Genomic DNA, 57,671 nt, shown 5'->3' on the forward strand with positions numbered 1-57,671 from the left:
GCCTTGCGGCTCAACTGGAGGTCCAAGAACTTGACCCTGCTGTCCTACAGCTATTGTATCACGGGCACCTCAAAGCCTGCTGATACCTGAAACTATTTACTTTTAACTTATTATACGAGGGAGGTTTTGCCATGGCTGTTGATAAAAAAGGCACAAAGCAGGTCGCTGCGAACAAAAAAGCATGGCATGACTACTTTGTCGAGGAAAAATACGAGGCAGGCATTGAGCTTGCAGGCACCGAGGTAAAGTCCATCCGTCAGGGACACATCAACCTGAAGGACAGCTACTGCACCTTTAAGGACGGCGAGATCTTTGTGCGCGGCATGCACATTTCTCCTTACGAAAAGGGCAATATCTTCAACAAGGACCCGCTTCGCGTGCGAAAGCTGCTCATGCACAAGAAGGAGATCATTCAGCTGTTCAGCAAGACCAAGCAGGACGGCTACTCGGTCATTCCGCTTGCGGTCTACTTCAAAAGCTCTCGTGTAAAGCTGGAGATCGGTCTGTGCAAGGGCAAAAAGCTGCACGACAAGCGCGACAGCATCGCGGCACGCGATGCAAAACGCGAGATCGACCGCGCGATGAAAGAGCGTAATCGTTAATCTTACCCATGAATATGGGGCCGTAACGGGTTCGACGGGGGCGTTGAAGCCGGGATAGCGGGCCGCAGCGGGGATCTGCGATAAAAGCTCCAACTGTTTATAAATTAAACAACAACAATTATACTCTTCAGGCTGCCTAATTAAGGCTTAGCCCGTCGGCTCAGGGAGGACCACGGCCCAGAGACCCGGCGTCGATTAGTGGTGAACGTGTACGGGGTAAGAGTTGCCTCCGTCATGTAACATGACTCTACCAAAACGGTAAGCCTGTTTGCCGGCGTACCGCGGCGGGAATTTTAATCGACAAACTGCGCCCGGAGAAGTCCTTGTGGATGCGCTTTCGGACAGGGGTTCAACTCCCCTCGGCTCCACCAAAACTAACACAAAACCGACGGTTTAGACCGTCGGTTTTGTGTTTATCCATGATAAATTATAACTTTTCTGAGAATGCGATTTTGCGTTGTAGCCATTTGTAGCCATTGACAGCCGCAAAATTCCGTGGTATCGTTAAGCCACAGAGGTGAGGAGCATGGCATACGGCAGCATTACGCAGCGCGGCGACAAGTACCGCGTGTGCTTTGACTACGGCATTGACCGCGAGGGAAATCGTGTCCGCAAGTACCGGACGTTTGACACAAAACGCGACGCGACCCGTGCATTCAATGAGCACAAGGTCAAGATGGACAAAGGAACGCAGATTATGCCGAGCGAGTACACATTCGCGCAGTGGCTTGACTACTGGTACAAGGACATCATCCTGCCGCAGATCGAGGAGACGACCGCATACGGCTACCGCGGCATGATCGAGAATTACCTCAAGCCGCAGCTTGGCGAAATCCGGCTGCAAAAGCTGACGGCACGCGATATTCAGCAGTATTACACCTGGCTGATGAGCGAGAAGGAGCTGTCGCCGAATACGGTCATCAAGCATCATAATCTGCTGACGAACACGCTGAACGCGGCGGAGCGGCAGGAGTACATCACGAAAAATCCGATGCGTGCGGTGTCGCCGCCGAAAAAGCGTCAACGCGAGGCGAAGTTCTACACGCCCGAACAGCTTGGCATTCTGCTCGACAAGGCTGTCGGAACGCGGCTCGAGCTGCCGGTGTTTATCTGCGCGTATCTCGGACTGCGCCGCGGTGAGCTGTGCGGACTGCGGTGGAGCGATGTTGACCTTGAACACCAGACCATCACGATTGAGAATACGCGCACGCAGGCGGGTAAAAAGGAAATTGAGAAGGGCACGAAAACGGCGTCCTCGACACGCACGCTTTATCTGCCGGATACGCTGTGCGATATGCTGAAGGCGGCGAGGGAGCATCAGCAGGCGTGCAGGGCAGAATATAAGAATGCCTATGACGATAACGATTATGTGGTCGTGATGGAGGACGGCAGGCCGTTCCGGCCGAATTATCTGTCTGAGCTGTTCGGCAAGTTCCTTGCGGATAACGATCTGCCGAAGATCGTACTGCATGAGCTGCGGCATACATTCGCGTCGCTGTCCAATCAGGCGGGCATTCCGGCGTATAATATCGGCAAGGCGCTCGGACATTCCACACCGGCCACCACGCAGAAGATCTACACGCACCTGCTCGACCAGACGCACACGCAGGCGGTCGAAGGCGTGGCCGCAATCGCGGATGAGGCGCGCCGCAAGGCAGGCAAGGAATATCTTTTACAGCTTGCGAAGGCACTTATTGATGAAATCCGCGTGTGGAATCCGATGAAGTTCGGGGACTGCAACGAATATACGGAGGAAATCCAGTCGATCGGAGGGCGGCTCGAGCCGCATACGGACGCGGCAGCGCTCGGCAGCATACTTTACGAGACGTTCCGCGCGTCCTTCGGCACCCGCTCGTTCCGGTGCACGCTCGAGGAGTGCGAGAGCGTGGCGAAACGGGTGTTTGAGAAGGTGCAGAGGTGAGGAACGCGACAGAGTATATCTTGATGAATAAGGATGTGCCGTATGCGCTGTTCTCCTGCGTGCAGGACGAATTTGGCGAAGAGAGTGCCGTTCTTCGTGAGTGGTATACCGACATGCGGCCAATCGGCCTGCAATCGCTCACGGCATGGCTTGAAAAGCGCAGAGCGCCCAAACGCCGCAAACATATGGAGCAGCTTCTCGAGCAGTACGGCTGTGTCGGTCTGGAGGGCTTTCTGCGTGTGACGCATGCGCTGTCGCTCAACGATACCTTCTGGGTGAGAGGTGAGTCAGAGACACTCTGCTGGGATGAGGTTTCGCTTTACCGGAACGAGTTCGATGCGCTCATCGCGCAGGCGGCATTCAGCGGCGTAATCAGCGAAGAAGCGCTGTCCTCTACCTCGCCGGAGTTCGGCACGGACGGCTACTATGCGAAATGCTGGGTGCGCGAGGATGACGGTATTTATCTGTACAAGAGCGGCAGCGATACCTATGAGATTGAGCCGCTGTCCGAGCTCCTTGCGTGTCAGCTTGCGGAGCTGATTTGTCCACAGGCTGTGCATTACGATCTGGGGTTCTATCATCAAAAACTGATCTCCAAGTGCCGTCTGTTCACGGATGAGGCGCACGGTCTTGCAAAAATCAGTGATTTTCCCGACCGCCCGAATAGTGTATCGGGATTGATGAAATTCTATGAGAAATTCGGAGCGGAGGATGTGCTTCGGCGCATGTTCGTGCTCGATGCACTGATTTTGAACACTGATCGCCACCTCGGCAATTTCGGTTTCCTGTTCGACAATCAGACGATGGAAGTCAAGACTCCTGCTCCGATGTTCGATCATAATCGCAGCCTGCTGTTTGACCTCGATGAAGATCAACTGGCGAAGCCGGAGTGGTATATCAGTAAGTGCCGTCCGCGCATCGGCGTGGACTTTATCAAGACGGCAAAGGGCATGCTGACGGATGAAATCCGGCAGGAGCTGAAAAATCTGGATGGGTTCCGCTTTGCAGCGCATCCAACGATTGAGCTGCCGAAAGGGCGGCTTGAAGCACTGTCGGATGTCGTGGAACGGCAGCGACGGGCGATTTTTGAGTAAAAAAACGAGGGTACATACCATGGCGGTGTGTACCCTCGCTGTCGTTTATATATGCTCAGATCGCCTGCGACTTCTTCATGTCGCGGGGGAGAACCTTGATGTAAACGCCGTCCTCGCGGACCTGGGTCTCCGGCAGGTCGGTGTCTGCTTCGGACGCAGCCTCCGGCATGACAGATACTTCGTTAGACTCTCTGCTCTTCGCGGCGCTGTTCAGCTCCTCCTGCAGACGGTTCTCGAGCCAGTCGATCATCGCGTCGCGCGGAACGATGATGCGGCGGCCGAGATGGATGCAGGGAAAGCCGGGCTCACGGAGCAGGTCGTAGATGCCGCTGCGAGAGATCGGGAAGATCTCCAGCAGGTCGTTGGCGGAAAGCATTTCGGGCTTCGACTTCAGATGCGCAAACATGTTCATGATAATTTCCTCCTAATGGATATTAAAATGGTATAGATTTTGATGAAACCGGTCCAGCCGATTTACCTGCGGGGTAGTGGGTGCAGAGTGCTCCTCTGCGGTTATAATATATACGCCGGTGTGCGCCTTAGTCGGTTTTCGACTTGCAGCGGCAGCATTTACGGCATTTTTTCTGCGGTTTCTCACCGAAATACTTCTCGATGACACGCCACAGGCATTTCGTAGAGTCGACCAGACCGTGCAGTGCATTCTCCGAAATGTTGCGCCCCTCTGCGAGCAGGCGGCGGTGAGTCTCAGCGATGGTTGCCGTGTCGTAGTAGCGGCGCGGCGGTACTAATGTAATTGCAGGATTAGACATGTTAGTTCCTCTCCTTCAGCAAGTATTTTTAACGTAAGGATACAGCTCTCACTTTTATAATATATAGACCGCAGATCTCTGTAATCAGAAGCGTTCTTCGTATTCCTCAAGAGCATCAAACCGAATGCGATACACGCGCGGCGTATCCTTCTTGAGGCGTACCTGCAATGTGCCTTCCTCCTGAATAACGAGCGCGCCCATATCCTTCAGCTCGCGCGCGATTTTGGAAAGAGTATAGTTCTGGTATCCATCCTGTAAGCGGATCGCACGTTCCAGCGCGGCAGGCCGCAGACACAGATCGTTTTTCCACTCTATTCCGTCTCGCTTGTCCAGTTTTTTTATGTTCTTCGTCAGGTTAAATACTTTGGGATCACCATAACATTCCAGAAGAACAAAGGCAAGATTGCCCTTTTTCTTGCTGCGGTCGAGGTCATCGAGCAGCTTTTTCTGGTACTGCTGTGATTGCTCAATCCCGGTCTCATACCGTGCTGTAATCGGCTCGGCCGACGAAGCAGACAGTCCGTCTTCACGGGCTGCGCGAAGTGCCAGAGAGAACACAGTACGCAGAATGAGAAAGTTGTGGAATACGCGAGGATGCATGTCGTCCGGCTTCTCCTCAGAATTGATTTTCCGGAAATTCTCAGCCGCCTCGGACTCATGCTGTAGGAACCATTCGATAAAACGACGGCAGGCAGCGCCGATCAGCTCCGGCGTCAGAGAAGACGCCACAACAGGCGGCTGTGTGAGGGGGATAAAAATGCATCGCGTAATGTCCGAAGGGTTCTCGAGAGCAAACTCGGCGGTCAGAATAATTCCGGCGTTGCAGGAGAATGACATAGTCTGATTGCCAGCTTTTTTAGAGATACCGGACGCATTGGTGCCCTCGCGAACGAACTGTGCACCTAAATCACGATATTTCTGCTGGAGCTTGGGGCTCGCCGACAGGCACAGGTCATCTATCACAAGAGGCAGATCACGTGCGGTGACCATGGTGTCGTGAATAGCAGCCGGTGTGCTGCCGGCGCTGTACAGCAGGGCAGGTTTATTCTGCGAGTCGCAAATCCAGTCGGTAATCTTACGCGCAAGAGTAGTCTTGCCCAGACCCTGACCGCCGGTGATAGCCAGTACTGCCTGCCAGGACGGCGTGATCTCATTGATCCAGGAACGCAGGAGCGTAGTGAACAGAAAGATGATCGGCACCACCACAGCAGAAGAGCAGTAAACCAGCTCGGAGAACAGCGCCGCGAGCGGATGCTGGATGGGAGACAGCATCATGTGATAGCTTACCGGCGGACGTGGAAGGACCGGCGTAGTAATCGGTCCGATTAGCTGATCGCCCAGCACATACAAGGAATGACCGTCCGGCAGACGCTGCAGCCCCGTACGGGGCAGCAGCAGACCAGAGAAAGTTTCAAAATTGGAAACAGTGCCATCCATGATATCAGCAAACTGCGTGTTCAGCTCGCGGACAAGCGGACGGATATCGGGCAGACCGCGCAGACGGGGGACAGCTTTCTTCAGCCCGGATGTCGTCAGCTGGTCGGGCGGCAGAAATGCCGTCGCCATGCTGCCGTTATCGAACAGGAAATCAATCTTCGCGAGCGGCGGTACGAGGGAGTTGGCAGCAGGATCGTGATAGATCCTGCTGATTTCAGCGTATACAGAGGGAGCGTTGTTCTTACTCATAATCGCAGCCCTCCTCGATGCTTTCCGAAAAGATACGGGAAAGATGGACGGCGAGATCATAAAACGGATCTGCGCCAATGGGGAACTCCTCACGGTTCTCGTAAACGCAGCCGGTTCCCGGGTCGTACATCTGCGTCTCCAAAGAGGCAATCTGATCGTGCAGATGCTTAAAGCCAGCAATTTCCTCGTCGGAGAGCGTATGACGCTCTGCGATCATCGGTTCGCCTTCGCCGGACGAGCCGGGAACCGGAATGCGCATGACGCAGACCTGAATCGGCTCCGTGTCACGGGACTGAATGGTGGTCTTAACGGTTGCTTCGGGGTTTTTAGAACGGTTGATGTGGTTTGCCATGGGTTAATCCTCCTCAGAATGGGTAATGTCGATAATGGTGGCGCCGTCTGCCTCGGTCAGAACCGGGGCGGAGGGCTGATGACGGGGTGGGAGCAGCAGAACGTTGACCGTCAGCTGCGGCGCAGCCTCGGGAGCGCGCCTGCTGCGCTTGCGGCCATGTTTGCGGCCGCGGGGCTTGACGCTCTTCATATAGACGAGCGGGTGCTCCGGACGACGGATCTCCATGAGCCGTGCCTCCTTCGTAATTTGGATTTTTGACATTTGGCGTCCCCAACGTCGGCAAACCGGTTTGTGTGCGAAAAAGTAATGAAATTACTTTATAAAGTAAGTATTGCTTTTTCAACAATGATAGATTATCATGATTTTAGACGGCTGTCATCTGTAGATACTGCGGATTAACAAAGCACTTTTGCGATAAATTTGACATATAATCTGGATATTGCAAATATAAGGTTGCTTTAACTGGGGGAAGTAGATATATGGAAGATATCAATATGCTTGAAATCGTTCGAAAAATCGACGAAAATGATGTGGATATATGGAAAAAACAAATCATAAATCACGCAAAGGAGTATGTTAAAAAACACAGATTTTTCTCATATAAAGACGCAATTTTGACATTGCTTAAAATTATGGAGGAAACACGGAACAAAGAAATTTCAGACGAAGAACTGGGACAGCTACAGGTTGCCCTTGTTCTGTTGCTGTGTGTGCGCGACTCTGACAAAGAGGGGAAGACGGAGAAACGAGAGCTGAAGTGGCTGGACAGTCTAATGTACTATGAAGAGGAAACGCTTTGGCTGCGGCGATATCTCTATAAACGGCAGAAGTTTAGCTTGAGACGAACCCAACAAAATATAACAATATGTCCTGTCGAAGAAAATGAAATATGTTCTGCCGAAAAAACTGAGTTTACGGACAGACTGGAAGTTGTTCTGAATAACTACACGCAGTTTTTCAGGAAAGGCGTTTCTAAGATCTTCAAAATTCCAAAGAAAATAGGCAAATGCCGTTTGGCAGATCTGGTGCTGTCAGACTACGCCGTTTATCCGATTTTACCGGCGGTGCTCAGCAGTGACATCATTCAACTTAACGTATATCGGAAAAGTCCGGCTAAAAGCAAGCTCGTCAATCCGCATCTGGAGCTGCCGGAATGGGATGAGCCAATCAATAAATACAAGATTTTGCACAAAAAGAGCAGATTGCTCTGTGCAGACATAGCAGAATTTCTAGCAATGCATCTGCGGACTGTTTCGATACCGCTGTCCCGTATTGCCGATTCGCCGACAGGGTTCCTCGAAGCTGTGCAGGAAGAATTTGTTGTGCCGCGGTGCCGAACGGTGAATTTGGCCCAGGATTTGATTGCGTTCTATGATTTAGGGATGAATGATGGTCAGCTCCTGCGTAATAAGATAAGTTCCTATATCGAGTGGCCTAAGAAGTATACACGTGAAGTAATCGAAGCCCGTTTCGCAGAGCACGGAAGGGAACTGGCGGAGGTCATTGATTTCGTTCGTCGGATGCTGTCGGCAAAGATCTGGTATGATACCTCCACGATGAAGGTCCGATACTGGCATGATATTCTTTTCAGTAAGCTGATAGATGATAAGGGATTGATCAAACAGGGGACAGCCTGTGACTTCTTTGGAGTAGATGCAAGGTCAAATAGGATGAAAGAAGCAGATCGTATTTTTGAACGGTATTTTGAGACAGTCAGGATAATTTACAATGTTGTGGAAGATACACTGCCGGATGCAATGTCAGGACGGGTTCAAAACAACATAGCGAACGATTTCATAATCCGATTTAATAAAACGATGGAAACGCAATATTGGGAAATGGAAGCGCTCTGCGGACAGATGGATGAGGTTGACGATGTCATCAAGCGTGCTGAAGATATGCCAAGACAGCTGCAGAAAGCGCTGGAAGGCCCATTGACCGTACAGGTGGCATATGACTTTGTAAAAGAGCACATTACCCATGCACCAAACAGCAAAGAGTGCATGGAAGAACGCGCTCAAAAATACTATCCAGAGAAGGAGAAGCGGTATGAACTGCTGCGGTATTATGCGGAGCACATGCCGGATGCGTGGGTGGCCATCTATCAATTTCTGCTTGCGCGATCCTTTGATGTCATCGGACACTACGCTGTTGCGATGTTGCGCCATTGTGCGATACGGCAATGCCAAATCGAGCTGGAGAAAGAAATAAAGGACATCGACGCGGACGTACAACGGATTAAGAGACAGATAGCGGCGAAGCAAAAGGAAGCCTCTCTAGCGGAAGCAAAATCCACTTCTGCGAAGGAAAAAGAATAAGGACTATAATAAATATCTGGGGTATCTGGGTGAAAATCCCAGATACCCCAGATATTTAGCAAAGGAAGAAGAAAAAACAGTGTATTTTAACAGACAAAACCGCCGGATATACATGAGCAATCCGACGGCCCTGTTTGGTCCTATTTCGTTTAATTGTTGTCGCTGACGGTCTTTACCGCCTTGCTCATCTCCTGCATCAGAGAAGCATGGCTGAGGTCAGATGGATCATCTGCGTAGCGGATCCAGTAGTGGCCGCTGAGTGACTGGCTGTGAAGTCTTGCACAGGCAGATTTCATGACCATAACTCCTGTCTTGAGTGCGTGTTCCTTAAACGGACCATACAATTCTTCGGTCAGATCAACGCGTTTCAGCAAGCGGAGAAGAGAGAAATCTGTGAAAACAATGTAGTGGTTGCCGTCACCGTTTTTGTGTTTACGAACATATCGGAAAGCAACAGCACTTTGCTCGATGTTCAGCAGCTTCCTGCCTTCATCGGGTGTTGTAGGCGTGTCGATGATCTCATCCTCGTAACGGCTCTGATCGGTTACCAGATCAAGCGCATTCTGGAGAATTTTCTGGCGTTCCTCTTCTGCTTCTTTCTGCCGTTTTTGTGCGGTTTGAAAGTCGGTTTCCGCAGCTTCCTTGGCTTGACTTTGATTCGGAAATATGGAATCAAGGAAAACATCGAGAAGGGCGTTGCGCCATTCTTCGAACGGATTGCGAAGAAAACTGTATGGACTGCACATACGCTCGTGCCAGCGTGTGCTTGCGTTAGTGGCATTTTTTCTGGTCAGCGCACGCGAGAACGCAGTACGGAGCCCGCTCAGCTGGGCGGTGGTCAGCGAAGGGATGACATCCGGCAGCTCGTAGTCCAACGTATCGGGACGATCGAAGAACGTCTTACTGCGGATGATCGGAACCGTCGAAAGCCGGGGAGGAAGAACACCCTTGTACGCACGGGAGCGGTCATATGTATCGAGCTTATCAAAGATTGGTGTGAGACCGCTGCCCTTCACAGTGCGAAGTATAATAAGACGGTCATGACAGCCACTCCAGTTTTTGAGATCTCCGCTGTCTTGGATAATGATTTCACGAGGAGCAACACTGCACGAGCCGTCCTGCACGGTGAAATTCATTGCCGTCAGCACACGGATGAAATTGGAATCTGCTTGCAGGCTTACCTTTTTGAGTGTAAAATTGTAGCAGAAGACGGGAATGTCGTCACAGCCGTCAAAGCTGCGGAGCTGCGTATCGAGCGCAGCGATAAGGATCGGATAGAGCCACTCGGCGTTCGCCTTCAGCGTGTCACTGAAACCGTCCAGATCGAGGGACTCATTCTTCCAGTTGTCACGGTTGGCCTTGATTGCCGCCTTGGACGGATGGGTTACCTTGATAGTGATTTCGTCTGGCTTGGGCGAGATACGGTCGGCGATGTACTTGTAAGCCTCTAGCTCGCCATCTGCTAGCTCGATGTCCGGTAGTATGAACTTGCGTTCTACCATGGACATCGGAATGGCGTACAGGCGGCAGTCGCTAGGACGGCATAGGCACAGCAAGCGATGTCGATAAGTGTAGCCATTGACAATTGTTCCTAGGGTGTCAGCCCAGCAAGCGAACCCGGGAACAGTGATGCCGTACGGAACGGTTGTGCATTCGTCTGCCCACTGCAGATGCTCATCGACGGTGAGACGCTGAATCAGCTGGCGCATAGAGTGCTTGGCCAAGTCAATACTCCCGAGGTGAACAACCGTGTTGGTCTGTCCGGCGACGACGGATTTTGCGAGGAAATTTGCGGGGGATATTGATTTTGCGGTTCTTTTCATAATAAAACTCCTTTCACATTGCGATTGTGTTCGGCTGATGATAGAAATATAGCAGACCGAACCGTGTTCGACTACAGATGTGAATGACGATGAGAAAGTTGCGTTTTGTGGATAATAAGTTGTCGGATTGGTTGAACTTTCTGGATTTTACACACTGATATGAATAAATGGTTCCAAAAAATGAAGGAATAGGAAGATTGATGTCATGGAAAAAGCTATGCAAAATCAAAAAGGGAAGGCAAAACAGGAACCGGACGGAGCCAGACTATTGGCACGAACTGTCAAGTCGGGTTTGCCTTTGAAAGGCTCACAAGCGGATGCCTTGGAGGTAGAAAGATGGCGGCAGACATTTGCGGTAAAGTGCGCACCTGGCGGCACGGACTGGAGTATATCGAAGAAGTTGTTCTCCAAAGCTGGATTTATTCTGCAGAGGACTCGATTTGGCGAGGATGAGCTGCGCATGGTTTTGCTGGACAGGGGACTTATTTTTACGCAGGAATTTGATACATTAATAGATATGAATGCTTCTTTTGAAGACAGAGTAACGAATGGAAGGTTCTATCGAAAAAGTGCAACAGATTATGACTCTCCGCTACAGTATGCAGAGGCCGTATTTGTGAAACAACATTCGGAAATGTCATCTAATATACGGAAGTGTTTTGAGCAATATACAAGAATTGCTAAGGAGAGGAAATTAACAAGGGAGCAATTAAAAAAACTAACGCCTCCAACAGAGGGACTAACTAAAGCGGAGAGCGAATGGCTTCAGAAAGCAATTAACAATGATTTCCTTGCAAGTTGGGATTGGTATTTTTGGATAAAGACAGGTGGTAAGCATTTTCGAACGGAAATATCTGAAGCGCATTGCAGGATTTTCAATGAGATTAATGAGCAAGCGAGCGAATTCGATAGGTTGCGTAAGAAGGCGATAGAGTGGTATGAGCTATCGGATGAACAGAAAAAATTTGCGTCGATTAGTCAAGAAAGTGCAAAAATAATTCTTGAAAAATTTAATAGTATATATCCTCAATGGACGATTCGCAATATCGATAAATGTGCAGAGAAACTGATCATGAGCGAAGAAAAAGCTCTGTTTGTCATGTATACAATCGTCGATAAAGCCAAACGGTCAAAAGCGAGTGATAAGGCCAATAGACTGATAGAGGAAATATATCTAACAGGAGAAATCTACCATCTATTTGAAGCAATTTTGCCTGAAATACCTTGCATGGATGCGCTGCATATGATCTGGAACGGATGGATGAAAGATAAGATATGTTCTAGTCGTAAATGTTGGGAAACATTGGTGTCAGCTATGAAGAAGCAACCTAAATTAAGAGAATATATACGCGTTTTCCCACCGCTTGAATTAGGAATGTACTTATCCGATCTGTTGTATACCTCGTTGCCGGAAAGCACGTGTAATTTGGCATATGATAATGTGTTCTTTGTAGAAGCAGAGACAGTATCAAAGTATAAATCTCTATACTCAGATCAATATAAGGATTTGATTGCGAAAGAAATGAAAAAAACACGTGTAGACGAATATCAGAAGTTGTGGATCAATCCGGAAACAACCAGAGAGGAAAGAATAAAATTCGTCCAATATAGGATAAGGTATTTCAAAGACTGGGAAATTCCCAACGATATATGCATATGGGATGGATTTTTCCCGATACAAGCTGCTCGAGATGAGGGTATTCGAGAACGACGGATGAGGAAATACAGTGGAGAGTTAAAGACATTGATACTTGAAAATGTCTGGCAGGATTGTATTCTTGATAAGGCGCGAACGAAATTGTGGGATATGGCTGTTTTGCAGTTCATGCTTCCAAAAGTAAAGAATAAATAGCGTAATAAAACAGCAATACAATTAATGAAGTGAATTTCTGTGTCACTCCGAATAGGATAGAAGAGAACAAACAAAGGGCATGCACACGCATGCCCTTACTGCTGTTTTATGAGGTTTGATAGTCTGGTGAGTGCCTTTCTCACAATCAGTTGCGGGAGAAGTCGTATGCGTATCGAGTACTTTTTAGTCCGCCTGCATACACTTTTCCGGCTAAGTATAGGTGCCCCTTTGAATTGCTATATGTAGCTTGAAAGGGTGCGTAAACGACTGCAAGAAACTGGCACTCTCATACTTTGGGATGATTTACACATACCGAAAAGGTTGTTATACTTATCTTGGTAGTTTATGCAGAAAAATATCGAAAGGCTTATGGCGAGGGGTGCACCCCTCATACCGTGGTACCCACGGTATGATACCTTTCTACAAAACTGTAGGCTTTGCCCGCTATGGTCAGGCAGGTGTGGAAAAATCTGACCATTATGTAAAGAAGGAAACACATGAGGAAACGCATTACAAGTCTGTTTCTTGTGCTGGCGTTCTGTCTGACCCTGCTGCCGACATCGGCGCTGGCAGAGGAGCCGGACACGTTAGACGGCGAAAGAATTGAAACCTCTATCGGTAATGATACCGAGGGAGATGGAGACATCGACAATAACGTTGAAGAATAGGACACCGAATCCAGTGATCATGCGTCTTTTGACCTTGAAGCAGGTGATGCAGCGTCTGGGGACGGTGAAGTGACCGAAGAAGATGCTGTTGTCAAGGTCGAGGCCGATGGCCAAACACGCTATTATAAGGCCATTGATGACGCCTTCACTGACGAAAACCAAGACGGTACCGTCACGCTGATGAAAGATGTCACGAACGGTCACACCATCTATGTCACTGGCGGACCGTATATCCTTGACCTAAACGGGTGCGATATGAGCAGCGTTAGCGAGGACTCGGTAACGGTCACGGTAGGCAAGGCAGACGGCGATAAAGGCAATTTGACCGTCAAGGACAGTGGCACTGACGGCCGTCTCGAGAAACTTGTCGTTGAAAGCGGTTCACTGACGGTGGGAAATGGCTCGTTCGGCTTCGTTGGCGACAATGCAAGTTCCTGCATCGGAAGTATCAACTTTAAGGGCGGACATGCAGATGAGTTCAAGATCAACTCCAGAGGTTACTGGACCGATGGTGTTGGCAATTTTGTTGACGGTCTCCGCACGTTCGTCCTCTGGCGGCGGTTCGTCCGCGGGTAGCTCGTCTGCGAATGCGGTTTCTACATCCGGTAAGTCGGATAATGGTTCGGTCTCGGCGGATAAGTCTACCGCGAAGAAGGGTGACACGGTAGCCATCACGGTAACTCCGGACGCTGGTTACGAACTCGGCAAGCTGACCGTAACCGACAGCAAGGGCAACGGCAAGTACACCTTCACCATGCCGGACAGCAAGGTAACGGTTCCCCCAACTTTTACCAAGGTTGCTGATGAGAAGCCGTCCACTACCGGCTACGTTGACGTTGCGTCTTCCGCATGGTACAACGACGCAATTCAGTACGTCCCCGATAAGGGCCTGATGAGTGGCACCGGCGATAACAAGTTCTCGCCGAGTAGCTCGACCACTCGTGGTATGCTGATGACTGTACTGGCGCGTTATGCTAGTCATGACACCACGAACAGCATTCCGTGGTACCAGGCTGGCATGGATTGGGCCAAGGCGAATGGCGTTTCCGACGGCACCAACCCGACCATCAACATTACCCGCGAGCAGCTTGTCACCATGCTGTATCGCTACGCTGGTTCTCCGGCCGCAAACGGTTCATTGGACAGCTTCACGGACGCAAGCACCGTCAGCAGCTATGCTGTCAGCGCGATGCAGTGGGGGCTGTCGAGAATGGCATCGTAAACGGCTCCAATGGCAAGCTCAACCCGAAGAATAACGCAACCCGCGCTGAGGTTGCTGCAATTCTTATGCGCTTCTGCGAGATGGGTAAGTAAAGCCTATACAGACAAACAGCACAGCTTCGGCTGTGCTGTTTTCACTGCTTAACGGAAAGCGCCTGTGAGATATATTGTCTTTCAGTGCAAATAAGGCTATAATACTCTTAACATACCAGATGATAAGAGGATGTGAATGACGTGACGCTGGACTTTAATGACAACCATGAGATAACACTCAGCATACTGCACGAAGATCAGCCGTATCTGCTGTGGAGCAGCGGCGTGCGCTTCGTTTTCGTCATGCGCGGAACGGTCAGCGCCCTTCTGCACGGTCAGACGCACACGCTGTCACCGGCTGGCTTTTGTCTCATCCATCCGCTCGAACTGTGTCAAATTTCCTGCTTTGCAGATAGTAAGGCGCTGATGGTGTACATTCCGCAGGATTATATCCGGCTGTCCGGCTTTACGAACAGCGCATGGGATTGTCTGGCGGTCGATGCGCAGGCCTCACCGCAGACAATCTGCGATGAGCTGCGCCGTCTGTTTGCCAAGATCGTCTCGCTGTACTTCAACCGAGCGCCAAAGCAGGTACTAAACGCTGCTGTCATGCAGTTTTTTCAGTTTCTGGAGCAGAATTTCCACGCTGAAAAAAGTGACGCTGGAGAACATCTGCCCAGCACCTCGATGGATCGTATCACGCAGGTATTGAAGCTTATCCACAGCCGCTGGAACGAGGATATTTCCGTGCCCGAGCTGGCAGAGCAGGTCCATGTCAGTCCGAATTACCTGTCCCGATTTTTCAGCAGACACATCCATATGACGATCACCGACTATATCGGCAGCATTCGTATTCACCACGCGCTTACGATGCTTCGCGAGGACCACTGTTCCGTCACGGATGTGGCTCTGCAGGCAGGCTTTCCTAACTCGTCCGCTTTTATCCGCAAGTTCAAGCAGCAGTTTGGCGTTACGCCGAAGCAGTATGCAAAGGATCTGGAAGAGCAGCGTAAAAATCAGCAGCCGGATGTCCTGCTCCCCAACATGCAAACCGAAGCCGGTGATTTTGCCGCACTGTTCAAGTATCTTCCGCTGGACGATGACCGCATCTCTGCCACAGAGAAAACGCTGTATCCCCTCCAGATCAACGCGTCCGCTGAGGGCAGACCCATACGCCCAATCTGGCAGAAGCTCTTAAATTTCGGATACGCCCGCGAGGGACTGCTCGCTTCGGTACAGCAGCAGATCATGCGCGCACAGCAGGAGATTGGCTTTGAGTATATTCGTTTTCACGGTATTTTCGATGACAACATACAGATTTATCAGGAAAACAGAGAAGGACAGCCGGTACTCAATTTTCTGTATGCCGATCTGCTGACCGACTTTCTGATTTCGCAGGGCTTCAAACTGTATATCGAGCTTGGCCTTATGCCGTCAGCCTTAAAAAAATACGATATTTTTGTTCTCAGCCGCAGCAGCAACTATTCCGTTGCGGCGCAGCAGGAGAAATGGCAGCAGCTCGTCTCCGGCAGTATTCAGCACTGGATCACGCGCTACGGCCTTGATACCGTGCGGACATGGAAATTCACAACGATGGGCATCCATGTGCCGGTGTTCACCGAAGTAACCTTCGACGAATTCTACACACATTATCAGTCAACCTGGCAGGCGGTGAAATCGGTCGATCCCCTTCTTCAGTTCGGCGGTCCCGGCGGTTTTGCAAGCATCGTCTGGGCGGCGGATATTCTGCCGGATTTCTTTCGCTTTGCCGAAGACCACGGCTGCTTTCCGGATTTTATCACAACGCAGGATTATCCGCATCAGAATGTGGAAGATGACATAGAATTCATGAACACTTCCATTTCACAGGATTTCTTGCCAACAACGCTGAGCGGCGACCGTCACTTCACGCGCAACCTGTGCACTCGGCTGTGTCAGCTGATGCGCGCTGTCGACCGTGAGCACACTCCTATCTGGCTGGAGGAATGCAACTCGACCATATGGCAGCGCGACCTGTCCGGTGATACCTGCTACAAGGCCGCATGGCTGTGCCACAGCATCGCAGAGAATTACGACTCTGTGGAAGCATTCGGATACTGGCTTCTGACGGATTTCATCGAGGAACGCGGTCCCTTCAACCGCCTTTTCCACGGTGGATACGGGCTGTTCACCTTCAATGGAATCCCAAAGGCAGGATGGCAGGCTCTGAACTTGCTGCACAGTACAGGCGATCAGGTCTTATACAGTGGCGACTGGTATCTCGTGACCCGAAGTGCAAGGCAGCTGCAAATTTTGCTGTTTCACTATTGCGACTATGACAGTCTGTACCGTCATCGCTATCGAAAGCTGGAATATCCGGAAGAGGCATACCGCGTATTCCGGACCAGCAACGTAATGGATGTCCGTATACAGCTAAACAGCCTTGTACCGCAGCCTCACCGCATGCAGCAGTTTATCATCGACAGAGAACATGGCTCCTCGTTTGATCAGTGGCTGCGCTGGGGCGCACCGAACGATCTTTCTGTCGCAGATGTGGAGCAGCTGCACCGCGCGTCCGAACCCGGCTATCGTTCCACTCTGCTTTGCCCGGATGAGAAGGGTGAATTTGTCCTGCAGAGCAGATTACAGCCTCATGAAGTGCAGTTATTTATTATCGAACTGAATAACGGATAGGCCGCTGTCCTATCTCGAATTGACATCTGCAACGGGATGTGTTTCTTTGAAAACTATTCTGTTGCAGATATTTTATTTATATTCTGTTTTATAAATCGTCATTTTCTATCCTATTCTTTTTGTTTTTTCGTACTTCCTGCAAATGCAGAAATGAAATTATGTATTTTATGACATAATCTTTGTTTTGTTCTCCTTTAAAATCCTTATAATAATAACCATCAACAATGTTTGCAGACAGTTGGAAGTTGAAACAAAAAAAGGTGGTAACATGTATCAGAATGTAAATCTCTCATTCGATCCTGCACATCCGCTTCAGGTGGCAAAGCAGGGTACGTTTGAGCGGTGGGTGGAAACAGCGGGCAGAAAGCGCCGATTTCTCGTGCATATTCCGCGCCGCTGCCGCGAAGCCGCGGCAGGCATTTTCATCCTGCCTCCGTCCGGCTGGACGGCAGATGATGTGCTTGAGAAAACGAACTGGAAATGGCTTGCGGAAGCTGAACCTGAACGCAGTAAGCCGGTTCTGTTCTTTCTCGAACCGCTCGCAGGCGAATGGCACACAGACGAGCCGTATGGCTGCACCAGTGGAGACGTTGCCTATGTCGAAGCGGTTTTCCGTGAGCTGAGCGACCGTCACTGGTTTAATATTCATGAGTCCGGGCTGTACCTATATGGCTGCGGAGAAGGGGCAACGATTGCGCAGATGGCTGCCATGTGGAACCCGGCGATCTATGCCGGCGTATGTACGATCGACTCTGCGGTTTCCCCGACTTATGCGCAGGCGGCGGCTGCGGATGACTGTCTCAATCTGGATGGCTTCGAAGATACCGAACATCGCTGCGGCTTTCTGAAAAGCGATATTCCGCTCCCGGCATGGGTAATCGCAGATCGAACACAGGACAAGACAGCTGTGCAGTACTGGAAGTACAGCATCCGTTCAGATTACAGCACACAGCTGACACAAGACACGATTGCCTATCGTCGTCTTACACCGCTGGAGCATCCACAAAACAACGATATTGCAGCATATGAAGTCTGGTCGAGTACACTTTCCGGCTGTTCGGAAGCGGCCGGAGACGCCATGCTGCACCGCATCTGGAACGGTTTTCTCAGCCGTCACCGCCGCTGGATGGGTGACCCCGGCGGAAATCTGCGCATGTATGACGATCCGCTTTGCAACCGTCATGTGGAATATCACATGGAAAAGGTAGATGGCTGGCTGCGCGAATGGTATGTATATGTGCCGGAGGCAGTCCGTCAGCATCCCGAAGTCCCGGTTCCGCTGGTCTTTGCCTGCCATGGCTATACCTGCAACGGCGCCATTTACATGGAAAACTCCGGCTGGAACCGTATCGCTGACGAAAACGGCTTTGTGGTTGTTTACCCGACCGCAGGCTATGGTCAGATGTGTGTAGAAAATGCCTACTGCAGCAGTGATAATCTGCCCCTGCCTGCCTGGAACATCTTCCACAAGGACACGCAGCCTGAGGAATACCCGTTTTTCCGGTATCTGATCGAGCGAACCGCAGACGATTATCCGATCGACCGCAGCCGCATTTTTGTCACTGGACATTCTCTCGGTTCTCTTATGGTGCAGATGCTCGGCCTGGCTATGCCGGAATATTTTGCGGCGATTGCGCCTTGCTCGGGCATTCTGTTCAGCGATCTGGAACAGGAGCCTCTGTCCCTGCCTGAGGTCGCAGCACGAAAGGACACCTTGCTCCCCGTCTGGATGTTCGGCGGCAGCGAGGAAGCCTTTCTCGTTCCGGACCGTCCGGCAGACGGCAACCGCACAGCCTATACCCTCGAAGCATGGCGCAGGCTGAACCATATCGAGCCGGCTCACGTGCAGGACTGGACAGTCGGCTGGCACACCTATGAAATGCGCTGGGATGATCTGATTTATCGAAAAGACGACATGCCGCTCGTCGGCTTCACCCGTGTACAGGATATGCCGCACGCAACCACGATAGAGATGTCCCGCCGCATCTGGGACGAGTTTTTCTCCCGTTTTTCGCGCGTAGACAGCAGTATTGTTTATCATGACAAGGAGGACAGCTAACATGAAAAGCGTAAGCACCGACAGCAATCGTGTGGTTTCATTCGGTGAAAAGGTTTCTTACGGCATTACCGAAATCGCCTGCAACCCGATGTATACCATCTTCTGCTCGTTTCTTGTATTTTTCTACACCGATGTCATCGGCGTCAACGCCGCCGCCGTCGGTACGATCATTCTGATCAGCCGTATTTTCGACGGTTTCAGTGATATCATCGCCGGAAATATCGTCGAGCATACCCACGCAAAGAGCGGCTCTGCCCGTCCGTGGATTCTGCGCATCGCCATTCCCCTCGGCATCTCCTATATCGCTATGTTCACAGTCCCGGACTGTGGCGAGTGGGGCAAGCTGATTTACATTTTCGTTTCCTATAACGTCATTCAGAGCGTTGTCTACACCATGGCAAACGCCGCAATGAGCGCTCTGCCGACTTACATGACTAACGACCGCAACAGCCGCTCCTCCTGTTATGCAGTGCGTCTTTTCATTGCAGCAGCAACGCAGACCGTTCTTTCACTGAAGTTCATGAACATTATTGACGCGTTGGGCGGCGGTCAGCGCGCATGGATCAAGCTGGCGGCCATTCTCGGCACCATCGCCGCGATCGTCTTTGCTATCGTTTACATGACCACTCGCGAGACCGTAACCGGCGGCGGCGAGAACGGCGAAGATGTTCCTCTTCTTGTCGGCCTGAAAGCGCTGATGCACAACAAGTACTGGTTCTCTGTTCTTGCAATGCAGTTCTGCTGCGTTCTGCACCAGGTGACCACACTGACGGTCGGCGTATACTATGCCAAGTATATTCTGAATGACGCTAAGCTTGTCGGCAACATTATCATGTACCATCATTTTCCCGCACTCGTTGTGATGCTTCTTGTCCCGATCGCGTTGGACAAGGGCGCTTCCAAGCGCACGCTCGCTATTCTGAGCGGCGTATCCATGCTGCTTGGCTCGCTGATCTCGCTCGTTTATGCATCCGGCGTCCCGTTCATCATTTCGATGGGTCTGCGCGGTATCGGCTTCGGCGCATTCAGCAGCGTTATCTACGGCATGCTCGCTGATACGGTCGAGTACGGCGAGTGGAAAACCGGCGTACGCACGCAGGCGATCAATGTTACGGCAAACGGCGTTGGTCAGAAGATTGGCAGCGGTCTGGGCACTGCGGCATTCGGTGGCCTGCTCACAATGTGCGGCTACAACGGCATGGCAGAAGTGCAGACCGCAAGCGCTGTAAGCTGCATCCGTATTATCTTCATCGTTGCGCCGATCGCGATTTATCTGATCCTCATTGTTCTGGCATGGCTGTTCAAGCTGGACAAGCAGTTCCCGCAGATTCAGAAGGAGTTGGAGGAGCGCAAGCGCAGCAAGGCTTCTGTGAACTGATCTAAAATACATCTTTCACCTTTTCATCCCCTCAAAGACACTGCCCGGTCATACCAATGACCGGGCAGTTCTGCTTTATGCACCTGCAACGCTGACAACGATAACAAGTTCGCGCCGAGCACGTCAACTACCCGAGGCATGCTGATGACCGTTCTCGCACGCTACGCAGGCGAGGACACCGCGAATAGCACGCCGTGGTATCGGACACTGGCATGGATTGGGCGAAGGCGAACGGCGTGTCTGACGGCATCAACCCGACTGTCAACATTACCCACGAGCAGCTGGTTACCATGCTGTACCGCTACGCTGGGTTTCTCAACCATGGGAGACCTAGCTGTTTTTATCTTGTTTGACGAAACGGTTAAGAGATTTTATCGAGTATTTGTGTTTTCCGGTATTCCTGTTGTACGGAATACATCATATGGATTTCGTACATTTAGGAGTAGGAGAAGCTTTAGAACACCTACGATAGAAAGTATTAGGTTTCATTCCAGTCTGCCGCATGGCCTCCGTGGCAGTGATTTCTCCTGCACGCCAGCGAGCGACCACCCGCTCGAAGTTGTCCGGCAGAGGTATTGGTTTACAGCCGGTGTACTTGCCCTCTGCCTTAGCAATTGCGATGCCTTCGCGCTGACGCTGCAAGATGTACTCGCGCTCCAGTTCTGCAATAGCCGCGAATACGGTGAGCATGAACTTGCCGGTTGGCGTGGTCGTGTCGATGGCCTCCTTGCGGCTTACAAATTCCACCTGCTTTTCGGTCAGCCGCTCCACAAGGTCGAGCAGGTCGCGCGTATTTCTTGCGAAACGACTGATCGACTCGACAATCACGGTATCACCGCGCCGGACGTAGTTCATCATGCGAGTCAGTTCCGGGCGGTCGGCGTTCTTGCCGCTGGCCTTGTCGATGAATACTTCGTCAACGCCGAGTTCCTGCAGCAACACCTCCTGTCGAGCGGTGTTCTGCTCCTCGGTGCTGACACGAATATAGCCAATTTTCATTTCTTTTCCCCCTTCTCCATAACGATAATTATGGTAAACTAACAGCAGGAAGTGATTACTATGCCGAATACACAGCAAACCATTACTGAAATTCTTGATAACATTGCCATGTCCTGCCGTATGGAAGGACTGGAGATGACCGATGAAATACGGGCAATGTGTCTTGCCATCTATAATGGTAGCGCAACTTTACAGGATTGCCTGCATAAAATTAATGCGAAATACCCTTGAAACATTATGGGTGTCAATAGGGTCGCTGTACATTTTGACATATTGCAAAAGTCGGAAAACGACCCTATTGACATACTTTCTTGTTATTTCATATGGGTATAGCCTAATGACACGCTCAAAAAATACCGGCTCGGAAGAGTCGGTATTTTTGCGTTCAGTCATCGCCAATGATGTCGGCGAGCAGGCCGATAACAGTCAGCACGCCGAGAATGATTTTGCCTGGGTTCAAACTTTCACCTCGTTTCAGTCATCCGAAAAGTTCTCGACGGCCTCGATGATGAGGTCGACCACCGCGCCGACGGCCTGAAAAATTGGGCCGAGTGCAATCATGCGCATCGCCTCCCTTCAATCAATATGCGTATAATAGTTCACCGGTCATCTCGTGAAAGAGTTCCGGGTCGTACAGCATTTCCTCAATTTCCTCTTCCGAGCAGCCGTAATCGAGCAGTGCCTGCACTTCGTCCGCTGCTATGCCGAATGCTTTCGCCACGCTGAATAAATCATCGTAACCTGTCGGCGTGTCTTCGTAGTAGCTACGATAGAATGGGTACTTGCGCCACCAGTGCTCGAATGTCGTGTGGGGTGTGAAGGTCCCGGTAGTGATACGGCCGGTGCGGTTAATTTTCATGATTTCGCCCTCCTGCGGTTCGAGAATGTCGATGGGCGCTTTTAACCGCAGCTTTTTGATTGTTTTGCAGAGAATTTCCTGTGTCGAGGCATAAATTAGAAAGCCGTCATAGAACATGATGCAAAGCGGATTGTCCCCGATGACGAACCAGATGGAGTTATCCTTATCCAGAACCGTAAACACAAAAGAACCCTCGACCTTTTCAGCCATAGCTTGCAGGCTGTCAAAGTCAAGGGTTTTCTGCTGTTCAAGAAGCTGAACGGCAACATAGCTGTCCGTCTCAACACTCGTCATTGGCAGACTTTCTTCCATGCGTAACTCTTTATCGTTCCAGAGCACTCCGTTGTGAGCGAGAGCAAAGCTGTTTCCGTCAACGTGACCAAGGAACGGATGGTTATTCTGGTTAAACTGTGCATTGCCCTGTGTGGTCATACGGGTGTGTCCCATGACCGCGTTCACGTCATGTGGAATGTGAATTTTCATCTTCCGAGCGGGAAGGGGACGCTTGTAGATCCGAAGGCGGTCGTTAAAGTTATACGCGATGCCGGTCGCATCTGTACCGCGCACTTGACACTCTCTTGCGAGAGTGTTCAGGATTTTGTTCTTCGTATGGGTGCTGAGGCTCTCCTTAAAATCAATTAAGCCGAAAAGACTGCACATATTACTCCTCCTCCGATACATTTACAGGTTCGTTAACGTAAAGACGACGTTCTTTGAGATACTGAATGAGTTCGGGTTCGGTGATGTCATCGAGAAAGTCAAACCAGCTCATGTCCTGCACGGCAGCGTCGGACATAGAAACAGCCACCTCAACCAGATGATTTACCATCTGCAAGGTGGCTTTCAAAGTATTGAGTTTCAAAGTGCCGCGGAACATACGGATTTCGACCGTATCCGCGTTCGTGAGATTGACCGCCGTATAACGCCCAGCGCAGGAATTCTTTGCGTGGTTCATCTGCTCTGACGGGGTGAGGCGAATGCCGTACCGCGCCGCCCAGCGGTTCATCTGCGACTGGGTGCGGCGGCTGAATCGCAGCAGTTCCGCCCAGAATTTTTCGACGAAGTACAGCAGGCGAGCAATCGCAGCTTCCTGCTGCTCGTAAGTACAGCCGAACGCCAGACGCGAGATATGAACGTGAAATCCACAAGTCCCGGCGGCATGGCTGAGATAGCCCATGCTTTGCGCCTTGCGGAGGACTTCCGCCCACGGCATTTCATTCAAATGGTATTCGAGCGTCATCGGATGGGTAACAAGCTCCAAGCCTTCATCCAGGCTGCCGTCCGTTTTGATGTAGAGATTTTCTGCGTCCTTGTTTGCGATATCGAGCAGCTTCTGGGCGTTGCTGTTTACCGTGCCGCCGTCATCGATTTCAAGCTCAACGCCGAAATGACGCAGGCCCTTGCCGTGAAAAACAAGGTCTGGTGTGTAGCTGTACTCATGGATAATGTCACAGTGCTCATCCCAGCAGGACGCGCAATAGGCGTTGTCGTCACCGTCCCAGTACGCGCGGTCGCGGTGAATAATGCGTCCGCAGTCATCGCAGCGGACGTAATACTCGTCGAAACAGTGGTCGCACAGCGTGTGCGTATCGTCTTCGGTGGCATTCTCTTCATAAACCCGCTCGGCACAGTGGTCACAGATGACGGTCAGACGGTCGGCACAATCCTCGCAGAGCCAATCGCCTTCCGCTTGATACATATCTTCGATCGGATGTTCCGCACCACAGTTCGCACAAATTCTCGTTTCACTCATTGTCTGTTCCTCCATTTCGTTTGATGAATGTTAATATTCTTCAGCAAGCAGCATAGTAGAATGCGTCAAATCGTCGATGACAAACACTTTCGCGTTTACTGCATCGTCACACGGCACATCAAGCTCGTAACGGTACGGCGGTTGCTCCTGCTCGTGGACGATGTGCTGACCCGCTGGCGTTTTCGTCAGCGTGAATACTTGCAGGTAATCCTTTTCCTTGACTTCCATCGTCAAGACCATGTGCCACATGAGGTTTGTCAGCCACGATGGAATCTCAGCCATCACGCCGCGCGTCAGGAATTTTTGATTGTTGAACATTTGCTTTCTCCTTTCGGGCAGAATTAAAGCCCCCGGAATATTTCCGGGAGCTTCTACATCTATAATATATAGATTAAAATGGAGGAGAAACAGAAAAAATGCAGCCGAAGCTGCACTTTTTGCCTGTATGAGGTTTATTTACTCATCTCGCAAAAGCGCATGAGAATCGTTGCGGCTTCCGCACGGGTAGCGGTACCCTGCGGAGCAATGGTGCTTGCCGTGCGGCCATTGATTAGACCGGCAGCATTTGCCCATTTCATCGACTCAAGCGCCCAGCTGCTGATCGAGCCTGCGTCATTGAACGCGCTCAGATCCGCCGACTTGATGGTGTTGTACTGATTGAACTGTGCGTAGCGCATCATCATGGAGGCCATCTGTTCACGTGTAATCTGTGCCTCCGGCGCAAGGGCACATCCTGCGACGTGAACCACGACGGCAAGGTCGACCAGCTCGACATTACCACCTGCCAGCGCTGGTATCAGGCGAAGTCCGGCGACAGCGACTGGAAGAACGCCGCTGACTGCGATGTTAACGGTGACAACAAGGTCGATATCGAGGATATGATCGTTGTTTTGCAGTATATGTTCCAGCATTAAATTACATATCCCTCTGCTTTTAGCTCCCGGAAATATCCGGGAGCTTCTATATCGATCATATATATTTAAAATTTTTGATATCAGTTTTTCTTTGAACCGAATCGATTGCTGATCCAACACAAAATCCAGGGAACAAGTGCGGAACCAATGTACGAAGCGAGATATCCGATAGAAGTAGACTCTTTGCCGATCATTACGATCGTGACGAAGTATCGGCCAATCGATACAAGGGTTTCTTTAATGATAATCCACATCCAGCCGAAGAGCAGCCAGAGCGCATTGCCGATGAAATGGAAGTGAAAACCGGCGATAAAATCAGAGAAACCTTCCATGAAGAAAGCGACGATGGTTTCGCCGAAAACAAGGATACCGTTCTTCAAACCGTCAACAGCGGTCAGTACGGAAGCTGTTTGATGACGGGAAATCAGCATTTCATATCCCATCACTCGGATGGAATGTGCCTCAAAAGAGGGTGTAACCGTTACGCGGACAAAGATAGCCGCAATAATTATTGCCAGAATGAGCAGGCTGATTATCGTATCTACAGCTTTCTGGGATGGGGTCGTTGAACTGGAAGGGGCAGAGGAGGTCGAAGCGGCAGAGAAGGTCGAAAGGGCTTTGTGGTTCGCAGACTGGGCAGGCTGAGAGGAGGGCGAGGTGCCTTCGTAAGGAGCAAGCCCAGCTTCGATTTCGCTGTAAGCCTGTTCAGGGAAATCCAATGTGTCTAACTGCTTGCGGATGTACGCGATTTCGGTATGATCGGGATGCATCATCAGCTTGGTCTTGATTTTATGATATTCCTTTTCTACCGCTTTTTTCTCTTCGACAGAGTTATAGAGTTTGCCTAAAAATGTACAGTCGATCACCTCTTGGGCAGAGTTCTGGTGCTGTTGCAGCATCTTCTGCACCGCTGTATCGACCGGCTGAGAAAGCTTCAAGTCGGTAATGGCCTGCTGCGCTTCTATAATCTGGTTGAGTTCGTTTAGGCTGTAAGAGCTTAAAATCGCTTCTGCCTGCGCCATCTCTTTGGCAGCAGCCTGTGCCTGTTCGGCAGTATCGAATTTCAGATCAGGAATACCGTCAGTGGAGGAATGAACACACTTTTCCTCTTCAATTAGGTGTTCAAGCGTTTTGTGGAGCTTTCGAATATGCTTTTTTGCAACAGGAGACTGGTATTTTTCGAGCTGTGGCAAGAGTGCTGCAAGCGCTGTTTTATCTTGGCAGTCCGTCATAGAAACGGCTTTACGAATTTCCTGCAATTCTTTGTTCGCGGCAGCGGCTTCTTCGCGTGTTTTGAGCTCTATTCCGTCAACGGTTCGCGCTTTGCGGTCAAACTCGTGCAAGGCCTTGTCTACTTCGAGGATTATATCACAGTTATGCGAAAGACCGAGACGGTCGGCTGCTTTGCAAAGCTGATCATGTGCATGCTGAGCAAGCACTTCGGTGGAAATGGATAACTCCTTACGGCGTTCTTCCATAAGTTTCAGCTTGTCTGGGAGTATGTCGCAATCAAAATAACTGGCAAGCCTGCTTAGCTCTCCGTCAGCATCGCCCAGAATTTTCAACAGCACGCGATAGCAGAATGGATTGTATGGGTTGAGTTTCCAGATGTGCGGCAGACTGTGAAGCACTCGTTCTGGATTATCGGCAAGGTGTCTGAGATTATCAATCTGGATGTAGGACTGTTTGGAGTCCTCGGGCGTGACGATAGTGCAGGGGAACGATGGAATATGATTGAGAATGCAGATGATAACAGCATTATGGCAGCTGAACACACTCATTCGAACGGCATCTACTAAACCTTTTTTCGTATCCGGATCGTTGAATATTGCAGAAAGCTTCGAACTGCTGCGAAAGCTGGAACCGATTTTACCGATTCCATTTACCATCATATGTGCAGCTCCGGCGGCAGCGTTCATTGCGCCGGCAGCGGCCATGCCTTTTAGTGCGCCGCCAACACCAAAACCACCGCCTACAACACGCCCTCTTGTCTTTCGACGCAGCGTGCGGTATTCATCCATGCTTTTCTCGTCGAGTACAATTGCCGCGTACTGTTCCTCGAGACGATCATACGCTTCACTCCAGTGATCAAAATACTTGCCATATTCACTCCAGAAGGCTGCCGTATCGTAGGAAAGAATATCTTTTTCAGCAAGACATTTTAAGGCTATTTGGATTACCGGATACATGCATTGCACGTATTGATTGGAACCGTTTTGAATAATATCCTCTAAACGATGATTTTGTTTTGTGTACAGCGCATCAAATTCGCTTGCAACCTGATCCTCGAGATCGGAAAACAGTTTTCTGTAGTAATGATAGTTTTCCATCTCTTCGCTGATAGGGAAGTGAATTCCTGAAATAATAAATTCCATAGCGATATCCCCTTTATTGAACTATATCTATAATTATATATCATAACTCTATAAATGTAAATATTCGGACTGATTTTTGATAATCTTATCTTAAAAGAGATGAGAGGTGTCGCTATGGAAGTCGGAAAACGTATCGTTGAACTCCGTCAGCAAAAGGGAATTACTACAAATAAATTAGCTAATCTATGCGGCCTGTCGCAGAGTTTTGTCCGTTCGGTTGAAATCGGAGAGAAGAATATTTCAGTAGAGAACCTAACGCTGATCTGTGATGCATTGCATATTTCGCTAAAGGATTTCTTTGACTGCCCTGTTGAGGGGACGCTTTTCACGGATGATGAACTGCAAAGCCAGCTTTCACGATTGTCGGAGAGACAGAAGAAGGCGTTGCTGGAGTTTATTAAGACGATGAAAATGTAATCTTGAGTATACTGAGCAGCGAGGGCTGCAGCTTCTTTAATACATTTACATCATTTTGTGTGATGAAAATTGTTAGTTAAAAAGGGAAGTATATAATTGCATTGACTTGAAAAATTTGTCGTCTCTTGATATAATACTTGTGGAATGCTTAGTAAAAAGAATATGGCGTTTTTTGCCGTATTGTGCCTTGTGTTAAACAGGGCCGGTTAGATTGTCAGGATTACAAGCGGTTGCTGTGGCACGCTTGAAATCCTCATTACAAGCGCACCACAGCAACCGCTTATCTGTAAGTATTCCAAACTTTACGGGTGGGTGATATATTTGAACGCAAACATATATTCTGAGAAGTGCATTGCGAGTATTCGTAAGCATCTTGATAGAAGTGGGCACAAATATATCACCTACCCTAAATTTATTTTCTTATGCGGTAAGGGTTTTTGCAGTCAAGCAGAATATACACAATCCAATCGTGGTATTACTGATGACTTTATAAGACGGCTTCTTCCAGATACGCACATTGTTTTATCCGAGCGTATGTGGGAGGATGGTTTCGACAATAGTATAGATTTACTGATTTTTGAAGAGTTTTTAGCTGAAGTTAGCGATGCAATCATTTTGTTTGTAGAAAGTCCAGGATCTTTCTGTGAATTGGGTGCTTTTGCATATGCAGATGCGTTATTCAGCGATAAGCTTATCATCGTAATGGACGAAGAATATCGCGGAAGCAAATCCTTTATTGCAACAGGTCCTGTTCTAAAAGCAAGAGAAGATGGTTCTAAAATTGTCTATGCGGACATCGAAAATGGTGCGTTGCTTTCCAGCAGTGAGTTCAGAACAGAAATCCTTGATTTAGTACAAAAGCTCAAATCAAAGCGCGCGCAGATCAACAAACGAACGGTTAACAAAGATAAAAATCAGGTATACATAAGTTCTTTTTTGATCGAAATTCTAGAGATTATCAGATTGGTTCAGCCAATCTCTTCATCAGATTTAGTGCAATTATATAAAGATATAAAGCAGTTCGACGAGTTTACTCTTGTAAAACGTGATGGGAATAAGTTTAAGCGCGAAATAAAGTTCAACTATATTCTCAAATTATTACAGACAGCAAAAATAATAGAAATCGAAGGTTCGGTTATAAAGCTACCAAACTACGAAAAAACGCAGCACCTAATGTTAAAGTACTTTGGAAATGGGATTGAGCGTGAGCGCAACAGGATTATTTGCAGAAAATACAGGTACGGTGAACACTTATGAATTCAATCATCGATCGCATTGCTCGTGATCTGTCGTTAGATCGAGACTATATAGCATCAATCATACGAAGAAGCAGCTTTTACTATAAAAGATTTACAATTCCCAAACGGAACGGAGATCCACGAGTAATTTATCAGGCAAGTCCGGAACTAAAATCTTTGCAATATTGGGTCAGAGAAAAAATATTGAAATTTCTTTCAGTTTCAAATGCTGCATTCGCGTATCAGGCTGGAAATTCCATAAAAAAGCATGCGGATTTTCACAAGGAAGCACGTTTTATCTTTCACACAGATATTAAAAATTATTTTCCCAGCATCCATGAAAAGATGTTTACGGATATACTGATAGCGCATCAGGATAAATTACAGGCGCAGGGAATGTGGTTTGATGACATGTGTGATGTAATTGCCAAAATATGTTTCTATAGAGGCAGATTATCCATAGGAACTGTTAGCTCACCTATGATATCAAATATAGTTGCTTACCGATTCGATGAGTTGATTATTGCCTATTGCAGAGAGCGAGGTTATCGCTACTCGCGTTACGCAGATGATATTTATATTTCGAGCAATAGATATATTTCTCAAAGCACAAAGAAATTTGTCGAAGTCAGTCTATACGAATGCAACTTTAAAATGAATATTTCTAAGACTTGGTTCAGATCTAAAAAGAGTCGCCGCAAGGTCACGGGACTTATTATTACAGATACAGGCCGAGTCTCGGTTGGATTGGAAACTCGAAAGAAAATAAAGAATATGATCTATAATCGTTTAGTTAACGGGAATGGATCGCCTGAGAGTATCCTCGGATACTTGGCCTATCTCAAAGATGTTGAACCACAGACATACAATAAATATATTATAAAGTATTCTACCTATTGCGATGGTGATGTGATTTCTGCTATTCGCCGTGGTTCATAAAAATCAGTGGATAAAGTTCAGTGTTTCAAGTTGATACCTAAAAATAATCACCAGATGTACGAATAACTTCGTATCTCTGGTGATTATTATTTTTAGCCTGTATGTCTTTCTTTGATTATCGGCAGTATCAGTGATTGAGAGAGACAAGAAATCACAACATCAGTATAGGGAATATCTCTTCAAGTCTTCAGTCAGCGATAGTTGTTCCCGGTGTGAGGCTAAGGGGGAATGATCGTTAGAGCGAAGAATTATGCAGCAGCTTCTATGTTTGTCGGCGATTTAACTAGAGCCACTGCTGCTCCGCTGAAAATAGAATAGCGAGAAAACAGAAAACGCACAGCCGAAGCTGCGCGTTTTGCCTGTATAGGAGAGCTTATTTGCTCATCTCGCAGAAGCGCATGAGGATTGCGGCAACCTCTGCACGGGTTGCGTTATTCTGCGGATTAAGCTCGCCCTGTCGCCGTATCACGATACGCGCAGACACCGGCTGTTCGGCACGGAAGAACATGACAAATCCGGCAGGCGGTTCGCTCTGGACAATGTACAGGCATTGCTGCCCATTCCAGAGATAAAGCAGACATTGCTGCCGTTCGCCGCGAAAACAGCCGTAGTCACTCAATATATACCAGAGCTGATATGATACCCATTCCGGTAATTACTAATCGATTTTCTGCGAACATAAACATTTTTCATCTCAAATTGTCTCCTGAGAAAAACAAGGACCCGCTGATAGTTTCAGCGGGTTCGAGACTGTCGAAAAACTATCGTTTTTCCGACAATCTGTGTTTTGACTTCGCAAAACACGGACGTCCGAAAGTTCCCATACGGAAACTTTCTCCCTCTTAAAGTATGAAAACCGAGGTACACGCCCCCGGTTTTCATGCGTTTGCGCAGCAAACGCTTTTGAATGCGCGCTGCCGCGCGACTGCTGTTTTGGCGTGAAAACAGACTTTATCGACAGACTGGGACCCGCTGATAGTTTCAGCGGGTTCGCTATTATAACATGTATTTTCTCTTTGGAGATTTCAAATCTGGCCGAGCAGCCAGCGGACATCGACATTCAGAATTTTGGCCAGCGCCTTGAACTCGATGTCAGATACCGGACGTTTCTGTCCGTCAAGGAGCGAGAGGGCAGGGTGGCTGATTTCCACACCGGAGACCTGCAAATGTGTGAGCAGGTCTTTTTGCAGCATATCCGCCGAAGAACGTGCTTCGGTCGCGCGCGCGCCGACGATATTGCGGTTGCCAGGTGCCAGTTTTCGTGTGCTCATCCTCATCACCAACTTCTTCGCCTGCTTTAGTATAAGAAATTTTGTCGTTGCCAAATTTGGCAGTAGCAAATATAATGAAATTTGATATAAGAAATCAGGGTTTTCTTCATCACTGATGTGGAAGGAAAAAAGAAATATGCAGCAAGTTTACGGGTACATTCGTGTATCTACACGTGACCAGAATGAAGAACGGCAGGTGATCGCCATGCGCGAGTTCGGCGTGCCGGAGGAGAATATGGTGATCGATAAGCAGTCCGGCAAGAATTTCGCACGGCCGGGATATCGCAGACTGGTGAAAAAATTAAAACCGGCCGACACTCTCGTGATTAAGAGCATTGACCGATTGGGACGAAATTATGATGATGTTTTGGAGCAGTGGCGCCTGCTGACGAAAGAGAAGCAGGTGGATATTGTGGTGCTCGATATGCCGCTTCTGGATACGAGGAAGGGACGCGATTTGATCGGAACGCTGATCTCTGACATCGTTTTGCAGCTGCTTTCGTATGTGGCGCAGACCGAGCGGGAGTTCATCCATCAGCGGCAGGCGGAAGGCATCGCGGCCGCCAAAGCGCGCGGCGTCAAGTTCGGCCGTCGACCGAAAAATCGCCCTGCGGACTACGAAATCATCAAGAAAGCGTGGTGTGAGGGCAGTCTGTCCGCACGTGCCGCGTCGCAGCAGCTCGGCGTAACGCATCGAACTTTCATGAAATGGATTGGACAGGATAATTCCAAATGTTGAAAAAAGTACAATTTGATGCAAAACAAAGAAAATTCTGATTTACAGCGTATTAACCGTATAATCTAGTTTATTATATCAAATCTGCCTCTAAACTACAATACTTTCATAGGATAATAAAGTGTACTTTAGTAACCACGATAACGCTTTAGCTCTGTGAGGATGTGTCCATGAAAGGCAAAAATTACTACTATTCCTGTGTAAGGCCAGAAGAAAGTGACGCACAGGCAGAGCGTTTTCGTGCGCTCGGGGCACGGGACGGAGAGATTTTCATTGATACCATCGGTGAAAAATCCTCACAGAGGAACAACTTGCGGCTGCTGAAGCAGCTTTCACTGCGAGAAGGGGACACATTGACCGTTTCCTCGCTTTACTGCCTGAGCGACCTCAAAAAGGGACTGGCAGATGAGCTGCACTGGATGCGCGACAATGGAATTCAGCTGAGAATCGCGGATATTCCGCTGAGCGTGGAGGAGCACGACGAGAAATCGCAGCAGTTTCTAAGCGACTTGATGTTTGAGGTTTTCGATGCGACTATCCTCAAGGAGCGTGAGCAGCGCCGTCAAAAGCAGAGCGAGGGCATTCGTGCGGCGAAGAAAAAAGGCGTGCATATCGGCCGTAAACCGATGGAGCGCGGCGCGGAGTTTGAAATGCTGAAACAGCAGTGGCAGCGCGGTGAGGTCTCACTCAGAGAGGCCGGAAGACGGCTCGGCGTGACGCATCAGACGTTTAAGAAGTGGGTGGAGAAACCCGAGGAAGATTAAGGATCAATAGTACGGGAGCCAAATCATGAAAAAGGTCGTTATCAACGCATTGGCCTATAAGCAAAACAGTTCAGGTATTGGCGTTATGATTCGTGAACTGTTTGAGCCATATACAAAGAGAACAAAAAGGCCATGCCAGGTCATACTGCCGAATGACGGCCCGGAATTTCATGGTGGCGTAGGTACAGAAAATATTCGCATTCCATATCGGCATGGGCAAAATCTGCGGCGGATGTTTTTTCAGACTTTTCAAATGGGAAGACAATACTGCAGGAATACAGTATTGTTGACAACGGATTCTAAAGTACCGTTTTTTCTGCCGAAAAGCTGTGAAGTTATTCCGCTGATCACAGATTTAGCGGTATTTCGAATGCCGGAAGCATATCAAACGTCGCGCGTGTTGTGGTGGCGTTTTCAATATCAGTATATCAAACGCAGAGCAAAGCGTTTTCTGGCTATCTCTGAATACACGAAAAAGGATATTCAGGAAATCCTGCATATCCCGCCGGAACAGATTGCGGTAGTTTACGATGCATGCAGCCCGAGTATTCATCGAGTCACAGATGATGGAGAACTTCGAGCATTGCGGGAGCAATATGATCTGCCAGAGCATTTCGTTCTATTTGTGGGAAATTCCAATCCGCGGAAGAATTTGGACAGATTGATGCAGGCGTTTGATCGAGTGAAAAGCCGTACTAATCTGCCGTATCAGCTGATTATTGCCGGCGAACAGGGATGGAGATTTTCGCGCGAGCAGGCATTGGAAAAGGTGGAATACAAGGAAGATATTCGTTTTATTGGATTCGTTCCGGATGAACAGATGTCTGCGTTATATTCTGCGGCGAATGTTTTTGCATTCCCGACACTGTACGAGGGCTTTGGCATTCCTGTACTGGAAGCGCAGGTCTGCGGTACACCGGTATTGACGAGTAAATGCACTGCACTGCCAGAAGTCGGCGGAGATGCGGCGCTTTATGCTGATCCTTACAGCATAGAAGAGATCGCGGATAATCTGGAACGGTTAATGACAGATGAAAAACTGCGAACAGAACTGATACAAAAAGGATTTGCTAATGAAAAACGCTTTTCTTGGGAAGCGTCTGCGCAGCAATTAGATGAATGGATAGAAAGGAACATTGCAGAATGAACTGTATGGACAGCTATCAGCTGTGGATTGAGAAAACAGCTGGTGAAGCAGAACTGGCAGAAGAATTGACGGCAATCAATGGAGATTCGGCGGCTATTGAAGATCGTTTCTATAAAGAACTTGAATTCGGCACCGGTGGTCTGCGCGGCGTACTGGGGGCAGGTACGAACCGAATGAATGTATTTACGGTATCCAAGGCAACGCAGGGTTACAGCAATTACCTCAATCAGCAGTTCGAGAAGCCGAGTGTTGCAATTGGTTATGACAGCCGTATACATTCGGATGATTTTGCGCGTGCAGCGGCAGCAGTATTTGCGGCCAATGGCATTCAGGTGCATATTTACGATCATTTAATGCCGACACCAGCACTTTCTTTTGCAGTGCGTGATCTGCATTGCAGCGGCGGTATCGTGCTGACAGCGAGCCATAATCCGGCAAAGTACAACGGTTACAAGGTATATGGTGCAGATGGCTGTCAGATCACGACAGAGGCTGCAAAGGCAATTCAGACTGCAATCAATGAAGTAGATCCGTTTGACGATGTTAAGCGTACAGATTTCGAGCTAGCGATGGAGAATGGAATAATCAACTACATTGGCGAAGATACGATTGATCGTTATCAAGCGGCGGTTTCGACGGCATCGCTTCTGCCGGAAGGCATTGATAAGAACGTTGCAATTGTCTATACACCGCTGAATGGTGCTGGTATTTCGTGTGTGCCGCGCTGTCTGAAGGAACATGGTTTCACGAATATCACGATTCCGGATGAGCAGAAAAATCCGGATGGCCATTTTCCGACCTGCCCATACCCGAATCCGGAAGTGCGCGAAGCCCTCAAGGTTGGCCTGCGCTGGGCAGAGAAAACACAGAGTGATCTTCTGCTGGCAACCGACCCGGACTGTGACCGTGTAGGTGCAGCTGTGAAAACAACGAGTGGATATACGCTGATCAGCGGCAATCAGATGGGCGTGCTTCTGTTTGATTTTGTATGCAAGATGCGTCAGGCAAATGGAACTATGCCGAAAAATCCGGTTGCAGTAAAGACTATCGTCACCACGCCGATGGCCGCGAAGATTGCCGAACATTATGGTGTGCAGCTGATCGATGTGCTGACTGGCTTTAAGTTTATCGGTGAGCAGATTGGTCTGTTGGAGAAAAAGGGCGAGGCAGATCGATATATCTTCGGCTTTGAAGAGAGTTACGGCTACCTTAGCGGCAGCTTTGTACGAGATAAGGATGCAGTGAATGCATCTCTGCTGATTTGTGAAATGTTTGCATGGTACAAATCGCAGGGGAAATCACTGGTAGATGTGCTCGAAGAACTGTATCAGGAATACGGCTGTTATGAAAGCAAGCTTCTGTCCTTCCAGTTTGAGGGCGCAGACGGCTTTGCAAAAATGCAGAGTCTCATGACGGAGCTGCGTACCAATCGTCCAGCTGAACTGGCAGGTATTGCAGTAGAGTGCTCAATTGATTATCTGAATGATGATACGGGCTTGCCGAAGTCTAACGTGCTGCGGTTCTTCTTGAAGAACGGTGCGGAGGCGGTTGTTCGTCCGTCTGGTACGGAGCCGAAACTAAAGGTGTATCTGACGGCAGCAGAAAAGGATATAACTGCTAGTCAGATAGTGATTCATACGCTGAAGGAATTTTTTGAACAGTGGGCAAGATGAAAGTTGCGCTGGAATTACAGCCAATCTGCGGAAAACGGTCGGGAATCGGAAATTATACCTATGAACTGGCCCGTCATTTGAAAGACCAGGATGAGTTGGAGTTTTACGGAAATCTATTCAACTTCCTGGGGCGAAATAATAACGCACAGGCGCTTTCGGGGGTATCAATACCGATTAGAACCAGCAGGGCCTTTCCGTATGGGGTTTATCGGCGTATTTGGCATAAGATACCTATTCCGTATGAAGCGATGTTTCCACGTGCGGATTTAAGTCTGTTTTTTAACTATATTGTACCACCGCATATAAAAGGAAAAGTTGCGACAACAATTCACGATCTTACGTATTTACGTTTTCCAGAAACAATGGAATGTAAAAATCTGCTGCGTTTGCAGAATGATATGGATTACAGCATTAAGCGCAGCAGCCATTTACTTACGGTTTCTGAATTTTCCAAGCGGGAAATTGTAGAGTTGCTGAACATTTCACCAGAACGGATTTCTGTGGTTCCATGCGCACCTGCTGAACAGGTTCCGGCAGCGGATTTTTCCAAGATTGCTGAAAAATTTCAAATCAAGTCTCCTTACGTTCTCTATATAGGAACAATTGAACCTCGAAAAAATCTGGTTCGACTTATTCGCGCGTTTGACCACTTGAAAAAGTCGGCAGGCATTCCACATCAGCTGATACTTGCTGGCGGAGCCGGATGGGGAAACGAAGAAATTTATGAAGCAGCACGAAAAGCCGAATATACAGATGATATTCACTTTATTGGATATGTTTCTGCCGAGGAAAAAAGCACATTGTATGCGAGTGCGGATGTATTTGTATTTCCATCTCTTTATGAGGGGTTCGGCATTCCTCCCTTAGAGGCAATGCAGATGAGTTGTCCGGTTGTATGTGCCAATGTTGCTTCACTTCCGGAGGTCGTAGGAAACGCGGCGGAGCTGATAGACCCGTTTGATGAAGCTGATTTAGCACGAGGTGTCCAGAATGTATTGGAAGATAAGGAATATGCCGACTTACTTCGTGCCCGAGGAAACTTGCAATACAAGAAATATACATGGGACAATTCCGCACAACAGCTAATAAGAGTATGTAAAAATATTTTGGAGAAATCGTGATATACACACCACTGAAACTGCAGCCCTGTTACAAGGAATATCTATGGGGCGGTACACGGCTAAAAACTGAATACAACAAGGTTGACGCGCCGGATGCTACCGCCGAGAGCTGGGAGCTTGCAGATCATCGTGATGGAGCGTCTGTGGTTGCAGAGGGGCAGTATAAAGGCTGCACTCTGTCACAACTGTCAGAACAGAACAAGATGGCGTTCTGGGGTACTGATTGCAAACGAGAGACATTCCCGGTAATGGTGAAACTGATCGATGCACAGAAAAAATTATCAATTCAAGTACATCCGTCAGACATTACGGCGCGTGCTGCATTTGGCGAACAGGGCAAGGCAGAGATGTGGTATATCGTTGATTGTGAGCCGCATGCAGGGATTTATTATGGCTTTTCCCGACGTATAACATCAGATGAATTCCTGCGTCGAGCGCAGGACGGGAGCATTTGCGAAGTCTTGAACTGGGTGCCGGTCAGCAAGGGCGATGTGTTTTACATCATGCCAGGCACGATACATGCAATCGGTGCAGGGATTGTTATTGCTGAAATACAGCAGAATTCCAACACAACCTTCCGCGTGTATGACTACCAGCGCAAAGGCGCGGACGGGAAAACACGTCCGCTGCACTTGGAACGTGCGGCTGAAGTAATCAATTTTGATCCGGTCATTCCAGAGGAATGTAGGATCAACAGCGGCGCAGAATTTGAGGATTTTTCGATAAGAGAAATGTTTTCGTGCTCTTATTTTCGCGCGTATCGTGTGGATGTTCATCGGAGAATAGAACTTAAGTGTGATGGCTGCTCTTTTCAGCATATTCTGTGCGTAGAGGGCAGCGGACAAATTCTACATGAAGATAAACAATACCCAATACTGCGCGGACAATCGTACTTTATGCCTGCGGCATTGGGTGAATACCAGATCATAGGGGACTGCCGAATACTGCTGTCCCGCGTGTGAAAGGATGAAATTTGAAATGAAAAAGACAGCGTTGATTATGGCTGGTGGCCGCGGCGAGCGTTTCTGGCCGAAGAGCAGAAAGAACCTGCCCAAGCAGTTCTTGTCGCTCACTGATGATGGCAAAACGATGATTCAGCTGACGGTTGAACGCATTCTGCCTCTGGTCGATATGCAGGATATTTACATTGCGACCAATCGTGACTACAAAAAGCTGGTGCGTGAACAGCTTCCGGAAATTCCGGAGGAGAATATCCTTTGTGAGCCGGTAGGACGTAATACAGCACCGTGTATCGGTCTTGGTGCAGTACATATTTCACGCAAGTATGATGATGCAGTTATGCTCGTACTGCCGTCTGATCATCTGATTAAGTACAACACCATTTTTCTTAACACACTGTCGGACGCTGCGGAGGTAGCAGAGCAGGGCGAAAATCTGGTAACGCTGGGTATTACGCCGGATTATCCGGAGACTGGATACGGTTATATCAAGTTCAATCCGAACCAGACTATGAAACGCGCTTTTGCAGTTGACCGTTTTGTAGAAAAGCCGGATCTGGAGACAGCAAAGGAATATCTTGCAACTGAGCAGTACCTCTGGAACAGCGGTATGTTTATTTGGAAGGTTTCGACGATCCTTCATAATATGGAGAAGTATCTGCCGGAAACCTATGCCGGTCTGCAGCGCATTCAGAATGCCATTGCGACAGAGGATGAGCGGAGTGTGCTCGAGCAGGAGTTTGAGGCGTTTCATTCCGAGTCGATTGACTACGGCATTATGGAAAAGGCACAGAATATCTATATCCTGTCTGGCTCGTTCGGCTGGGATGATGTAGGTTCCTGGCTCGCGGTAGAACGTATCCGTCAGAGCAATGAATTCGGCAATGTTATCACTGGCAATGCTGTCACGGTAGATACAAAAAATACAATCATTGAGGGTGACAAAAAGCTGATTGCCACTGTAGGTATCGAGGATCTGATTATTGTTGATACAGAGGACGCTTTGCTGATCTGCGAAAAGGACAGTGCAGGCAACATCAAAAAGGTTCTTGAAAATCTGAAAATCTGCAATCGCACGGAATATCTTTAATATATGGAGAACAAAAATTATGAAAAAGGCACTTATTACCGGTATTACCGGTCAGGATGGTTCGTATCTGGCAGAGCTGCTGCTTGAAAAGGGGTATGAGATACACGGCATGACACGCCGTGCGTCTCTGCCGAACACGGATCGCATCCAGCACATTCTGGATAAAATCACGGTACACGATGGCGACTTGAGCGATTCTTCGAGCATTCAGCGCATTATGTCGATCGTTCGACCGGATGAGGTCTATAATCTGGCTGCACAAAGCCATGTACAGGTAAGTTTTGATGTACCGGAATATTCGGGCGATGTTGATGCTCTGGGTGTACTCCGCATTCTGGAAGCAATTCGTATTCTGGGCATGGAGAAGACCTGCCGCTTCTATCAGGCTTCTACTTCCGAGCTTTTTGGTAAGGTTGAAGAAGTGCCGCAGAGAGAAACAACTCCGTTCCATCCGTACAGCCCGTATGCAATCGCAAAACAGTACGGCTACTGGATGGTGAAGGAATACCGTGAAGCGTATGGCATGTTTGCGGTAAACGGTATTCTGTTCAATCATGAGTCGGAACGCCGCGGTGAAAACTTTGTTACGCGCAAGATCACTCGTGCAGCTGGCCGTATCGCATGCGGTCTGCAGGAGAAACTGGAACTGGGTAATCTGGACAGCAAGCGCGACTGGGGTTACGCCAAGGACTATGTAGAATGCATGTGGCTGATGCTTCAGCATGATAAGCCGGAGGATTTTGTCATTGCAACTGGCGTACAGCATACAGTTCGTGAATTTACTACGCTGGCGTTTGCACATGACGGCATTGAGCTGGAATGGCAGGGCAGCGGTCTGGATGAGAAGGGTATCGATAAGAAGACAGGAAAGGTTCTTGTATCGGTAAATCCGGCATGGTTCCGTCCGACTGATGTTGATAACCTTTGGGGTGATCCGACCAAGGCAAAGACTGTCCTGAAATGGAATCCGCAGAGCACGAGCTATGAGCAGCTGTGCGCAATTATGGCAGAGCATGATCTCAAGCTGGCGAAGGCAGAAAAGGCAGCACAGCAGGCATGAAAAAGGCATTAATCACAGGCAGCAGCGGTTTTGTGGGCGGCTATCTGCGTCAGGAGCTCTTAGCAAATGGATATGAAGTGATTGGTCTGGATGTGCAGGAAGCAGAACAGACAATCAAGGCGGATTTACTGAACGCAGAACAAACAAAGGCCGTAATCGAGCGGGTAAAGCCGGACTGTATTTTTCATCTTGCAGGACAGGCGAATGTTGCACGTTCGTGGAAGATTCCACAGAAGACTGTGGAGATCAATGTTGTTGGTGCAGTGAATTTGATGGAAGCAGTACGCAACTGCTGTCCTAATGCGCATATGGTACTGGTCGGTTCTTCCGACCAGTACGGTGTGCTTGGAGAGGCAGGAAAGTTGGTCAGCGAGACTATTCAGCCGTATCCTCAAACCCCGTATGCTGTATCAAAGCAGGCACAAGAAGAAATGGCACGAGTTTTTGCGCGTGCGTATGGATTGAATATATGTATGACCCGCTCGTTTAATCATGGCGGAGCCGGACAAAAAGAAGGCTTCATGATTCCTGATTTCGCAGCGGGTATTGTGCGTGTTGAGAGAGGTGAAGCAGACTGTCTGAAAGTCGGCAATCTCACTGCTCGCAGAGACTTTACACATGTCAGAGATATTGTCCGCGCCTACCGTCTGATAGCCGAACATGGACAGAGCGGAGAGGTTTACAATATCGGTTCCGGTATTACGTACAGCGCGCAGGAAATTCTGGATAAGATGTGTCAGATGTCGAACTGCACGATTCGTATTGAACAGGATTCAGCTAAAATGCGACCGAGCGATACACCGGTCATCTGCTGTGATCACAGTAAACTGACGAGAGATACGGACTGGGAGCCGGAACTGGGATTGGATAGAATTCTGGTAGATACATTGGAGTATTGGCGAAATCAAAGAAATGGATAAGCGAGTAATTGATGAAATTATTGAATGAACTTTATGCATATCGCGAAATGATTTATATGCTGGTCCGAAGAGAATTACGTGGACGCTATAAAGGCTCTGCATTAGGTTTCTTTTGGACGTTTTTGAATCCGCTTCTGCAGTTTGCAGTATATGCAGTAGTGTTTTCTGTACTGATGAAAATGAATATTGATAAATTTTATGTTTATCTGTTCGTTGCATTTATTCCATGGTTTTTCACGGCCACTGCAATTCCTCAGGGAGCGACCTGTATACAGGCACAAAGTAATCTTGTGCAAAAAATTTATTTTCCAAGAATGGTGTTGCCGCTGGCTACGGTATTAACGGCATTTGTTAATATGCTGCTAAGCGAAATAGTGGTGTTCATTGTTTTGCTGATGAGTGGATTCTATTGGAGCGTATACATGCTGGTTCTGCCTGTTGTTATGGGAATACACTTTTTGCTCGTCTTAGGTATTGTTTTGATTGTGTCGGCAGTAACTGTTTATCTGCGTGATTTGGCTCATATTCTGGATATTGTTATTATGGCATGGTTTTATGCAACACCGATTGTTTATCCACCAGAAATGATACCTGAAAAATTTCAGTTTTTACTGTATTTAAATCCAATGTCGGGCATTATTGATGGCTATCGAAAGATTTTATATTACAGATGCATGCCTGATTTTTCGACGATGCTGCTTGCATTGGTAGTTGGAATTATAACAGTTGTAGTAGGCACGTTTGTATTTCAACGGTTGCAGCGTGGATTTGCTGAGGAATTGTAAATGAATAAAGATATCGCAATACAAGTCAATAAAGTTTCAAAAACATTTAAGGTTTATTTGGACAAGGGAACAAGTCTGAAGGAAAAACTACTGTTTAAGCATCGTCGCTCTTATGAAGAACGTAGTGTTTTGAATGAAATCTCCTTTTCAGTTCGTAAAGGTGAGGCAATAGGTCTGATTGGTCAAAATGGCTGCGGAAAAAGTACAACCCTGAAAATGCTGTCTAAGATTATGTATCCGGACAAAGGCACAGTTGAAACGCAGGGACGAATTTCGGCACTGATTGAGTTAGGCGCAGGATTTCATCCGGATATGAGCGGTCGTGAAAACATCTATATCAATGCTGCAATCTTTGGATTGAATAAGCAGGAAATTGATGCTCGATTAGATCGCATTATCGAATTTTCCGAACTGGAGGAATATATTGACAATCCGGTTCGTACTTATTCGTCGGGTATGTATATGCGTCTGGCCTTTGCAGTTGCAATTAACGTTGATGCAGATATTTTGCTGATTGATGAGATACTTGCGGTAGGAGATGCTAGCTTCCAGGCGAAGTGCTTCAACAAGCTGCGAGAAATCAAGGCAAAAGGGACAACGATTGTAATTGTTTCACATTCCCTTAGCCAAATCGAGCAGTTCTGCAACAGAAGCATATGGATTTTGAACGGAAAGATTAAGCAAGACGGAAAACCGAGAGATGTTCATCCGCAATATCTGGATTATATGGGAAAGCAGACGGCAGATGAAGAGCGTAAAGAGGAATCTCTTGTACCAGCGGCATCAACAGATGAGCTGATGGATACAGAAAAATCAGCGAAGGATGAAAATCGTTGGGGAAATCAAGAAGCCCAGATTACAGGCATACGATTGTTAGATACCAATGGCGAAGAAAAAACATCGTTTAGGACTGGGGAATTCATGGAGATTGAAGTTGCCTATCGAGTTAATAAACCAGTAAAAAATCCTGCATGTGGAATTGGAATATTTCGAAATGATGGACTGCAATGCTATGGAACGAATACGGGGATTGATCACCTAAACAATATTTCACTGTCTGAAACGGGATATATTTACTGTAAAATTGAGAATAATCAGCTGTTGCCAGGAGAATACACATTGGATTTGGCACTCCATACGGAAGATGGTTTTGCATATGATTATTGGAGATTTGCGACGAAATTTAGAATGTATTCGGATACTCAGGATATAGGAACAACAAGACTATCCCATGTATGGGAAATACAGTAGTTTATAGATGGAGTATAAAATGAGTGACTCTTTAAAAGAATTCCAGAGAAAGATTGAAATTCGTCAATTTGCCATTAATAACTCGTGGAAAGCGGATACAACTGCGAGTGGGGACAGTGTTTACCGAGATGGTTGTGGGTTAGAAGACAGATTTGCGCTCTTGGATGAAAATATCGTAGAAGCAGATTCTAGCAAATTCACAAATGGGTATTTCCCAATCTATTCAAACAAGAAACATATCGGCGGATTTGTTGTATTTTGTAAACGAGCAGTGCGAAAAATAATGAAAATATTCATGGGGTGGTATATATTCCCGATATTGGAGCATGCAAATCACTTTCGAGGAAAAATTGTTAATGCAGTTGCTTTAGAAAGAGAATTAATTGTTCAACAACAGCAGAAAATCAACACGCTTTTAGATCAGGTACAAAAGATTACAAATTCTCAAAAAGAGAGCGAAAAATCTGAACGCAAAGCAAGGGAACATGCTAAGAAGCTAGAAGAACAGATGGTTGTTTTGATGGGAGAAGTCAATACGCTGAGAGCTGAATATGAACGTGATAATTTAGAGATGAGTGACGATTTTTATCATGACTTTGAAGAAGCGTTCCGTGGGTCTCGAGAAGACATTAAAACCCGATTGCAAGTTTATGTGCCAATTATTCGAAAGCATCTATCAGATTGGGGAAAAGGTACCTTTATTGACGTAGGAAGTGGCCGCGGAGAATGGCTGGATGTCTTGAAAGAAAATGGAGCCTCTGATTATATAGGTGTGGATTTAAATCAGACTCAGAACAAGATTTGTGAAGAGAGAGGTCATCGCACGATTTGCATGGATTGTATACAGTATTTGCGCGAGCGTCCAGAGAAAAGCGTTGATTTGGTAACAGGATTTCAAATTATCGAACATCTTCCACTCCCTATATTTGTTCAACTGGTTGAGGAGTGTAAGCGTGTGCTAAAACCGGGTGGAATGCTTTTGTTTGAAACACAGAATCCATCCAATCTAAGCGTCGGAGCGGATACATTTTACATAGATCCGTCGCATATTCGCCCGCTTGATCCAAGATTAATCGAATTTTTGGTAAAATGGTGTGGTTTCGAACAGACGCAAATCATTGACGCTAATACGACAGCAAACTGTATGAACTTTAACGAAGATATGCTTGGCCAGGAAAATAAGCAGTTGGTTCATCATATTAATGATATCAGCTGGAAATTATTTGGTCCACAAGATTACGCGATTTTTGCAGTGAAGGGATCTAAAGAGTAATGAAGAAAAAAATTGCTGTGCTTCATGCACAAGTTCCATTTGTACATGGTGGAGCAGAACTGCATGTATATGCTTTAAAGAAACATTTAATAGAAAAAGGGTTTGATGCAGAAATTATCCAACTCCCGTATAAATGGTATCCTGCCAACAGTTTGTACAACAGCATGCTCGCATGGAGAATGCTGGATTTATCGGAATCTAATGGACAGAAAATCGATTTGGTGATTGGTACTAAGTTTCCATCGTACGGAGCAATCCATGAAAACAAAGTAGCTTGGGTAATTCATCAGTTTCGGCAGGTATATGATCTCTACAACACTAATATAGGATATGCGGGTGTTCCGGACGGATCGCATATAAGAGATCATGTTAAAAAATTTGATAAACAAGCTTTGCAGGAAGCAAAGTCTGTTTATGCAAATTCTAAAAATGTTGCAAATCGTCTAGAACGTTATACTGGAATTGCATCGACACCTTTGTATCATCCCCCTATGTTGGCCGGTCAATATAAAAGTGGCGAATATGGCGATTATATTTTGTCGGTCGGTCGCTTGGATCCATTGAAGAGAAATGATTTGCTTCTGCGTGCTATTGCAAAAACAAATGGAAAAATAAGAGCAAAGATTGCAGGCAAAGGTCCAGAACTAGAGAATTTAAAAAAGTTAGCGGTAACATTGAAGATAGAGTCACAGATTGATTTTTTAGGCTTTGTTCCAGACGAAGAATTGCCCGATCTGTATGCTAATGCTTTTGGCGTTTATTTTGCTCCAGTGGACGAAGATTATGGATATATTACATTGGAAGCATTCTTTTCTCAGAAACCTGTTTTGACGTGTATAGATTCGGGTGGACCGTTAGAATTTGTAAAAGACGCGGAAAACGGATATATTTGCGAGCCAGATGATGAGCAGCTTGCAGATGCGATGGTAAAACTATATGAAAACCGCAATATGTGTAAAAAATTTGGAGCAAATGGATTAGATGTTGTAAAGGGAATTACATGGGATCATGTGATTCAAGAACTTACAAAGACACTATAAGGAGAATAAGATGAAAATTGGATATTGCTCTCCTTTCAATCCGATAAAGTCAGGAATTTCGGATTTTAGTGAAGAACTTGTGCCGGTGCTGACAACGGAAGCGGAGGTTGTAGTTTTTTCTCCAACTGTTCTGGAAAATAAAATTATTGAGGAATGTTGCGAAGTACATCCGTTGAAGGATCTGGATAATTATGAACTCCGAAAAAGTCTTGATATTATCGTTTACCATGTAGGCAATAGCTTTTCATGTCATGGAGAGATTGTAGACTATATGCAGAAATATTCTGGCATTTTAGAACTGCATGATGTTGGACTCCATCATTTTGTTGCAGAAAAAATATCTAAAAAGCAAGATTGGTCTTCATATGTGGAATTGGTAGAGTATTCTCATGGAATGAAAGGACGCAAAATTGCAGAAGAGTTTCTTGCCGGTAAAATATCTGCGCCATGGGATACATATTCTTCGGAAATGACTATGACAAGACCATTCATTGAATGTGCACGCGGAATAATCGTGCATTCTGAATTCGCGAAACAGATGGTTCTTGGAATATGTGATAAAAATCCAATTACAAGCATTATGCTTCATACGGAAAGAATAACGGAAGATGCGGAAAAGTTTAAGAGATCTTGCAGAGAAAAACTAGGACTGTCGAAGAATGAACTGATTATAGGATCATTTGGCTTCGCAACGCATCAAAAAAGAATAATTCAAATTTTGGATGCTTTAAAGAAAATCAAGAAAGATGGAAATAGCTCATTTCGTTACTTAATCGTTGGTGAGGCACAGGAAGAGTTGAAAATCAAGAAAAAAATTCAGGAAAGAAATCTGGATGACAATGTTATTGTCACTGGTTTTACAGAATTAGAAGAATTCAAAGCCTATATGGGCGCCTGTGATTTTTGCTTGAATTTGCGATATCCAACACAGGGAGAAAGTTCTGCAAGCCTGCATCGTATGCTCGGGATGGGTAAACCTATAATTGTTACGGATATTGGAACATTTTCTGACTATCCAGATGAAATTGTGAAGAAAGTTTCCTATGGCGAGCAAGAAGTTGAGGAAATCTATCAGGCAATCAGAGAATTGAGTCGTGATAAGAGACAATTGAAGCAGCGTACTCAAGCGGCTTTGAAGTACGCAGAAGAAAACTGTGATATTGAGAAAAATGCGAAGACTTACGTCAAATTCTTTGAGGAAGTATGCAACGGAACCTGGTTGCCAGATGAGGAGGATGTACTAATCAGTCATCTTTGTGAATTGGGACTTACAGATGATGACTATACAACTGAATTGTGGGAACAAATACATATTTCGGTTTGATGTGATGGCAACAGAAAGAGAGGAAATGAATAGGTGAATGTAAATCTTTCCAAAGGAAAAATCACCTGGAAACGTATTAATCTAATTTTCTTGATAATAGTAGCGTTTTTTCTGTTATCACGAGCAGGATTAGGCCAAGTGTGGTATGCAGAGATTGATAGTAATATGCTCCCGACTATTTCAATGCAATATCATGGTTCTATACTTATGGATGAATCGGATTTAAAAATAGCACAAAGAGATTATCCAGAATTATATAAGGGCATTAACACATATGATGATCTTCGATCAGTCAAATTATTGCAGACGAATAGCGGGAAATGGATGTCATATTACTTCCCAATCTATCCGTTGTTTTGCATGCCATTAAAACTGTTTTTTCAATTGATTAGCGTTGACCAGAGCAGGTGTTTTCTAATAACGAACGCATTATTGGTTTTAGTGGCGCTTTGGATGGTCCTCTATAGGATGAATGTATCTGCCAAAAGGCGACTGGCCGCAGCGTGTTTACTAATAATATCACCAATTGTTTATTACATTAACTATATAAATTATGAAACTTTTGTTTTCTCTATGCTAACCATAGCTCTTGTTTATTATATTAATCATAATAAGTGTAGGAGCGCTTTTTTTCTTTCCTTAGCAGGAATGGCCAATTCAACAGTCATGGTGGTTGGCATTGTGATGATTGCAGAATATTGCATCAATATTTTGAGAACAAATAGGCATAAATGGTGCAAACAAACAATAAAGGCATGTATCAAAGAAACAATTTTATATGGTATTTGTTTTACTCCATCATTAGTACCGTTCGTTGCGCAGTTTGCATATAGGGGAGAAAGCACCTATGGAGAGTGGATAACATTAAAAGAATTTATAGGAGCTCGGTTCTTAACCTATCTATTCGATCCGACGGTTGGGTTCTTTTCCTTTGCACCGATCGTATTATTGCTGTTTTTGATTCTGATAATAGTTGCATGCTGCAGAAAGCATCGCCATTCGATTGTTTGGTTATGCTTTTTTACCGGCTCGGTTGGAGCATTTTCTTTGATGTTTCATATTAATTGTGGAATGATTTATTGTGCGCGATATATTGTATGGGTATATCCAATAGTTCCGTTGTATATATGCAAGGAAGGCCTTAACGAGATTTCAACGAGCAAAGGACGTGTAGGCTTTACAGCGATAGCAGGGTTATCTGTATGTATAATCATGATGATAAATCAATATGGATGGAATGTGCTGGACCCTCATGATTTTAATTATATTACAAAACAAATTTTGAATTATGCTCCGCAATTATACAATCCATATAGCGCGACGTTTTACTGTAGAACTCTTCATATTGACGGAGCTTATGATATAAATGATCCGGCATATTATCTTGATTCTAAAACTGGAAATATACGAAAAATAATTTTCAGAGCTGATGCAGATAGCATGCATGCTGTGAAGAAATTAGCTTATGGCGATCAAGATAGCATGGATTTCTTCGATAAAAAGGTGGAAAGTATTCCGTTGGATGGGAAATTTCATTATATCAGTTTACCGAGAATGAGTAGGTATCAGCTTACACCGGCTCCTAAAAGTTTGGCAAGTGAAGAAATGATTTATTTTGCAGGAGAGAACCGGAACGCAGACTTGTATGTTTCGCAAGGACTTTCGTCTGCAGAAGAAAACTTTGCTTGGACAGATGGCAGTGTTATGAGAATGACGTTTATGATTTCGGACTATAAACAGCATGCAAAATATAAAATGATACTGCATTGCCTTGGTACTTTTAATGGAAAACAGAATGTTGAGATAACTCAAAAAACAGTGGATTGCATAACAAAAGATACGATTTGTGGAGAGACACAAATAGAGTTCGACGTTATTCCGGATGAAAATGGATATGTGGAATTAACATTCACATTCCCAGACGCAATATCGCCTAAAGAATTAGGAGAGTCTGATGATACTCGACAATTGGCAATTCAATTGCAGTATGGGGAAATTTACAAACAATGAACTGCGGAGATAATGAAGTAAAATGACAAAAGATGTTCATATGATGGGAGTACGCAATGTACTTCGACTCATGCGTCCAAAACACTATATTAAGAACCTCCTAATATTTATAGCTCTTGTTTTTTCGAAAAATCTGTTGAATATTTCTTTGCTTGCTAAGACTTTGCTTGGATTTTGTGCATTTTCTTTATTGGCATCGGTTATCTATATTTTTAATGATATTCATGATGTAGAAGCAGATCGACAGCATGAGGTAAAAAGGAAACGACCGATTGCAGCAGGGGAAATAAGTATACGAAAGGCATATTTAACTGCGACAATATTGTTGATTATTGCAATGGTTTGCAATTTTGTTTGCGGTGGTGGAAGACAAGCTACTATCATTATGATATTATATTTTGCGACCAATCTAGGATATAGCCTTGGATTAAAACATATCCCTTTTTTAGATATAGTACTTTTGGTTGCTGGATTTATATTCCGTGTTATATATGGAGCGGTCTTAATTAATATAACACTTTCATCATGGGTGTATTTGACAGTGATTTCTTTATCGTTCTATCTTGGATTGGGAAAGCGAAGAAATGAGATAAAGAAAATTAATGGTACAGGAAAGACTCGAAAGGTATTAACATTTTATACTTACGAATTTCTAGACAAATTTATGTACTTGTGCCTAACATTAGCTGTAGCATTTTATGCATTATGGAGCGCTGATAAAGAGGTTATTTCTAATTATGGTACTGATAAATTGGTCTGGACAGTACCGGTTGTGATTGTTTTACTTATGAAGTATAGTGCTGATATTGAATCAAACTCTTATGGTGATCCGGTAGATGTCATCACTCATGACAAGGTGCTAATGGCATTGAGCGGAATGTTTGGCATAATGCTGTTATCATTAATTTATTTTTCTGCGTAAGGGATTAAGAAATGAACGTATATGATTTTGATAAGACAATCTACGGAGGGGATAGCACAATCGACTTTTGGAAGTTTTGTATGATAAGATATCCAAGGTGTAGACGATATATATTACATGCTGTTTTATACTATCTAAAATTCCATTTAAAGCTTTGCAGTAGAGAAAAGTTCAAGAGAGAATTCTATCAATTTGTTAGAGAAATACCCAATGTCGCGGAAAGTGTAAAAGAATTCTGGAATATTCATATCACGCATATATGTCAGTGGTATCGAGATGTGAGCAAAGATACAGATTTGATAATATCTGCATCTCCGGACTTTCTGATTCTTCCTATCTGTAAGCGTCTTAATGTGCGAGGAATTGCTTCGGAGGTGAATCCTCTAACTGGGGAATTGCTTGGATCAAACTGCCGAGGAGAAGAAAAAGTGAAACGGTTTAATGAGGTTTATCCTAATGAGACGATAGATGACTTTTACTCGGACTCCTTGTCGGATCTTCCGCTGGCTCGTATGGCTCATAAAGCATATTTAGTCAAAAATCAAAAAGTCTGCTCATGGCCGCGTTGAATGAACGAGGAGAACAAAATGGATATATGGGATCGCATAATGCAATTGCCTATTTTGCGAATATTTGAACCGCTGTATGCACGTAATAAGGAAATTTTGTTATATCTATTCTTTGGCGGAATTACAGTGATTTTAAGCGTTTCAATATATGCATTCCAGACGCAGTGCATGAAGGTAAATGAACTAATTGCGAATGCTATTGCTTGGATTATATGTGTCATTTTTCAGTTTTTTACTAATAGGATTTGGGTATTTCAAAGCACAGCATCTTCCGGTAAGAGTTGTTTTCGTCAAATGATTGAATTTACCGGAGGCCGTCTGATAACTTTGATTTTGGAGGAAATCATTTTAGCTGTGTTCATTACGTGGCTTTCGTGGAATAGTTTAGCAGTTAAGTTGGCTGCTCAAATAATCGTGATAGTATTGAATTATATCATCAGTAAATTGGTTGTATTTCATGAATAGTCTATTGAAATGCTTATCGAAATGCTCGAGAATGTTGAATGAACGCCACGAAATTAAAAATTAGTCGTTCTGGAATGGGAGAACGTATCAAAATGAGTTATACCTCAAAGTATCTATAAAGGAGACATCGTGTTAACAAGTTCGGCATTCACTCTGATATCGGCAAGAACGAGAAGATCATCGCAGAATATATCCGCAATCAGCTGATGGAAGACGAAATGTACGACCAGATGACGATGACGGAGTATATGGACCCGTTTACGGGTAGCAAGAATAAGAAGGCATAAAAACAGGCCGCTTTAGCGGCGGCCTGTAAAGGTAATGCGGTGTCAAATTGTTCAATGCCCCTTTAGGGGTTCAGCCTGTAATGACCCTTATAGGGTCTGTGCATACCACCACTTCAGTGGTGGTTATGATTATGGCAAGCTACTCCGGCGAGGTGGCAGAAACGCTGCGATTTATGCAGGTTTGGGACGCTGCGGCGTTCCTGCACATTCTGAACTATCTGTGTAAGAGCTACCGCAACTTCTGGCTGACGGAACGAGATTTCAAAAGCTCCATCACCTGGTCGTCAGTCAGTTCTTCCGAGCAGATAAGAAAACTTTCCAGCATTCCAATACGAGTGCAAAGACGATGCACACGCGTGCTTGTGGGTCAGTTCTGGTATCTGACGTTGAAGGATTTTCTCTCGGTGCTGATAGTAGCGCGGCTTTTGATCCGCTTTGGCTTTTACGCTGTGGAGATAGTTTTGGTTGGGTCATGGCATCATGATTTTGCTTGGAATATAAGCTGCTTTATGCATGTTGAACTTCTCTGAGCTCATTAATAGCTTGATCGCACACGTCTACTATGTACTGTGGAACAGTATCATAGATTCGAGGATCGAGTTGGAACATATAATTATTTTCGACATGGTATGTTTCATTAACGAATTTCTGAACTACTACATTCATGGCTCTCCCAATGAAAATGAGCCGATAAATTTGTAGCTTTTCATAATTTGCTTTAGTTGAATCATATAAAGTTATCAGCAAATTTCGATTTTCCATACGTTGGTATGCCGTCTGATAATCAAAATCAGGGATGTAACTTTTGATGTCTTCAGTTCCTTTTTGAATTTCATCCGGGGTCATGGGATTTCCGATACCGTTGCCAACGCATTTCCTCGGAATTTCTCGTGTGCCATCGCCTACATGAAAAACATTAGAAAGCAACTGCCATGCATCGTTTTTATTGTTTTCAAACTCCATGAGCCTTCGCAAATAAATGAGTTTATTTAAGGGATCATTTGATTCTGCGATATTTTTTTCTGCAATAGCCGGATATGCTTTAATATCATCCGCGTGAATTTGCTGTTCCTGAAGCACTCCATTTCGTGTTGATAAGAATGCAGCGGTCGAAACAGCGCCAAAGTTTCGTTTCATGGTGTGAACCATATCAACCACTGTTCCAAATTCATGCGTTAAAAGAAGTACAGTCTTTTCTCTTAGATATCCAGGGTCTTTGAAAAGCATATTGACAATTGCAAATTTTTTGTTTCCATCGAAAGAAGAAATAGGATCATCCAATATAACTAAATCTGGCGTTTCACGTTTTATACTGTACATAAATAGAAGTAGTGCCAGCGCATTTCTTTCGCCATAGCTGAGGTGTGTTTGTACTGCATTGATGGCCTCACGATGGTCTTCATAGTGTAAAAGCAACCTGTAATTTTTACCTTCAGATTCTTCTATGCTGACAGTATAATGATACCCTGCATATCGTAAGAAATCGTTAATCTCTTTTTGGTTCTTTGAAATTATGTTTTGAATCAAAGTATTTTGATGGCTGATTTTTATACGAAGCTCGATAATTCTAGCGAGCACACCATCTATTGTAGCATTTAGAACATCTATTTTGCTTCTCATTAAATCGGAATTAAGATTAGCGTAATTGGGAAGATCGATTTTTTTATTTCGTAGAGTATTTTCAATTTGAGATACATCCTTTAGATTGTGGAAACCGGTGGACTTTAAATTGCATAGCTTTTGATACAAGCAATCAACATCATTCTTGACTGCTTGTAAAAAATGCTTTTGGTCATCAGTTATATTCGCTGCATTGTTTAATATTGTTTGCAGCTGTTGTTGAGCATTTTCTGGAAGATAGGGCATAAGTGCAGTGTATACTTCTATAAGATGATCCAGATGCTCAATGGATTTTGCATCATAAACATTTCGAACTCGCGTAATTTTTTCGCGAGTTGTTTCAATTGACCCGGCACAATATGGACATTGATCAGCCATTTCCAAATAATCATTTCCACTTAATTGCCACTTGATCCATGCAACGTTTTTTGCTCCCTCTGTATGTTGCAAATAAGGAGCATATGATTCCAGTCCTTGAGGAATATTGTGAATCATATTCCCTTTTCCGAGACCTTTCATTAGCGGACTTGCTGCAGAAAGTCCACGTTGGGTAGCTTTTCCAAAACCAAATATAAACTGATTTAGTGTTTGAATTAACTGGTCAAGCTCGGGATGAGATTGGAAAGTTTGGCTGATCCTTTCTAGTAATTGGGTGATTTCTTCCATGTTTCTATCATAATCAGGCGTTTTGACAAAAATGGCAAAGCTGTCTTTTATCAGCTCATCAGGCTGATAAACATATTGATTGACGTAATCCTCATTGAAAATTTGGATGCTATGAACATCTTCCAATCCAACGATGCTGGGTTGATGTTCATCAGCGTTATCTTCATACCGGAAAGGCAATAATTGTTTTAGCCCATCTTCATTATCAGTGACTTTCGCTTGAATTGCTTTTGCAATAGTGGATTTTCCGGTTCCGTTAATGGCATATTTAATATTTAGCTTATGGGTTTCAATATCAATCGAGCCGGAATCGATCACGTTACAATTTTCAATCTGGATATGCATTATTATTCCTTTCTCCTGGTCATTGACTTATTAATTAACCTATTATATTCCATTTATCATAGCACCGTCAAGAATTAGCGCAAAAACATTTGAAGTCTCTAGTTGAAAGAAATCAGCTCACAATGACGACCTTAAGAAAATTGTCTCCAGATCCTTACTGCTTATGTATTTCTTATTGTCCACTGAGTTTCGACTACATGACGAAGCCGAATGTAGGTTAGCATCAAGGTAGTTTCCATTTGGAAATGTTCCCACCACGTGGGTTCTGCAATGAATCTTGCAGACCAACTGCTCAATCACATTGTTAGTACGATCCAATGTTCTTAGGGGAAGACGCAATAAGACCGCATTCCCTTGATGTCATTCTCAATCTTCTTAGTTGGTTTCCTTCAGCTGCTCCATTGCTTTTAGTTCAGCGAATATTGCTTGGGACTTTTCGCAAGTTGCTCTTACTCCGCTGCTGGCGGACTGCTTCGAGTGCTAAAGATACAATTTTGGCATTGTATTTAGGCACAACAGAGAAAAGATTTGGGCTGCGGACAGAAATTCGGACCATATTGCTATCCTACGGATGAGCTTGGTATCCGCATATCTTTAGATTTCCTATATTCCAGTGGGCTTATTCCGACAAGAGATAGCTTGATTTGTTTCTCGCAATACCAATGCAGGTATCGATTTATTGCATTGATCAATTGTGCTCAAACAGAATATCCCACATAGGAAACATAATAGAACATCTCGTTTTTCAAACGTCCGAACACACCTTCGTAGGCTGAATTGTCAGGTGAATAGCTTTTTCGACATTGATCCTAGAATCCTTACTGCATTCATTTGCTCAATCCATCCTGGCCATCTATAGTGACAGTCACAATCTGCACTGAAATCATGTTGAATCAGGTTGCCAACTTCGAGGATGACTTTTCTACATCTAGATATTAGACATCGCATGTAAAGATATACATGATAAAGAAAAAAGATGATTAACGCGAGGCCTCCGTCGATTACGGTAATTGCTACGATTACCAAGCATATGTTATCGAGAATCGTGCATAAGGAAGAACCATTATTGCAAGAAGAGTTCGTTTTGGTGGAAGTTCGTCCGGAAGCGGATTTTTGCGTTTCATCGAAGGCCTGCTTATAATGCACATAACCATCTATGCCTTTGCCATAAAAGCCGTAATCATCCTTTTTCATTTCGCTTTCCTCCTATTTATGTTTTATAGTGCATACTACTGCAAGATCAGCGTTGCAAACGGAGGAGTGAATGATATTTTATCTAATGTACGAATATGTTATGTATATCAATCGGATTGAATACGCTTACGCATGAAAAATTAGTGTATGAGGAATAACTTAATTAAAAAGAAACACCCCCCACCCCCATCTCCTCAAACTTTCCTAACAATTTAATAAAGTCAGATTTCTTAATCCTACAATCCTTACGGACGGCTGCGAGCGAAACGCAGCCGTTCGCCTTTTTCGCGATGCGACGCATCTTCTTCTTTGTCTTTTTGTGATACTTAGAGGCGTCAATACGGTCGAGCAGTTCGGAGAGCGGAATCGGATCAAAGTACGTCATATGCAGTCGATGCAGAAACTTATGCTGCTGCTTTTCTACCTGCTCGCTGAGCTCAATAAGCTGACCATACCAGTCTTTGGCCTTGGTTATCTTGGTGATTTTCGAACGCTTAAACTGTAATTCCAGACGCAGAATATGCTCATCAATCTTGATATTATGCCGTTTTTTGAGCTCATACGTTTTATCGTAAACCGAAAAAGCGCAGCTTTGAGACTGATTTTCGATCGTCCACGAATGCTTATCCGCCTCTTTGGATTTCTCGTCAAAATCCAAATATGAACTGAAGGAAATCACGCTGTAACGGGGGATAGGATGTGATTTCTTAAACATTTCAAGTCGTTTGCGTACGTCGGCCCTGCTTTCGTAATACAGATTGCAGGTCAGATCGCATCGAGACAGCTTGAAAGTCTTGAGCGGTTCGGATACTCCGATATCTTTGAGAATGTAACTAAGAAAGAGCTTCATTCCTGCAAAATCCATATTCCGCTTGAAAAGATTGGTTGGCTGATAATGACCGGCAAGCAGGGAAGAGGGATTGACGATCAGCGTCAGCCAGCTCGGACGCGAACCCAGGGATTGACTCAGCTGAATTTCGACGCCTTGTGACTTGTATTGCGTAATCTGATAATAAAAAGATAAGTTATACTTGCCTTTATTGCAGCAAAAGCACTTGTTCTGCTCAATAATATTCTGAATTTCGGAATAGGACAATTTCCGCTTCAGGGAAAAAGTGTGAATACCGTACTCGTTCGTAATCATTTTTTATTCCTCCGTTTCTTCGCACATACCGTGCAGCGCTTGCAGGTTTTAGTTTCGTTCTGTCCCTGATACTCGAGAATATCACTTACCATACAGTTATCGCTGTGGATAAAATCATGCACCTGCTTCCGTTTTGTCTTTATTGTTTTAGCGGCTTTGGCTGACTGCTTTTTCGTCTTCTTGATAAAGCTGTCCGAGACAGCGTCATCGTCGTCGTTCTGATCGTAGAAGAGGACACAGTGCGCCTTTCGCCCATCACGTCCCGCTCGGCCAATCTGCTGAATGTAATCCGTCATGCTGATCGGCGCGTTAAAGTGTACAACAAGTTCAATATCGGAAACATCAATACCCATCGAGAACGCCGAGGTTGAAATCATAATTTTTCTTTCACCATGCAGGAAATCGAACAGCAGCTCTTTCTTGTGACGTTCCGGCTTAACTCGTGAATGATAACGAGTCACCTCGTCCGTATATCTTTCACGCAGGATATTATATAACGCATCGACATAAGCCGTAGTCTGCGCAAAAACCAGCACCGAGCCATCCTTGTGATATTTATCAATCAGCTTGCATAGTTTCTTGATACGGGATTCAAGTCGTTCCTCCAGCGTTTTCTTGTTGCAGGTAACGTCCTTCTTGAGCAGAATAAGATTATCGCGTCGTAAATCACTGCGGAGCACAGCAGGCTTGTCCATATGCAAATTATCACGAATAATATCCATAGAGTCAGCCGGTATTGTCGCAGAGCAGGCGCAGATCACCGGTTTATGCTCCAGCTTATCAATAAATTTGCCAATGTGCAGATAAGCGTCACGAAACGTTTGACCCCATTCCGTAACGCAGTGACACTCGTCAACAACTACCATAAAGATATCCGTCTGTTTCATCGCAGAAAGAAAGGTACTGTTCTGTAAACGTTCCGGCGTCACATAGAGAAAGTTCAACCTGCCTTTGCGCGCCTTCTTCAAGATCTTTTCGGTATCTTCCTTTGTAGTGTCCTTGTCGATGTATTCAGCAGAAATGTCATGAGCTTTTAATGTCTGCACCTGGTTGTAGATCAGCGCAAGCAATGGTTCAATCACAATCGTCAGCCTGTCGGAATGAGCGAGACCAACGGTTTCGTAGATGACCTGTTTGCCGGAAGACGTGGCAGCAATCACAATCGCATCCTGTCCGGCATCAAGAGTTTTCATCGGGATGATCTGCGCCTTGCGAGGCTTGTCAAAACCAAGCTGTTTCAAAGCAGATTTAAGATGTCGTTTAATATCCATAGAGATAATCCTCCTCCATATAAAGATTATCAATATGTTGTACGTGTATAAAAAGATAATGCCGAATAGTGAACTTTTTTCAAAAATTTATTACATTTTTTGATATAATAAAAAAACGTCCCAAATACCTTCCCTGAGTATTTGAGACACAAATATTGCGTTTATTCATAATAAAAGTGTAAAAAAGTTAGAATAAATAGATGGATTTTGCCGGATTTTTTGTTCTGGCGCTGCACGAAATTCAGTCTTTGTAGCCGCCTGTAGCCAAACCTTTCGGCAGTCATTCCATCAACCCTCATTTCGCCCGCAATAAGCGGCGGCGCGAGCGGGACGTCAGCAATTCGCAAAACCACCCAAATTTGACGAATTCACGCCGATATGCTATAATAAGTACAGCAAAGAGATACTTTTCGAGACGCTTGATTACAACCTCGCAAGCCTCAAAATCCCGTGGCTGCAAGCCTCCGAGAGATTGGCTCCATGTAGCCAACTTGTAGCCAAAACGAAAAAAACGCCATTTTACGGCCCTCTGACAAGCGGTTTCGCCGTCCACTGCGTGTATTCTGGACTCCCCATTTCGCACGGAAACCGTCCAAATGTTCCAAAACCAACGAGAAAAAATAATTTTAGGCGAGTTCAACTCCTCTCGGCTCCGCTAAAACCAGCACAGAACCGACGGTTTGAGCCGTCTGTACTTCATCGCGCAGGACATCAGTCCAGCAGAGTTATCAAGTGTTCATGATACTGTGCGTGCTGATTGAGATCATTTGTGTGGAAAATCTGTAAATAGATTAAAAAATCATCAATTCTGCCGCAGGAC

Annotated in this window: 55 protein-coding genes, 1 other RNA gene and 1 pseudogene; 39 read left to right on the forward strand and 18 right to left on the reverse strand. The window is 46.0% G+C overall.

The window, feature by feature from the left end; all coding sequences use genetic code 11:
- Nucleotides 1–131 precede the first annotated feature (131 nt).
- The 4 genes from smpB to H8S02_RS11805 all read left to right on the forward strand — a co-directional run bounded on the left by smpB (nt 132) and on the right by H8S02_RS11805 (nt 3,617).
- Complete coding sequence (smpB, locus tag H8S02_RS11790) at nt 132–602, forward strand: SsrA-binding protein SmpB (protein WP_118686166.1); 471 nt, start codon at nt 132–134, stop codon at nt 600–602.
- A gap of 16 nt (nt 603–618) precedes the next feature.
- Nucleotides 619–973, forward strand: a transfer-messenger RNA (tmRNA) gene (ssrA, locus tag H8S02_RS11795).
- A 155-nt stretch (nt 974–1,128) separates the two neighbouring features.
- On the forward strand, nt 1,129–2,523 hold the full coding sequence (locus tag H8S02_RS11800) for a tyrosine-type recombinase/integrase (RefSeq protein ID WP_186970677.1): 1,395 nt from the start codon (nt 1,129–1,131) through the stop codon (nt 2,521–2,523).
- A 23-nt stretch (nt 2,524–2,546) separates the two neighbouring features.
- Complete coding sequence (locus tag H8S02_RS11805) at nt 2,547–3,617, forward strand: HipA domain-containing protein (protein ID WP_186970678.1); 1,071 nt, start codon at nt 2,547–2,549, stop codon at nt 3,615–3,617.
- A 55-nt stretch (nt 3,618–3,672) separates the two neighbouring features.
- Here the strand turns inward: H8S02_RS11805 and H8S02_RS11810 are convergent, their stop codons facing one another.
- From H8S02_RS11810 to H8S02_RS11830, 5 genes are all read right to left on the reverse strand, one after another.
- Complete coding sequence (locus H8S02_RS11810; protein WP_186970679.1) at nt 3,673–4,029, reverse strand: helix-turn-helix transcriptional regulator; 357 nt, start codon at nt 4,027–4,029, stop codon at nt 3,673–3,675.
- Nucleotides 4,030–4,156: 127 nt separating this feature from the next.
- The gene (locus tag H8S02_RS11815) at nt 4,157–4,387 is read right to left on the reverse strand and encodes a hypothetical protein (RefSeq protein ID WP_186970680.1); all 231 of its coding nucleotides are present in this window, start codon (nt 4,385–4,387) and stop codon (nt 4,157–4,159) included.
- Nucleotides 4,388–4,471: 84 nt separating this feature from the next.
- The gene (locus H8S02_RS11820) at nt 4,472–6,073 is read right to left on the reverse strand and encodes a hypothetical protein (RefSeq protein WP_186970681.1); all 1,602 of its coding nucleotides are present in this window, start codon (nt 6,071–6,073) and stop codon (nt 4,472–4,474) included.
- Nucleotides 6,066–6,425, reverse strand: a complete 360-nt coding sequence (locus H8S02_RS11825; protein ID WP_186970682.1) for a hypothetical protein — start codon at nt 6,423–6,425, stop codon at nt 6,066–6,068. The genes H8S02_RS11820 and H8S02_RS11825 overlap by 8 nt, the downstream gene beginning before the upstream one ends.
- A gap of 3 nt (nt 6,426–6,428) precedes the next feature.
- The gene (locus H8S02_RS11830) at nt 6,429–6,686 is read right to left on the reverse strand and encodes a hypothetical protein (protein WP_186970683.1); all 258 of its coding nucleotides are present in this window, start codon (nt 6,684–6,686) and stop codon (nt 6,429–6,431) included.
- A gap of 218 nt (nt 6,687–6,904) precedes the next feature.
- On the opposite strand from H8S02_RS11830, the gene H8S02_RS11835 reads away from it, so the two are divergent.
- Nucleotides 6,905–8,743: a hypothetical protein gene (locus tag H8S02_RS11835; RefSeq protein ID WP_186970684.1), complete on the forward strand. Its 1,839-nt coding sequence runs from the start codon at nt 6,905–6,907 to the stop codon at nt 8,741–8,743.
- Nucleotides 8,744–8,892: 149 nt separating this feature from the next.
- On the opposite strand, the gene H8S02_RS11840 is transcribed toward H8S02_RS11835, so the two are convergent.
- Nucleotides 8,893–10,566, reverse strand: coding sequence for a hypothetical protein (locus H8S02_RS11840; protein ID WP_186970685.1), 1,674 nt, complete (start codon nt 10,564–10,566; stop codon nt 8,893–8,895).
- A gap of 205 nt (nt 10,567–10,771) precedes the next feature.
- Between H8S02_RS11840 and H8S02_RS11845 the strand changes: the two genes are divergently transcribed.
- The 9 genes from H8S02_RS11845 (at nt 10,772) to H8S02_RS11885 (ending at nt 20,803) form a co-directional block, all read left to right on the forward strand.
- The gene (locus H8S02_RS11845; protein WP_186970686.1) at nt 10,772–12,418 is read left to right on the forward strand and encodes a hypothetical protein; all 1,647 of its coding nucleotides are present in this window, start codon (nt 10,772–10,774) and stop codon (nt 12,416–12,418) included.
- Between the two features lie 497 nt (nt 12,419–12,915).
- Nucleotides 12,916–13,086, forward strand: a complete 171-nt coding sequence (locus tag H8S02_RS11850) for a hypothetical protein (RefSeq protein ID WP_158576980.1) — start codon at nt 12,916–12,918, stop codon at nt 13,084–13,086.
- A 69-nt stretch (nt 13,087–13,155) separates the two neighbouring features.
- Nucleotides 13,156–13,662: a hypothetical protein gene (locus tag H8S02_RS11855; RefSeq protein WP_186970687.1), complete on the forward strand. Its 507-nt coding sequence runs from the start codon at nt 13,156–13,158 to the stop codon at nt 13,660–13,662.
- The gene (locus H8S02_RS11860; RefSeq protein WP_186970688.1) at nt 13,601–14,308 is read left to right on the forward strand and encodes an S-layer homology domain-containing protein; all 708 of its coding nucleotides are present in this window, start codon (nt 13,601–13,603) and stop codon (nt 14,306–14,308) included. The genes H8S02_RS11855 and H8S02_RS11860 overlap by 62 nt, the downstream gene beginning before the upstream one ends.
- The gene (locus tag H8S02_RS12850; RefSeq protein ID WP_158576977.1) at nt 14,281–14,400 is read left to right on the forward strand and encodes an S-layer homology domain-containing protein; all 120 of its coding nucleotides are present in this window, start codon (nt 14,281–14,283) and stop codon (nt 14,398–14,400) included. Before H8S02_RS11860 ends, H8S02_RS12850 begins: the two co-directional genes overlap by 28 nt.
- A 141-nt stretch (nt 14,401–14,541) precedes the next feature.
- A complete protein-coding gene (locus H8S02_RS11870; RefSeq protein ID WP_186970689.1) occupies nt 14,542–17,013 on the forward strand; it encodes a GH39 family glycosyl hydrolase in 2,472 nt (823 codons plus the stop codon).
- Nucleotides 17,014–17,281: 268 nt separating this feature from the next.
- Nucleotides 17,282–19,072 (forward strand): alpha/beta hydrolase-fold protein, encoded by a 1,791-nt coding sequence (locus H8S02_RS11875; protein WP_186970690.1) that lies wholly within the window; start codon nt 17,282–17,284, stop codon nt 19,070–19,072.
- A gap of 1 nt (nt 19,073) precedes the next feature.
- On the forward strand, nt 19,074–20,450 hold the full coding sequence (locus H8S02_RS11880) for an MFS transporter (protein WP_186970691.1): 1,377 nt from the start codon (nt 19,074–19,076) through the stop codon (nt 20,448–20,450).
- A 212-nt stretch (nt 20,451–20,662) separates the two neighbouring features.
- Entirely contained in the window at nt 20,663–20,803 is a 141-nt protein-coding gene (locus H8S02_RS11885; RefSeq protein WP_186970692.1) for a hypothetical protein, read from the forward strand.
- A gap of 64 nt (nt 20,804–20,867) precedes the next feature.
- Here H8S02_RS11885 and H8S02_RS11890 read toward each other — a convergent pair whose 3' ends face one another.
- Nucleotides 20,868–21,449 carry a recombinase family protein gene (locus H8S02_RS11890; protein WP_186970693.1) on the reverse strand — a complete coding sequence of 194 codons (582 nt, stop codon included), beginning with the start codon at nt 21,447–21,449 and terminating at the stop codon, nt 20,868–20,870.
- Nucleotides 21,450–21,509: 60 nt separating this feature from the next.
- Here H8S02_RS11890 and H8S02_RS11895 point away from each other — a divergent pair, with 60 nt between their 5' ends.
- Entirely contained in the window at nt 21,510–21,680 is a 171-nt protein-coding gene (locus H8S02_RS11895; RefSeq protein WP_158576975.1) for a hypothetical protein, read from the forward strand.
- A gap of 349 nt (nt 21,681–22,029) precedes the next feature.
- Here H8S02_RS11895 and H8S02_RS11900 read toward each other — a convergent pair whose 3' ends face one another.
- From H8S02_RS11900 to H8S02_RS12735, 4 genes are all read right to left on the reverse strand, one after another.
- On the reverse strand, nt 22,030–22,968 hold the full coding sequence (locus H8S02_RS11900; protein ID WP_186970694.1) for a class II glutamine amidotransferase: 939 nt from the start codon (nt 22,966–22,968) through the stop codon (nt 22,030–22,032).
- Nucleotide 22,969: 1 nt separating this feature from the next.
- Complete coding sequence (locus H8S02_RS11905) at nt 22,970–24,061, reverse strand: amidoligase family protein (RefSeq protein ID WP_186970695.1); 1,092 nt, start codon at nt 24,059–24,061, stop codon at nt 22,970–22,972.
- A 30-nt stretch (nt 24,062–24,091) separates the two neighbouring features.
- A complete protein-coding gene (locus H8S02_RS11910; protein WP_186970696.1) occupies nt 24,092–24,379 on the reverse strand; it encodes a DUF960 family protein in 288 nt (95 codons plus the stop codon).
- A 134-nt stretch (nt 24,380–24,513) separates the two neighbouring features.
- A complete protein-coding gene (locus H8S02_RS12735; protein WP_186970697.1) occupies nt 24,514–24,810 on the reverse strand; it encodes an S-layer homology domain-containing protein in 297 nt (98 codons plus the stop codon).
- On the opposite strand from H8S02_RS12735, the gene H8S02_RS11920 reads away from it, so the two are divergent.
- Nucleotides 24,802–24,975, forward strand: a complete 174-nt coding sequence (locus H8S02_RS11920) for a dockerin type I domain-containing protein (RefSeq protein WP_186970698.1) — start codon at nt 24,802–24,804, stop codon at nt 24,973–24,975. The two genes, H8S02_RS12735 and H8S02_RS11920, sit on opposite strands and share 9 nt — an antisense overlap.
- 80 nt (nt 24,976–25,055) lie before the next feature.
- Here the strand turns inward: H8S02_RS11920 and H8S02_RS11925 are convergent, their stop codons facing one another.
- A complete protein-coding gene (locus tag H8S02_RS11925; RefSeq protein WP_186970699.1) occupies nt 25,056–27,350 on the reverse strand; it encodes a hypothetical protein in 2,295 nt (764 codons plus the stop codon).
- Nucleotides 27,351–27,464: 114 nt separating this feature from the next.
- Here H8S02_RS11925 and H8S02_RS11930 point away from each other — a divergent pair, with 114 nt between their 5' ends.
- From H8S02_RS11930 to H8S02_RS11940, 3 genes are all read left to right on the forward strand, one after another.
- Nucleotides 27,465–27,767: a helix-turn-helix domain-containing protein gene (locus tag H8S02_RS11930; RefSeq protein ID WP_207722125.1), complete on the forward strand. Its 303-nt coding sequence runs from the start codon at nt 27,465–27,467 to the stop codon at nt 27,765–27,767.
- Nucleotides 27,768–28,088: 321 nt separating this feature from the next.
- Nucleotides 28,089–29,024, forward strand: coding sequence for a retron St85 family effector protein (locus H8S02_RS11935; RefSeq protein ID WP_186970701.1), 936 nt, complete (start codon nt 28,089–28,091; stop codon nt 29,022–29,024).
- A complete protein-coding gene (locus H8S02_RS11940; RefSeq protein ID WP_186970702.1) occupies nt 29,021–29,944 on the forward strand; it encodes a retron St85 family RNA-directed DNA polymerase in 924 nt (307 codons plus the stop codon). The genes H8S02_RS11935 and H8S02_RS11940 overlap by 4 nt, the downstream gene beginning before the upstream one ends.
- A 1,025-nt stretch (nt 29,945–30,969) precedes the next feature.
- On the opposite strand, the gene H8S02_RS11945 is transcribed toward H8S02_RS11940, so the two are convergent.
- Complete coding sequence (locus H8S02_RS11945; RefSeq protein ID WP_243166520.1) at nt 30,970–31,269, reverse strand: XRE family transcriptional regulator; 300 nt, start codon at nt 31,267–31,269, stop codon at nt 30,970–30,972.
- Between the two features lie 82 nt (nt 31,270–31,351).
- Here H8S02_RS11945 and H8S02_RS11950 point away from each other — a divergent pair, with 82 nt between their 5' ends.
- The 20 genes and pseudogenes from H8S02_RS11950 (at nt 31,352) to H8S02_RS12645 (ending at nt 51,141) form a co-directional block, all read left to right on the forward strand.
- Nucleotides 31,352–31,954 (forward strand): recombinase family protein, encoded by a 603-nt coding sequence (locus H8S02_RS11950; protein ID WP_186970703.1) that lies wholly within the window; start codon nt 31,352–31,354, stop codon nt 31,952–31,954.
- Between the two features lie 167 nt (nt 31,955–32,121).
- The gene (locus tag H8S02_RS11955) at nt 32,122–32,715 is read left to right on the forward strand and encodes a recombinase family protein (RefSeq protein ID WP_186970704.1); all 594 of its coding nucleotides are present in this window, start codon (nt 32,122–32,124) and stop codon (nt 32,713–32,715) included.
- Between the two features lie 25 nt (nt 32,716–32,740).
- On the forward strand, nt 32,741–33,862 hold the full coding sequence (locus H8S02_RS11960; protein WP_186970705.1) for a glycosyltransferase family 4 protein: 1,122 nt from the start codon (nt 32,741–32,743) through the stop codon (nt 33,860–33,862).
- Nucleotides 33,863–33,867: 5 nt separating this feature from the next.
- A complete protein-coding gene (locus H8S02_RS11965) occupies nt 33,868–35,535 on the forward strand; it encodes a phospho-sugar mutase (RefSeq protein ID WP_407926410.1) in 1,668 nt (555 codons plus the stop codon).
- Complete coding sequence (locus tag H8S02_RS11970; protein ID WP_243166527.1) at nt 35,532–36,656, forward strand: glycosyltransferase family 4 protein; 1,125 nt, start codon at nt 35,532–35,534, stop codon at nt 36,654–36,656. The genes H8S02_RS11965 and H8S02_RS11970 overlap by 4 nt, the downstream gene beginning before the upstream one ends.
- On the forward strand, nt 36,653–37,618 hold the full coding sequence (locus tag H8S02_RS11975; RefSeq protein WP_186970708.1) for a type I phosphomannose isomerase catalytic subunit: 966 nt from the start codon (nt 36,653–36,655) through the stop codon (nt 37,616–37,618). The genes H8S02_RS11970 and H8S02_RS11975 overlap by 4 nt, the downstream gene beginning before the upstream one ends.
- Before the next feature lie 16 nt (nt 37,619–37,634).
- Nucleotides 37,635–38,705, forward strand: coding sequence for a mannose-1-phosphate guanylyltransferase (locus H8S02_RS11980; RefSeq protein WP_186970725.1), 1,071 nt, complete (start codon nt 37,635–37,637; stop codon nt 38,703–38,705).
- Nucleotides 38,706–38,724: 19 nt separating this feature from the next.
- The gene (gmd, locus tag H8S02_RS11985; RefSeq protein WP_186970709.1) at nt 38,725–39,765 is read left to right on the forward strand and encodes a GDP-mannose 4,6-dehydratase; all 1,041 of its coding nucleotides are present in this window, start codon (nt 38,725–38,727) and stop codon (nt 39,763–39,765) included.
- Nucleotides 39,762–40,685: a GDP-mannose 4,6-dehydratase gene (locus tag H8S02_RS11990; protein WP_186970710.1), complete on the forward strand. Its 924-nt coding sequence runs from the start codon at nt 39,762–39,764 to the stop codon at nt 40,683–40,685. Before gmd ends, H8S02_RS11990 begins: the two co-directional genes overlap by 4 nt.
- 11 nt (nt 40,686–40,696) lie before the next feature.
- Nucleotides 40,697–41,470 (forward strand): ABC transporter permease, encoded by a 774-nt coding sequence (locus H8S02_RS11995; RefSeq protein WP_186970726.1) that lies wholly within the window; start codon nt 40,697–40,699, stop codon nt 41,468–41,470.
- Nucleotides 41,471–42,721, forward strand: coding sequence for an ABC transporter ATP-binding protein (locus H8S02_RS12000; protein ID WP_186970711.1), 1,251 nt, complete (start codon nt 41,471–41,473; stop codon nt 42,719–42,721). It abuts the gene before it with no gap.
- A 19-nt stretch (nt 42,722–42,740) separates the two neighbouring features.
- Complete coding sequence (locus H8S02_RS12005) at nt 42,741–43,994, forward strand: class I SAM-dependent methyltransferase (protein WP_186970712.1); 1,254 nt, start codon at nt 42,741–42,743, stop codon at nt 43,992–43,994.
- On the forward strand, nt 43,994–45,034 hold the full coding sequence (locus H8S02_RS12010; RefSeq protein WP_186970713.1) for a glycosyltransferase family 4 protein: 1,041 nt from the start codon (nt 43,994–43,996) through the stop codon (nt 45,032–45,034). Before H8S02_RS12005 ends, H8S02_RS12010 begins: the two co-directional genes overlap by 1 nt.
- Nucleotides 45,035–45,044: 10 nt before the next feature.
- Nucleotides 45,045–46,358 carry a glycosyltransferase family 4 protein gene (locus tag H8S02_RS12015; protein WP_186970714.1) on the forward strand — a complete coding sequence of 438 codons (1,314 nt, stop codon included), beginning with the start codon at nt 45,045–45,047 and terminating at the stop codon, nt 46,356–46,358.
- 33 nt (nt 46,359–46,391) lie between these two features.
- Nucleotides 46,392–48,368 (forward strand): hypothetical protein, encoded by a 1,977-nt coding sequence (locus tag H8S02_RS12020; RefSeq protein ID WP_186970715.1) that lies wholly within the window; start codon nt 46,392–46,394, stop codon nt 48,366–48,368.
- Between the two features lie 22 nt (nt 48,369–48,390).
- Nucleotides 48,391–49,290: a decaprenyl-phosphate phosphoribosyltransferase gene (locus H8S02_RS12025; RefSeq protein ID WP_243166521.1), complete on the forward strand. Its 900-nt coding sequence runs from the start codon at nt 48,391–48,393 to the stop codon at nt 49,288–49,290.
- Nucleotides 49,291–49,301: 11 nt separating this feature from the next.
- Nucleotides 49,302–49,859, forward strand: a complete 558-nt coding sequence (locus H8S02_RS12855; protein WP_186970716.1) for an HAD-IB family phosphatase — start codon at nt 49,302–49,304, stop codon at nt 49,857–49,859.
- On the forward strand, nt 49,860–50,324 hold the full coding sequence (locus H8S02_RS12035) for a GtrA family protein (protein ID WP_243166522.1): 465 nt from the start codon (nt 49,860–49,862) through the stop codon (nt 50,322–50,324).
- Between the two features lie 176 nt (nt 50,325–50,500).
- Nucleotides 50,501–50,611, forward strand: a pseudogene (locus tag H8S02_RS12860) (IS200/IS605 family transposase); the annotation flags it as partial.
- A 131-nt stretch (nt 50,612–50,742) separates the two neighbouring features.
- Complete coding sequence (locus H8S02_RS12645) at nt 50,743–51,141, forward strand: hypothetical protein (RefSeq protein WP_243166523.1); 399 nt, start codon at nt 50,743–50,745, stop codon at nt 51,139–51,141.
- On the opposite strand, the gene H8S02_RS12045 is transcribed toward H8S02_RS12645, so the two are convergent.
- The 5 genes from H8S02_RS12045 to H8S02_RS12060 form a co-directional block, all read right to left on the reverse strand.
- Nucleotides 51,119–53,242 carry an AAA family ATPase gene (locus H8S02_RS12045; RefSeq protein WP_186970717.1) on the reverse strand — a complete coding sequence of 708 codons (2,124 nt, stop codon included), beginning with the start codon at nt 53,240–53,242 and terminating at the stop codon, nt 51,119–51,121. The genes H8S02_RS12645 and H8S02_RS12045 overlap by 23 nt on opposite strands.
- Before the next feature lie 560 nt (nt 53,243–53,802).
- Nucleotides 53,803–53,934 carry a hypothetical protein gene (locus H8S02_RS12865; protein WP_407926411.1) on the reverse strand — a complete coding sequence of 44 codons (132 nt, stop codon included), beginning with the start codon at nt 53,932–53,934 and terminating at the stop codon, nt 53,803–53,805.
- A gap of 88 nt (nt 53,935–54,022) precedes the next feature.
- The gene (locus H8S02_RS12050) at nt 54,023–54,436 is read right to left on the reverse strand and encodes a hypothetical protein (protein WP_186970718.1); all 414 of its coding nucleotides are present in this window, start codon (nt 54,434–54,436) and stop codon (nt 54,023–54,025) included.
- Nucleotides 54,437–54,599: 163 nt separating this feature from the next.
- Entirely contained in the window at nt 54,600–55,580 is a 981-nt protein-coding gene (locus H8S02_RS12055) for a hypothetical protein (RefSeq protein ID WP_186970719.1), read from the reverse strand.
- Entirely contained in the window at nt 55,577–56,851 is a 1,275-nt protein-coding gene (locus H8S02_RS12060) for a RecQ family ATP-dependent DNA helicase (protein WP_186970720.1), read from the reverse strand. Before H8S02_RS12060 ends, H8S02_RS12055 begins: the two co-directional genes overlap by 4 nt.
- Nucleotides 56,852–57,671 lie beyond the last annotated feature (820 nt).

The sequence above is a fragment of the Agathobaculum hominis genome, assembly GCF_014288055.1.
GTDB lineage: Bacteria > Bacillota > Clostridia > Oscillospirales > Butyricicoccaceae > Agathobaculum > Agathobaculum hominis.

Bases quoted from the DNA above. Each gene is read 5' to 3' on its own strand.
- H8S02_RS11885 (WP_186970692.1), top strand. From the start codon at position 20,663: ATGGATTGGGCGAAGGCGAACGGCGTGTCTGACGGCATCAACCCGACT.
- H8S02_RS11955 (WP_186970704.1), top strand. From the start codon at position 32,122: ATGAAAGGCAAAAATTACTACTATTCCTGTGTAAGGCCAGAAGAAAGT.
- H8S02_RS11950 (WP_186970703.1), top strand. From the start codon at position 31,352: ATGCAGCAAGTTTACGGGTACATTCGTGTATCTACACGTGACCAGAAT.
- H8S02_RS12015 (WP_186970714.1), top strand. From the start codon at position 45,045: ATGAAAATTGGATATTGCTCTCCTTTCAATCCGATAAAGTCAGGAATT.
- H8S02_RS11825 (WP_186970682.1), bottom strand. From the start codon at position 6,425: ATGGCAAACCACATCAACCGTTCTAAAAACCCCGAAGCAACCGTTAAG.
- H8S02_RS11810 (WP_186970679.1), bottom strand. From the start codon at position 4,029: ATGAACATGTTTGCGCATCTGAAGTCGAAGCCCGAAATGCTTTCCGCC.
- H8S02_RS11990 (WP_186970710.1), top strand. From the start codon at position 39,762: ATGAAAAAGGCATTAATCACAGGCAGCAGCGGTTTTGTGGGCGGCTAT.
- H8S02_RS11890 (WP_186970693.1), bottom strand. From the start codon at position 21,449: ATGAAAATTGGCTATATTCGTGTCAGCACCGAGGAGCAGAACACCGCT.
- H8S02_RS12000 (WP_186970711.1), top strand. From the start codon at position 41,471: ATGAATAAAGATATCGCAATACAAGTCAATAAAGTTTCAAAAACATTT.
- H8S02_RS11925 (WP_186970699.1), bottom strand. From the start codon at position 27,350: ATGGAATTTATTATTTCAGGAATTCACTTCCCTATCAGCGAAGAGATG.
- H8S02_RS11805 (WP_186970678.1), top strand. From the start codon at position 2,547: ATGAATAAGGATGTGCCGTATGCGCTGTTCTCCTGCGTGCAGGACGAA.
- H8S02_RS12060 (WP_186970720.1), bottom strand. From the start codon at position 56,851: ATGGATATTAAACGACATCTTAAATCTGCTTTGAAACAGCTTGGTTTT.
- H8S02_RS12025 (WP_243166521.1), top strand. From the start codon at position 48,391: ATGACAAAAGATGTTCATATGATGGGAGTACGCAATGTACTTCGACTC.
- H8S02_RS11800 (WP_186970677.1), top strand. From the start codon at position 1,129: ATGGCATACGGCAGCATTACGCAGCGCGGCGACAAGTACCGCGTGTGC.
- H8S02_RS11910 (WP_186970696.1), bottom strand. From the start codon at position 24,379: ATGTTCAACAATCAAAAATTCCTGACGCGCGGCGTGATGGCTGAGATT.
- H8S02_RS11995 (WP_186970726.1), top strand. From the start codon at position 40,697: ATGAAATTATTGAATGAACTTTATGCATATCGCGAAATGATTTATATG.
- H8S02_RS12005 (WP_186970712.1), top strand. From the start codon at position 42,741: ATGAGTGACTCTTTAAAAGAATTCCAGAGAAAGATTGAAATTCGTCAA.
- H8S02_RS12055 (WP_186970719.1), bottom strand. From the start codon at position 55,580: ATGATTACGAACGAGTACGGTATTCACACTTTTTCCCTGAAGCGGAAA.
- H8S02_RS11820 (WP_186970681.1), bottom strand. From the start codon at position 6,073: ATGAGTAAGAACAACGCTCCCTCTGTATACGCTGAAATCAGCAGGATC.
- H8S02_RS11905 (WP_186970695.1), bottom strand. From the start codon at position 24,061: ATGAGTGAAACGAGAATTTGTGCGAACTGTGGTGCGGAACATCCGATC.
- H8S02_RS11980 (WP_186970725.1), top strand. From the start codon at position 37,635: ATGAAAAAGACAGCGTTGATTATGGCTGGTGGCCGCGGCGAGCGTTTC.
- H8S02_RS12035 (WP_243166522.1), top strand. From the start codon at position 49,860: ATGAACGAGGAGAACAAAATGGATATATGGGATCGCATAATGCAATTG.
- smpB (WP_118686166.1), top strand. From the start codon at position 132: ATGGCTGTTGATAAAAAAGGCACAAAGCAGGTCGCTGCGAACAAAAAA.
- H8S02_RS12045 (WP_186970717.1), bottom strand. From the start codon at position 53,242: ATGCATATCCAGATTGAAAATTGTAACGTGATCGATTCCGGCTCGATT.
- H8S02_RS11970 (WP_243166527.1), top strand. From the start codon at position 35,532: ATGAAAGTTGCGCTGGAATTACAGCCAATCTGCGGAAAACGGTCGGGA.
- H8S02_RS12050 (WP_186970718.1), bottom strand. From the start codon at position 54,436: ATGAAAAAGGATGATTACGGCTTTTATGGCAAAGGCATAGATGGTTAT.
- H8S02_RS11815 (WP_186970680.1), bottom strand. From the start codon at position 4,387: ATGTCTAATCCTGCAATTACATTAGTACCGCCGCGCCGCTACTACGAC.
- gmd (WP_186970709.1), top strand. From the start codon at position 38,725: ATGAAAAAGGCACTTATTACCGGTATTACCGGTCAGGATGGTTCGTAT.
- H8S02_RS11960 (WP_186970705.1), top strand. From the start codon at position 32,741: ATGAAAAAGGTCGTTATCAACGCATTGGCCTATAAGCAAAACAGTTCA.
- H8S02_RS12855 (WP_186970716.1), top strand. From the start codon at position 49,302: ATGAACGTATATGATTTTGATAAGACAATCTACGGAGGGGATAGCACA.
- H8S02_RS11940 (WP_186970702.1), top strand. From the start codon at position 29,021: ATGAATTCAATCATCGATCGCATTGCTCGTGATCTGTCGTTAGATCGA.
- H8S02_RS11895 (WP_158576975.1), top strand. From the start codon at position 21,510: ATGCCGAATACACAGCAAACCATTACTGAAATTCTTGATAACATTGCC.
- H8S02_RS11850 (WP_158576980.1), top strand. From the start codon at position 12,916: ATGAGGAAACGCATTACAAGTCTGTTTCTTGTGCTGGCGTTCTGTCTG.
- H8S02_RS11830 (WP_186970683.1), bottom strand. From the start codon at position 6,686: ATGTCAAAAATCCAAATTACGAAGGAGGCACGGCTCATGGAGATCCGT.
- H8S02_RS11900 (WP_186970694.1), bottom strand. From the start codon at position 22,968: ATGTGCAGTCTTTTCGGCTTAATTGATTTTAAGGAGAGCCTCAGCACC.
- H8S02_RS12010 (WP_186970713.1), top strand. From the start codon at position 43,994: ATGAAGAAAAAAATTGCTGTGCTTCATGCACAAGTTCCATTTGTACAT.
- H8S02_RS11965 (WP_407926410.1), top strand. From the start codon at position 33,868: ATGGACAGCTATCAGCTGTGGATTGAGAAAACAGCTGGTGAAGCAGAA.
- H8S02_RS11880 (WP_186970691.1), top strand. From the start codon at position 19,074: ATGAAAAGCGTAAGCACCGACAGCAATCGTGTGGTTTCATTCGGTGAA.
- H8S02_RS11840 (WP_186970685.1), bottom strand. From the start codon at position 10,566: ATGAAAAGAACCGCAAAATCAATATCCCCCGCAAATTTCCTCGCAAAA.
- H8S02_RS11845 (WP_186970686.1), top strand. From the start codon at position 10,772: ATGGAAAAAGCTATGCAAAATCAAAAAGGGAAGGCAAAACAGGAACCG.
- H8S02_RS11875 (WP_186970690.1), top strand. From the start codon at position 17,282: ATGTATCAGAATGTAAATCTCTCATTCGATCCTGCACATCCGCTTCAG.
- H8S02_RS11930 (WP_207722125.1), top strand. From the start codon at position 27,465: ATGGAAGTCGGAAAACGTATCGTTGAACTCCGTCAGCAAAAGGGAATT.
- H8S02_RS12645 (WP_243166523.1), top strand. From the start codon at position 50,743: ATGGCAAGCTACTCCGGCGAGGTGGCAGAAACGCTGCGATTTATGCAG.
- H8S02_RS11835 (WP_186970684.1), top strand. From the start codon at position 6,905: ATGGAAGATATCAATATGCTTGAAATCGTTCGAAAAATCGACGAAAAT.